This window comes from Aquibium carbonis, from assembly GCF_003970795.1.
Taxonomy (GTDB): Bacteria; Pseudomonadota; Alphaproteobacteria; order Rhizobiales; family Rhizobiaceae; genus Aquibium; species Aquibium carbonis.
Genome location: NZ_RWKW01000034.1, coordinates 1 through 53,439, shown reverse-complemented (window position 1 = coordinate 53,439; position 53,439 = coordinate 1). Strand labels below are relative to the sequence as shown.

Here is a 53,439-nt window from a genome sequence, read left to right as displayed (position 1 = left end):
GCGTCGCCAAGCCCAGTCGTCAATCCCGATGACAGCCGGAGGCGCGAACCGGGGGCTCCCGCGTCGTCGCACCGACCGCAGCAGCGTGTCGTTGCTCACCGGGACCATCAGACGACGCGCGAAGCTTGCCGCCGGCCGTCCTCCCAACGCTATGCCCAGATGATGAACGAGGTGATCGAGGCGCGCCGTCCGTCGTGCCCAAGGTGCGAGAACGCCTTCCCCGTAGCGCTCGGTGAAGATGCGTCGGCCGCAAAGAACAGCGTCGCAGTTGAACCGCCTCGCCATCAGGATCAGTTGCACGGACTTCCCCGACAGCGGGAGGTCGGCAAGCCGCCTCGGGTAGCGGCTGTGCACGCGGCCCGAAATCCGACCACAGGCCGGGCAGCAACTAACGGAGGACTTCGAGCGGATCGCAATACGAATGATCGCATCGCTGTTCTCGACGCTGTCGGCAACAAATCCCTGCGGCACCAGCGCTGAGGGGCGGAAGAAGTGACCCATCGTAATGATTCTCCGGCTGTACCTTTGCCAGTCGGCTCCTAAACTCCATCAAAATTGAGTCAGAGCCAAAATTGCACGCCGGTTCACACACATTGGGCTTGATGAGAGCAAGGCCCGAATCGACGATAGGACGCGTGATGCGGCGCGCGGACCCCTTTCCTGACAGGGATCGGAGCCTTGACGACTTGGAACGAAGGGGCGTAGCCGTCGCGAAACGCTTAGTCTCTTCACAAGACCGCCTCGCATTCTTTGCCGATGGATCGAAACGGGTGATCGATTCCGTCATCTGGTGCATCGGATATCGAGACGATAGCGCATGGCTCCAGATTCCAGGCAGTACCCGTTCCAACGGAAGCATTCTGCAAGAAGGCGGCCTTTCTCCCGTACCGGGCCTTTTTCATCTAGGACGTCCGTGGCAGCGAAATCGTGCTTCAGCCCTCGTGATGGGCGCTGGTGAAGATGCTTCCGCAGTTGTCGCCGCATGCGCGAAATTCTGCTCCGGTCGCGACGTGCCGGTATGATAGGTCGCGGTGACGTCGGCCACCTGCAGCGTCTGGTTTCAGAAGCAATGACCTGCCTCAGGGACGTCCCGGATGGCGTCGCTTGTTGCCCGACCGCGTTGGTACCGTCCAGCAGGTTCCTACCGTGAATCTATGTCCCAATAATGCACAGGGGCCGTACTGTTCGACAACCAATAATCTGACGCCGCAAACGGCCTTCCGGCAGCATCTCCCCGCTCGGGTGTGTCATTCCGCCAACCGGATGAAACATCTTCAGATCACGATGACGCAGCCTGGATTGGTTGCACAACCGAGCAAAATCGGGGAATTGGAGGGGTACTAGCGCGTGCCTCAGGTTATCGTTCGCGTTGGGCTTGAACCTCAAGCGAGGTGAGCTTGTAGATTGCCAGTTTGGTTAAGGGACCTCGGATTGGCTGAATTCCAGCGCGTTCTCGCAATAGACATCATCCGCGGTATCGCAATCGGCGGTGTCGTATTGTTCCACGTTGTTTGGGATCTCGAATTTGCCGGCTTTATTGACGGCGTCGCGAGACACCCCGCATGGCTGATGTTTGGCCGCAGCCTCGCCGGGACATTCATGGTGCTCGTAGGGATGAGTCTCGCCCTGTCGCACCGTGGCAACATCCATTGGGGTTCATTTTCCCGGCGTCTTGGAAAGATCATCTTGGCTGCGGCTGCGATTACGGCAGTCACTCGCCTCGCGTTTCCGACCAACTTTGTCTATTTCGGGATTCTCCACGCCATCGCAGTTGCGACACTCGTCGGCGCCTTGTTTCTTGGGACCACAGCATCGGCCTGTCTGGCCTTTGGCAGTCTGGTTCTGGCACTGCCGCTTGTGCTGGAATCCCCGACATTCGACACCCGGTGGCTGGCTTGGATCGGCTTCGCTGCGCAGCCGCCGCCTAGCAACGACTTCGTTCCGGTTTTCCCTTGGATCGGCCTAACGCTGCTTGGAATGGCAGCTATGAAATGGTTCTCCGCTTGGCCTAGCAAAGCGCGTCTAGCGCAGGAAGAACATCCTGGCAATCTTGCAGGAGGGATCGCGTGGATGGGCAAAAAGAGCCTTTTAATCTATCTGATTCACCAGCCGATCTTGCTCGCGATCATCCTGCCTTTGTCATGGTTGCTTTTGGAGTAAGGGGAACAAACCAGGGCGACGACTATGCGATAGGTTTGGATCATCTGCGGTTACATCGGTTCGCAATCCCGTCTGCATATTGTTCCGCATCGCCTTTGAGCAGCCCAAACGTCATAGCCTAATAGGGGATAGCAGGTTTGAAGTAGGATAAAGCTGCGTCATTCACCACGATGTACTTTACCTCTTCAAGGTCACTCTCTTTGAACATTGTGCACCACATCGTCCGGAACCTCTTGGCGCAATCTTGGGCCTTGTGCGAGCCGTTTTCCGAGCGCCTCGAGGAATTTGTCGTAGCGCTCGCCACCCTTGGCGCGGGTGGCTTGGGCCGTCTCCGGCAGCGGCGCGGTGGAGGTGAGCCATGCGCGCATGAAGATGGCGAAGGCTTCGTTGGCGATGCCGATGTCGCGTTCAAGCCGCTGGATGTTGCGGTCGATCCGGTCGAGACGCTTGCTGATGGCTGCCTCCTTACGCTCGTCGGCATCGGGTGACAGGAACGAGGCGATGGCGGCCTCGGCGATGATAGAGCGAGACTGCTCGCGGCGATCGGCGAAATCGGCCAGCAGCCGCATGAGGTCCGGGTCGAGATAGACGGACAGGCGCTTCTTCCTGTCCGGCCGTTCCAGCCTGTCGTCAGCGCCGGGCATCGCTCACAGATCCATGTTGTCGCCGGGGTCCATCGAGACCTGGCGCGCGACGAGCCGCATGTTTCGGACGAGCGCCCGGTTGGTGGCGGCTTCGCTGTCGGGCTCATCGGGGTCGGGATCGAACTCGTTGGCGGGCGGCTTTGGCAGATCAGGGGCGATGTCCTTGTGCGGCTCCAGTCCCGGCTCGCGGCGCAGGCCGGCATTGGCGGGGTCGTCGTCCTGCCTGGCGGTGGGGGGCGGAGTCGCTGCGGCGTTCGCAGCGGGCGTCGGAGCAGGACCGTTTGCGGAAGCCGCATTGCCCTGAGGCGGAACCGCGGCTGCGACCGGCTTCAGCGCGGACCAGTCGTCAGGCTGCGGCACGAGGCCGGCTTTCGGGTTGGCGGGAACGGGATGAAGGCGCTCCGTGAGGCGGGCGTCCTCGAAGTAGCGGGCCTTCTTCGCCCGGATGGGAGGGATGCCCGCGACCATCACGATCTCGTCGTCGGGCGGGAGTTGCATCACCTCGCCGGCCGTGAGCAGCGACCGCGCGGTCTCGGAGCGGGAGATCATGAGGTGGCCGAGCCAGGGGGCGAGGCGATGGCCGGCATAGTTCTGCATGGCGCGCATCTCGGTGGCGGTACCGAGCGCATCCGACACGCGCTTGGCGGTGCGCTCATCGTTGGTGGCGAAGCTGACTCTCACATGGCAGTTGTCGAGGATCGAGTTGTTGGCGCCGTATGCCTTCTCGATCTGGTTGAGCGACTGCGCGATCAGGAACGCCTTGATGCCGTAGCCGGCCATGAAGGCGAGCGCCGATTCAAAGAAGTCGAGACGGCCGAGCGCAGGGAACTCGTCCAGCATCAGGAGCAGGCGATGGCGGCGGCCCTCCGCGTGCAGTTCCTCAGTGAGCCGGCGGCCGATCTGGTTGAGCACAAGGCGCACAAGCGGTTTGGTGCGGGATATGTCGGAAGGCGGCACCACGAGGTAGAGCGCGGTCGGCTGCTCGCCGGACACGATGTCGGCGATGCGCCAGTCGCAGCGGGCAGTGACGGCGGCGACGACCGGATCGCGATAGAGGCCGAGGAAGCTCATCGCCGTGGAGAGCACGCCGGATCGCTCGTTGTCGGACTTGTTGAGCAGCTCGCGGGCCGCACTGGCGATAACAGGATGCGGACCCTTCTCGCCCAGATGCGGCGTTGTCATCATGGCGGCAAGCGTCGACTCGATCGGTCGACGCGGATCGGACAGGAAACCGGCGACTCCGGCGAGTGTCTTATCCTTCTCGGCATAGAGGACATGGAGGATCGCGCCGACCAGCAACGAGTGAGATGTCTTCTCCCAGTGGTTCCTTTTCTCAAGCGATCCCTCGGGATCGACCAGCACGTCCGCGACGTTCTGCACGTCGCGGACTTCCCACTCGCCCTTGCGGACTTCGAGCAGCGGATTGTAGGCGGCGGACTGCGCGTTGGTCGGATCGAACAGCAGCACCCTGCCGAAGCGGGCACGCAGGCCGGCGGTCAGATTCCAATTCTCGCCCTTGATGTCGTGGACAATCGCCGAGCCCGGCCAGGTGAGCAGGGTCGGCACGACCAAGCCGACACCTTTGCCGGAGCGTGTAGGCGCGAAGCACAGCACATGCTCGGCGCCGTCATGGCGGAGATAATCGCGGTCGAGCTTGCCGAGCATAACGCCATCGTCGCCGAGCAGGCCGGCAGCCGCGATCTCCTTGCGCTCGGCCCAACGGGCAGAGCCGAAGGTGCGGACGTCCTTCGCCTCGCGCGCACGGTAGATCGACATGAGGATAGCGGCCGCGATCGCGATCAGCCCGCCGGATGCGGCGATGCCGGCGCCCTCGTAGAAGATGCTCGGGGCATAGGCGTCATAGAAATACCACCACCAGAAGAAGGCGGGCGGCGGATACAGTGGCAGGCCGGCCATCTCGAACCAGGGCTGGCCGAGCTGCGCCTGAAAGCCGAGCCGCCATGCGGTCCATTGCGTCGCGCCCCAGATCGCGACGAGCACGATCGAGAACACGACGACGATCTGTCCCCACATGACGCGGCTGGCGGACAAGGCGGCGGCTCTCCCTGGCGTTGATTCAAGAGAGCGAAGAAGGACAAGTTTACACGGGTTTCAATGGCGGGCGGTCGGTGGCTCGAACAGGAGCGAAGTGGTCGCGGAAAATACAGGCGCCGTGCGGCGACCTGGGTACTGGTCAAACGACAAATCGTGGAGCCGTAGCCGATCATGAAGCTCGTGATCGGCTACGGAGCGTTAATCACTACGATATTCGCTTGATGTCGCTATAGGCTCCATGGGTCCGCAGGGTCACGGTCACATCGGCATCGGTGCGGTTGCGCCAAAACCAGCCGTGGTTGCCGGTGAATGCAGCCTCCAGTTCACCTTTCTGTTCAGGAACGCCGCGTCCCTGTTCGTAGGAGACGGAGTCGCCCCCGCCGTCGCCATGCGTTTCGTAGTTCACGACCGCGCCGTTCGCTGTCCAATGGAACTGCGCGCGTGCACCTTCCGCCATCACCAACTTGATCTCGGCTCCTTGGCCCGGGGTGAGCGTGAATGAGACTTCATCTCGCCATTCGGATGCCGGGGCGGTGGTCTGCTCTTGCACGTCCGGCGTGGCGAAGCGTTCTTCGGTGGGTCGTCCCTGGATCACGCCGGCAAACGGGTCGGCGATCGGTGCAGGCGCGCCTGCGGCAAGGCCTTCGAGTATCGCCTCAATCCGGTTAAGCCGGGAGACCAAGTCGGCATTGGCGCTGGAGGCTATGTTCGCTGCGTCCTGTGCAGCTTCCTCAGAGAGTTGTAGCTTGATTTCGCCCATCTGCGTCAGGCCGAGGAAGCCGCCAACCCCGGTCGGATCGACGCCGTATTCGGAGGGCAAAACGACGAAGGCCAGAAGGCCGGCGGCCGCCACGCTGGCGACCCAGGTTGAGCGCTTAAGCTGCGACGAGGTCGGCAGGTCCGCCCGGCGTGGTAGGTCGGTGTTGTACATGGTCAGTCCTTTCAGGCGGCCGGGGCGAAGAAAAAGCCGGCGATCTGGTAGCCGGTGAGCACGAAGCCGGCGACCATCATCGCGACGTTCATGGTGTAGGCGTGTTTCCAAAAGCTCGGTTTCCAGCGCCGGTAGCTGATGACGATCAGGATCGCGGACAGCGCCAGAAGCTGGCCGATCTCGACGCCGACATTGAAGGCGAGCAGGTTCGGCACCAGCCCGTCGGGCGAGATGTCGTATTCGATGATCTTGGTTGAGAGACCGAAGCCGTGGAAGAAGCCGAAGATCAGCGTCGCGGCCTTGGTGTTCGGCTGGAAGCCGAACCAGCGCTGGTAGGCCCCCATATTGTCGAGCGCCTTGTAGACGACCGAGAGGCCGATGATGGCGTCGATGATGTAGTTGTTGATGCCGATGTTGAAATAGACGCCGGCCAGCATGGTCACGGAGTGGCCGATGGCGAACAGGCTGACATAGGTGGCGATGTGCTTCGGCCGGTAGAGGAAGAAGATCACGCCGAGCAGGAAAAGGATGTGGTCGTATCCTGTCACCATGTGCTTGGCCCCGAGATAGATGAAGGGGATCAGGTGAACCCCGGTGATCTCCTGAATGTAGCCCTTGTCGCCCTCGGCGACGGCGTGCGCGAAGGTAGGGCTGGCGAACAGCGCCGGTCCGAAAAGGATGGCGAGCATGATGAGGGCGATCCGCCCACGCACACGGCGTGGCGGACCCTCGTAAGAAGGTCGTTGCATGGAAACTCCAATCGTCGTCGTTGACTGTGGCCGCGTGCGCGGCCGCGATCAGGCGATGACGATCGGTCTCGGCGGACGTTCGAGTCGGTAGCTCGCACCGAGATGCGCCGCATCAGGCGGCGTCGGCACGATGGCCCGGACAAGCGCCGGCACGACCGGAACGTCGTCCGGCGGCGTGGTCGGCGTCTCGTGGGAATGATCGGCGGGATTGTGCCCGTGCAAGTGGCCTGCCGCCCGCTCGTGTTCCATCCCATCGTCATGGCTATGCCCATGCTCGGCGAACTCCGCTTCGAGTTGGGCGTGTCGTTCGGCCTCAGCGGCTGCAAGGGCGAACGGGTCGTGCGAGGGCGACTGTTTGGCATGTGGCAACAGCGAGCCGAACGCCGTCGCGAAGGCGACGACCATACACAGGATGGCTCTGTTGACGCGGTCCGACATGATTAACCGTTTCTCACCAAAATCTAAACAATTCCTTGTCAGTCGGCACATGTGGCTTCTGCAGCCTCTTGGCATATCCCCTACAGGGGGATAGCATATTGCGATGGAACAGGCACCACACCTCCACGAAACTCATCCCCAGATCGTCAAGCGCCTGAAGCGCGCTGATGGCCATCTGAAAGGGGTCATCGAAATGATCGAGGCTGGCCGGTCCTGCCTCGATATCGCCCAGCAGCTTCATGCCGTCGAGAAAGCCATCGCTCAAGCCAAGAAGACGCTGATTCAGGATCACCTCGATCATTGCCTCGAAGAGGTAGTCGGGCCACTTGCCCGCGACCGGCGCAGGTCGATCGACGAGTTCAAAGAGATCACAAAGTATCTGTGATGCTGGCGATCCTCGAAAACCGCACCTACCGCCATCTCTTTCTCGCCCAAGTCATTGCGCTTATCGGGACCGGTCTTGCCACGGTCGCCCTTGGCCTGCTCGCGTTTGAGCTGGCCGGCGAAAACGCCGGAGCCGTGCTGGGAACGGCGCTCGCCATCAAGATGATCGCCTATGTCACGGTGGCCCCAATCGCGTCGGCCTTCGCCGAGCGGGTGCCGCGTCGCGCCATGTTGGTCGCGCTCGATCTCGGGCGCGCTGCCATTGCGGTACTTCTGCCCTTCGTCACCGAGATCTGGCAGGTCTATGTTCTGATCTTCGTGTTGCAATCGGCTTCGGCAGCTCTCACTCCAACCTTCCAGGCGACGATCCCCGATATCCTGCCGGACGAAAAGGAATATACGCGCGCGCTGTCGCTCTCGCGGCTTGCCTATGATCTGGAAAGCGTTGCGAGCCCGATGCTGGCGGCGGCGCTGCTCGCCTTCATCTCGTTCCACAACCTGTTCGCCGGAACGGTGATCGGCTTCCTGATCTCGGCGGCGCTGGTGGCATCGATCGTGCTGCCGAGCCCGAAGCCCACCCAGCCACGCGGCATCTACGACCGCACGACCCGCGGTATCCGCATCTATCTGGCGACACCGCGCCTGCGCGGGCTGCTCGCGATCAACCTCGCGGTCGCATCGGCTGGCGCGCTGGTGATCGTCAATACGGTGGTATATGTGCAGGCCGTTTTCGGGCTCGACCAGCAAAGCACAGCCCTGGCGCTCGCGGCCTTCGGCGGCGGGTCGATGGTCTCGGCCCTCGCGCTACCGAAGCTGTTGGAAAAGATGCCCGATCGTACAGCGATGCTTGCAGGCGCTTGCTTACTGGCGGCGGCAACGCTTACCGCTGCGGCACTGCCCGGTTACGGCTGGTTGTTGCCGCTCTGGTTCGCGCTCGGACTCGGCTATTCGGCGGCGCAGACGCCTTCCGGCCGTCTCCTGCGGCGGTCGGCCAATCCCGAGGATCGCCCGGCGCTGTTCGCAGCGCAGTTCGCGCTCTCCCATGCCTGCTGGCTCATAGCCTATCCGCTCGCCGGCTGGGCGGGCGCGTCACTCGGCCTGCCGGTGACGGCGATCATCCTCGCCGTCTCGGCGGCGGTCGCCGCTGCGCTCGCGCTAGCAGCCTGGCCGGTCGACGATCCAGCAGTGATCGAGCATGTCCATGCCGACCTGCCGCCCAACCATCCCCATCTGACCGAGGCGGGCCACGGCCGTCGCCATGCCCATGCCTATGTCATCGACGACATGCACGCGGTATGGCCGACACGCTAACATCGATCCTGGCGAATCGTAGAGTGCTGCTGCACGGCATTTTAACGGCCGGTTTTGGGCCAACTAGGTCATCGACATTTCGTCAGCGCCAATGTGCGAAGCTGCCATCGCCAGTAGAGCCGTGATCGGGCGATAGCCGTGTTCTCTGAGATATAACAGCCTCGGTTCATAGGCCCAATCCCCGCTTGCGCCCGAAGGACCAGTCAACGCCGCCATTGGCGCGGGCGACGCCGGAGATGTGCTGACCGATGTGTTTCTCGACGGATGGCGTCCAGGGCACCAGCTTGAAGCCGAGCCCGTCGTCGATCATGGCGAAGCGGCCAGAGGCGAGCGTGAAGCGCTGCCGATAGGTGCCGGCGACATATTCGCCGTCCGCCGCCTTCTGGAATGTCGCGCCGGTCTCGGCCGCGAGCTTCTGGCCGAGCGCATCCAGCTCGCGCTCGCGCAGCGTGGCGAGGACGTTGCGGGCGAAGACGATGCGTTGGCCCTCGCGCCTAGCGAGACCCTCGACGACGAGATGATCGGCGCGAGCCTCCATCGCCTGCTTCACCTCCAGGCCAAAGCCGCCGCCAGTGTCGAGGGGATCACGGGAGACGAGTTGGCGGTCGATCCAGGTAGAGCCGGTCGCCGTGGTCTGGGCCTCGATGGAGAGGTCGGCACGGACGGCAAGCGCAGTGCGGGTCCGGCCGCTGCTATCCTCGTAGCGGCGCAGCTCGACGATCGAGCCAGGCGCGCTGTCGCCAGCCGCGTCGAGGTCATGGAAGCGGATGTGACGGGTGCGGCCGTCGATATCATCTACCACAGCATAGGCGGTGCCGCGCAACTCGTCGTCGAGGCCGCGCTCGACCAACCGGCCGATGATCGGCTCGGCATCCGCCTCGCCGGCGATCACGTAATCGGTCAAGCCGCGATCTATGCCGCGTTCGGTCAGCGCCCGGTGCATGCGCTTGATGATGTCGCCGCGCTCGCCCAGCTCGCGGAGGGTGGATTCGGCTTCCTCGGCCATGATCCATTGGCCGGGGCCGATGGTCTCGGCCAGACCGAGCCGTTCGAGATGGCGCAGCCGGCCCACCTTCAACGTGACATACTCGTCGGGCTGCCTGTCCGGCGAGGGAGCGACGTCGATGATGCCGTAGCGGCCGGCATCGTGGACAAGCTGGCGATCGAGCTGGGTCCAGCGTTCGGCCGCGACTTGGGCGGCCAGCGAGCGGCGGATGTCGAGGTCGGTACGCGGGCCGAGTTCCTGGGTGATGAGATCCTGAGCGCGGTTGCGCATGCCCTCCTTTATATAGTCGCGGGCGATCACGAGGTCGTTGCCGTCATCGGCGCGGCCGCGCAGGATGACATGGACATGGGGATGCTCAGTGTTCCAGTGATCGACGGCGACCCAATCGAGCCTGGTGCCGAGATCCTTTTCCATCTGCGCCATGATATCGCGGGTGAAGGTTTTCAGGTCGGACATCTCGGTCGCGTCGTCCGGCGAGACGATGAAGCGGAAGTGGTGCCGGTCGTCTTCGCAGCGTTCAGCGAAATCCTTCACGTCAGCATCGTCGGTCTCGGGACCGAACATCTTCGCCCGCTCGCCGTCGCGGGTTACGCCATCGCGGCGCAGATAGTTGAGGTGGGCGGTGAGCGGCGCGGAGCGCGCGTGCCGGACCACGCGGGTCTTGATGACGGCGCCGCGCGAGCGGCTGCTGACGAGGCGGTTGGCGCGCACGCTCGCCACGCGGCCGCGGCCGAAGCGCGAGCCGTTGCCGGAGGTGATCTTGCCGGATCGCGAGACGCGGCCACCGGCCCTCTGCGCGGCGGCGAGCGCCTGGGCGACGAAGGGCTTCGCCCGCTGCGCCTTTGAGGAGCGGATGCGGCCCGGCCGGACGCGGAAATCGTCGTCCCGGCTCATGGCCTTGTCCGCCGCGATGTGCGGCTTCGGCTGAAATCGCTCGATAAAGTCAAGGAGCACACATCGTAGTGCTTATCCGCGATGTGCGCGAAATCACGAAAATCGCAAGCGAAACAACCACCCAACCGAGCGGCGATGTGCCGCTTTTTATCCCGCCCTCCTTCGGCCGGTTGTGCCGCTGCCCCGCAGCGCACCGCAATCCCTGCGATTGCGCACCACGCGAAGCGATGAAACACGATGGTCAACGCCGATCTCCTTCCCTTGCCGGCCGCTCCACGAACAGGCCGTCGGATGGCGGCGCGAGCGCCGACAGATCGACGATCGTCGGTGCGTCGGAAGGTCGGCCGGAAGGAGGGAGGGAGTCGTCCGTATCGCCGTGATCGCGGTCGGTGGAGCGCGCGACGAAGAGCGGTGCGCGGGGCCATGACGGCGACAAGGAGGAGCGAGCGAAGCGCTTGATCGGGGCCTTGCCGTCGATCATTGGCGCGATCTTCGCGACGTAATCGACGGTCTCGGCCGGAAGCGCGCGGCCGGCCGCGAGATGCTCGTCATAGCGGCCGGGACCGGCATTGTAGGCGGCCAGCATCGCGTCGATCGAGTCGTAGCGGTCGTGCATCTCGCGGAGATAGGCTGTGCCGGCGATGATGTTGTCGCACGGATGCCAGGGGTCCGCGCCGAGGCCATGCTTTGTGCGCAGTTCGTCCCATGTGGCGGGCATGACCTGCATGAGACCGATCGCGCCCTTGGACGAGAGAGCGGTCGGATCACTGAGGCTCTCGACCGCCATCACCGCGCGTATCCATCGCTCAGGAATGGCAAAACGTCGGGCGGCTCCGGCGATGCACGCAGCCCACGGATCGGACCGTGAGGCGGCCGAGACGGCCTGCGCGACAGGTTCGTCGGGCGACGGCTCGGCCGAGGCTGGAGCCGTCATCACGATCATTCCGCATGCGGCCAGCATCGCCAGGAGCGATGGGACGGCAGCGCTGGCACCGCTGTCCCGATGCGCCGTCAGCCTGCCATCGTGCTCACTGCGGCCAAGGGCAAGGCTTCGCCGCCGGCCGGCATTTTCCGGACGGGCATCGTCGGGCGACGTGTCCGCTCCCCGGAAAACAGGCCGCCGCCCTTGACCTTCGCTGCGCGCGACGGCCGCCCGACAGGCGATCGGGTCGAGGGGAGTGACCGGCGTTCGACCGATCAAGGGAAGTGAGCCTGCGGGATCGCGAAGACGATGGCAGCGCATGACGGGTCATGCCTCGCCGTCGTTCTTCTTCCTGCGCGTCCAGTGCAGGTTCCATGTATCCTTCTTGGTGTCGGACTCGAACAGCCGGGCGCGGATCGGCTCATGGAAGGACGGATCGTCGATGGTCAGGGACAGATAGCTGCCAACCTTGTCGCCGGTGCGGTCCCAGGCCGCGCCGACCTCCAGCCCGTCGAGGAAGACGCGATGGTCCGGTGCGTTTTCGGCGTCCGATGCCTCGGCCGGGAGGATGGCGACTTCGACATCGAGCGCGAGCGTGCGGACGCGGCCGAAGAAGCCGTCATCGTTGCGGGTGAAGGTGCCGATCTGGGCCATGCGATGTTCCTTTCGCGGGGTTGAGAGACGAGCCGTCATGGCTCGTCGGAGACCGGCTCGCGGAAGGATCCACGGCCGGATCGGGATGGTCGGCCGTCCAGACGGGGACCGCCCGACCGATGACGGTTGCGAGGGGGAGCGGCCCGAAATAGCGGCTGTCGAAGCTGTCGGGGCTGTCCCAGTTCATGAAGAAGGCTTCGCCGTCGCGCAGCCGCCGGCAGCCCTGCCAGACCGGCAGCGGGCGGCCGCGCGTGTCGCGGTCGCGCGCCTCGCCATAGGTCGTGCCGTAGGCAAGGATGGCGCCGCCGTGCCGGCAGACTTCGGTTCCGCCGAGCGCCAGCACGCGCTTGATGAGCGGCAGGCCGCGCGGCAGGTAGCCCCGTTCGGCGAGGAAGCCGGCCAGCTCATCGGGCGGCATGACGACGGCGAGATCGGTGACGTCGAGCCTGTTGGCCGGCACAATGCGGTAGAGGCCGACCGGCACGCTGGCGGATGCGTTCCAGATGAATCGAATGTCGGGCCGATGCCATGCCGGGGCCGCGATAAGCGCGGCGCCGGCGAGCATCGTGATGAGCGTCACGCGGCGCGCGATCATGGCATCACCTCGCGGCGGCGCAGCCAGGCGCGATGCTGCTCTCGGCCGTAGGCGCGGAACGGCTCGTTGACGCTGATGCGGTTGTGGACGTGACGCCAGTGGTCGGGCGCGACATCGGCCGGGTCGATGCCGAGCGCCTCGATCGCGTCGATCACCTTCAGCACCCCCTCGACCTTCGGCCAGCCGGTGATACGCAGCAGGATCTCACCGCCAGGGCGTACGAAGGGCAGCGTCTGGAACGGCTCGCCGGAGGCGACCGCGCGGACGATGTCGATGCGCGAGATGATCGTGCCGTGCTCGTTGCCGGCCCAGCGGACGAAGGCGAAAATGCTACCTGGCGCGAAGACGACAACGCGGCGATGACGGTCGAGGCGCTGGTCCTCGGCGGCGCGGCCGAAGCGCAGCCAGTGCTCGACGTGCTTCTCGCGCCAGGTCAACTCTACCACCGTGCGGTCGGCCGGCAGGCCGGCGCTGCGGATGCCCGCCGTCATGGCCGTGCCCCTTCCGTGAAGGGCAGCACGGATGCGATGCGCGCCCGCGCGCGCTCGGCCATGTCGGCGTCGATCTCGCAGCCGAGATAGCGGCGGCCGGTCAGCCGGCATGCTTCGCCGGCGGCGCCGGAACCCGCGAACCAGTCGCCGACCAGTCCGCCCGGCGGGCAGCTCGTGCGGATAAAGATTTCGAGGAGGAAGACGGGTTTTTGGGTCGGGTGGATGGCGTGACCATGCGCGTTCCGAACGAAGATCACCGAGCGCATCAGACGCGGGCCGCCGTCCTCGCTGACATAATGGCCGGCGTCGATCCGGCCGGTATGGGGCGGGCGTTTCTTGCGCCGCACGGTGCGGGCCGTGGCGTCCGGCGTCGTCTGCACGTCGTTGTAGACGGCGCTCCACGGCACGTCGCCGCGCCGGAACTGCACGGCCAGCTCATGCACCCTGCGGAAGCGGTCGGCGTGGAAGGAGGAGCCGTTCTGTTTCTCCCAGACGATCTCCTGCGCGTAAGTCAGGCCGGCGTCGGCGAAGGCCCTCGCCGTGGTCATGAAGGAGCGCAGCGAGCCGAACACCCAGAGCGAGCCGGACGGCTTCAGGGCGGCGCGCGCGAGCGGCAGCCAGCCGTCGACGCGCCGATCCCAGGCGAGCGATGTGTCGCCATAGGGCGGGTCGGCGAGGATCATGTCGAACGGTCCATGCGCCGGCATGAGGTCGCGACAGTCGCCCGCAAGAACCGTGGGAGGCAGGATCGTCATGATGCGATCCCCGGCGAGCGGACACGGCTCGCCGCCCCTTCATGGCCGCGGCGCGGTTGTCCCCGTTTTCGTGAAATGGCCGACTGCGTTAGCAAGAATCCGAAGGATTCTTTAGTTAGGGAAGTTAGAGGGGCCGGATTCCGCCTTGCGAATCCGAAGGTTGGATGGGGCCGTGGTCCCGGATGGCACGGGAATCCGGTCCCGGCTGGCACGGGCTTTGCGGTCCTCGATAGCACGGTCGCGTCCACAGGATGCTCACAGTCCGGCCGTGCGCCGGCGCGGCCTGCTGGGTGCAGGTCGCGACAGCGGGTCGGTTTCGGCGGGTTGGAAGGTCAGCCGGACGCGGCCGTCCGGATCGGTGAGGAGCCCGAGCCGGTATCCCGGCAGCGGCTGGCGCCGAACGATGGTGCGCAGGTCGTAGGAGAAATGCTTGAGCGGTGAGAGGCTGCCGGATTTCAGGTGAAGGTGCGGGACATCGAAGCTCCAGCCGCCTTTCTGGCGCCCGCCATGCTTGCGCACGAGGCGATAGAGCCAGCGTTCCAGGCCGCCCTTCAGCGCGAAATATTCCCGGTCGATCGTCAGGATCAGATGGTCGTGGAGAACGCCGGCATAGAACCAGTCGGGCAGGATCAGTTCGATGCCGCGTGGCCGCCCGGCCTCATCCAACCGCTCCTTCCATTCGGCGATCCACGAGAAGCGGTGCCGGCGGCGCTCGGACGGCTGGCGGATCGAGGTGACGATGGTGGTCGATTGCAGCCGGTCGAGCGCGGCCTTCAGGCGCGCATAGCTGCGGATGGAATCGTCGCGGCCGATGAAGGTTAGGATCTCGTAGGGCGTGGCCGCCATCAGGCGCGAGGTGGTGAGGCCCTGGTCGCGGGCGTCGATGATCTGGCTGGCGGCCCAGATCAGCACGTCGGCGTCCCAGATCGTCGCCATGCCGTGCTCGGCTGTCGCCTCCACGCGGATCGACACGTCGCCCATGCGGAAGTCGATCGGTGTCACTCGGCGGGATTTGGCGAGCGAGAAGAACGGCCACGACATGAGGTCTTGCGTGTCGCGGGCCGCGATGCCGCCGGAGCGTGCCCGGAAGAGTTCGAGCTGCTGGCCCTGATATGTGCGGCGCGCGGACAGCACGGCGATCAGCGCGACGGATCGGCGGCGAACGCGGATGCGTCGGCAGGCCGCGATGCCGCCTCGGAGGTCGATTGACGTGCGCAGGCGTCGATCCAGGCTTCAAGGTCGGCGACGGCATAGACCACGCGCCCGCCAAGCTTGTGATAGATCGGCCCGGTGCCGTCGCAGCGGTGCTTCTCCAGCGTCCGGGGCGACAGGTCGAGGAGGCGCGCGGCCTCCGGTGTTCGCACGAAGCGCGGCCAGTTGCTGTCGGCGGTGTTGTCCATGATCGGCCTCCGTCGCGGCCGCCGTGATGGCGGCGGGTCGGATGCGACGATGGCGAAAAATCAACGGTCCAACGGAGTGACAAAAATCGGGGGGTCTTAGGAGAAGTGTCCCCCCTTCGAGTAAGGTGGCGCCGGTGCGTCAGTCCAGATCGCGACTGCGCCGGCCGTCCGGGGTCAGCCAGCGCAGATAGTCGCGCTCGATCTGCCGGCGCGCGGCTGCGAGGATGCGCGCGAGCCGCCGCCGCTCCGGGGCGTTCTGCCAGTCGACGGCGCGCAGCGTCTCGACGGCTCGGTTGATGAGGACGGCGGTGATCGCACGGCGCGATGCGCCGGATTCCACGCCATCCCAGGCGCGCAGCATGAGGGCGGCGCGACGAATCTGGAAAGCAGACAGGCGCTGCTGGCGTGGCCACGGACCGGAAAGCTTGCCGTCCAGCCGGCGCTTCAGGCGGCCCGCGTTGCGGTGCCTCCACCAGAAATGCTCGTCGAGCGGGAGGAAGATGCCTGCGCTTGTCGGTGCATCGCCGTGTCGGAACCAGATCTTATGATCGCCCGCGTCATCTTCGGCAATGGCGTGCAGGCCGTCGCCGGACAGCTCGCCCGCGACAGGCAGCGTTCGCGGATCAGGAAGCGAAGAAGCTGCAAAGCCTTCGGGGGCAGCCATGACAATGACGGCCGCAGGGAAGTGCCGGGGTAGCCACACGGGCCGAGCGGTCAAGGCCGATGCAGAAGGGTCCGCCGGAAAAGGACAGCCCCCAGCGGCGGGACAGGCGCGCTATCGCTTCTGCCTTGTCCGAGCCGCCGGAGGCGATCCCTGCCAGCGTGTCTGCATAGTCCTGCCGGTATTCGCGATTGCGGCGAAGGAACTCGAATGAAACGCCGCCCCGGTCGAGACGGCCCAGACGTTCCTCGAATTGCGGTGATCGCCAGTCGTGCAGCGGCTCCATGACAAAATCCTCCCCGCCCGGTCGTTGCCATCGGGATGATTCGAGTATCAGGGCGGTCGGAAGGCCGTGAAGACGGATAATCGGAATATGAATCTCGACCAGGGCGAGCAAACCGGAACTGCGGTATCGTCAATGATGCGGCGATCCGCTGCCGGTTATTGCATGCGCGGTTCCAGCAGGTGCCGGTAGCCTTGCTCGGTCATCCAGCGGGCGCGGGCGAGATGGCTGTCGTGCATCTGCTTCGCGCGCTCCGGATCGGCGTCAACGTCGAGTCCGAACACGATCTTCGCGACTTCCCGCCAGTCGGCGCCTTCCTCGGCCGCATCGAGCAGGCGCAGGTATGTCGCGAAGTGGGCTTCGTCATAGGCATTCACCCTGTCGGTCAGCGGAGGGCTGTCCTTGAAGGGAGATTCGCTCATCGTCGTGTCCTTACTTCCTTGCGGATGTAGTTCACAAATACGTCATCACTTCGAGGTGCAATAGAAGTTCCGCGACTGGCATCGAAGATTCTCGGAATGCTGCCATTCCGCGATTCGACAGAAAGTCGGTAGGCTGCAACGCATTTTGTTTTCCGCGCATATGGTTGACCATAACGAATCGGAACGATCGTTCCTAGAACGATAATTCCGGTTCTGTTTCCCATGCGTCATGGACCTCAAAGAGGTCATGGCGATCAACATGCGTCGGCTGCGCCATGACAAGGATATGACGCAGGAAGAAGTAGCCGAGCTTTCGGGGCTGAGCGCTCGCTACGTCGGCTCGATCGAACGTGGGAAGGTCTCGGCGAGCGTGAGCGTCCTCGGGAAGCTGGGGGACGCGCTGGGGGTCGATCCCTGCGAGCTGATTCGTATGTCGAAAGCCTGACGTTCGCCCTCAGGGGGCGAACGGGTCGATTTCTCGGACGATGGCATCGTCGTCGCCGTCATATTCGGGGGCGGGCATGACGCCGATGGTGCCGTCGCCGGCGCGGAAGATGACGATCGTGACCAGCAGGGTGGCGGCGAGGCTGAAGGCGAAGGCTTGCGCATCTGGAAGGGACATCTTTCCGGCTCCTGTGCCGGAGCGGGGACATCCCCGTTCGACAGGCGCCCGAAGTGTTTTGGTCACGGCCGCGATCACCGCCGAGGCGCAGCCTCGCGCGGCGGCATGCTCCGCATAGTCCGACCCTTCACGGGTTGATCGTGCGAGGCCGTGATTGAAACCAAGGTAGTGCCTCAAAGAGCGGAGTGGCCCTCCTGTGACCAGAGCCGGAATGTCGGGGCGGATGCGTGCCGAAGCTGCCGATGCCGCCTGATGTAAGGGTCGTCATCCGCCGACCATCGCGCGTCTAGAGTAGCATTCTGCGACGCAGTGCAGCAGACGATGGTTCAGGCGCTTCGATGGGAGGGCGCCAAGCATGAGCAACTACGTGCTATTTCAGATGTGGGGACCGTTCCGACAGTCTCTGATGAAAGGCCATCTTTTCTACGTGGATCAGGCGCGAAAGCGTGTGCTGTCACAGTTCGACAACTTGGAGGCGGAAGCTGACAGGGCAGCAGAAGAGTGGTTGGAGCAAAGTAGTGGCCGATTTGATGCTGACCGGCACGATCCTGGAGACTTCTACGAGGCGGCGAACGACGCCGGTATTGAGTTCTACCAACTCCTGAGCGACATGCGCGACCAAACCCAACTGAGCATCATCGCGGGAATGTTTCACGAGTGGGATAAACAGCTACGCGATTGGCTGGTACGAGAAATGCAGCATTGGCATCGTGGCGATACGGCTTTTTCAAAGGTCTGGTCAGTGGACTTTGGAAAAATTGTCGATCTTTTACAGAGCTTCGGATGGAAGATTCGAGACACAGATTACTTCGCCACGCTCGATGCGTGTCGATTGGTGGTCAATGTTTACAAACACGGCGCTGGGAAATCTCTGGAGGATTTGAAGCGGAGCTACCCTCAGTATTTCGACGATCCGTTTCGCGGCTCTGGGGGCCGATTCTCAGGCACGAATTTTCTAGACCACACGCACCTCAAAGTGACGAAGGAGCAGTTTCAGGCGTTCTCGGACGCGATTGTCGCGTTCTGGCGAGACGTTCCCGAGAGTGTCGTCGGTGCCCAAATAGTCGAGGTGCCTGATTGGTTTGGAAAATCCATCCAGGCTGATCGCGGTGGCGAGGATTAGCGTTAGAGGTATCTGTAACTTTCGGGAGTGTGCGCGGGTCAAGACTTGACTGATGCACTGTCCGCTCAGGCGATGTGGCGCATCTACCGCCGCGAACATGAAGAAGGCCCGGCGGCTTGCGCCGCCGGGCTCTCGACACCTCCTTTCAGAACGGGATCTCGTCGTCGGGATCGTTGGCGCCGCGGCTGTCGTCCTCCCGCTTCGGCCAGCTCAGGAAGTCCACCGTCTCGGCGATGATCTCCGTGCTGTAGCGCTCGATGCCTTCCCTGTCGGTCCACTTCGTGTAGTGGATACGGCCTCGGACCAGCACCTTCATGCCCTTCTGGCAATGCTGCTCGACCGTCTTGCCGAGGCCGTTGAAGCAGGTGATGCGGTGCCATTCGGTCTCCTGGACACGGTAGCCGTCCTTGTCCCGCAGAACCTTGCCTTCCGCGTAGCGGGGGCGCGAGGTGGCGAGGGTGAAGTGGGTGATGCGGGTGTTATTGATGGTGGTGCGGCTCTCGGGGTCCTGACCGATGTTGCCGGCGAGAATGACGAGGTTCTGCATGGTAATTCTCCGTTGCTTCAACCGGAGGGACCGTCCCTCCGACGAGACCCGGCCACGGCCGCCGGGAGCCGACAGCAACCCCTAAGGCCCGGAGTGGGGCGGGCAGGCGCTTCGCGCCAACACGGTCCGGAGCCGCCGGGGTTGAAGGCGGAAACCGCTCGGTCGTAGGGGATCAGTCAGTCGGAGGGCATGTCCTTCCGCGAGCGCATCACGGAGAAACCGCAGAACCCTCCTCCTTGCCGGCCCGACCGTCGGTCGCGGCCTCGAACCCGCGCCGCGTCTCGATCCCGCGTGATGATCCACGCCCAGCCATAGGCGCATGCCGATCCCGGATCGCTGGTGAGGGACAGCGCGGGCACCGGCGTCAGAGTGAATGGTGCCGTCCCTGCTTCGGTGGTTCTGGCGACGGTTCCGTGCAAGCCCGAAGGGATGCAGGTATGGCTCCGGCCGGCAGCCCCGTCATGCGAGGTGGGCCGATAGGGAGGGGGACGAGAGCATCATGCTCCCGATCACGTCGATCGGGGAGATCCTGTGTCGGACAGATGCGGATGCCGCGCTGCGGCGTCGAAGCGGATGCCGGCGCCCATCCCGTCATGAACGAGGATCGGAGACCCTGGCAGTGATACCGACGTGGCCCACTTTCAGGGGAGCGGCCGATCATGGCGGTCATGATCTGAGGAGCGTCAGGGAGGCGTAATCTTCGTGGTCTCCTTGTAGGTTTCGACGGCGAACAGTGTCGTGTAGCGAACCACGTCCGGATCACTGTCGAAGAGGCGGTCACAGAGCGCCTGATATTCTTCCATGTCGCCGAAATGCCCGATCAGCACGGCGTCCTGATCGCCAGTGACACCGAACGCCTGGGTGATCGCTGGTTCCCCTGAAATGCGCGACGCGAACGACAACCGCACGTCTTTGGTGTGGTTGCGCGTCGTGACGGTGATGACAGCCCGAATGCTGCGCCCGAGTTTGGTCGGGTCCGCAAGATAAACACAGGCTTTCAGGACGCCCGTTCGCCGCAACTCCGCAACCCGGCGCAGACAGGTCGAAGGCGTCGAACCAACCGCCTCCGCCAGCTCCGCCTTGGTGAGCGTACCGTCTACCTGAAGCGCGGCCACGATCCGGAGGTCTAGTTCATCCATATCCAGCGCCTCCGGTGGTCTAAAACGCCATTCCATCAGGTATTTTGACCACCTTATCCGCCACTTTCGCCGTATCAAAATAAAAAACGGCGTAGTGAAACGATGAACAGAGCAACGCTCGGTCTGACCTGGGCCTTTTCCTTTGTGATCCTCGAAGCGGCCCAGGCCGTGTTTTTTGGTGGCGTGTTTCAGGACTACGACTCGTTCCTGATCGGCGGGGCAGTTTTTGGATTCACCGCTGCCGGAGCGCTGATCTGGGCAAAGGCGCGGACCCCGGAGCAACTGAAAATCGCATGGGCCAACAGAGCCAGCCTGTTCGGGCTGAACCTCTCGACGGCCCTTGTCTGGATCGCATATTTCTTCGCGCTTCAAATGATCGAACCGGCCGTCGTCTTCACGGTGTTTTCGGGGCTGATACCCATTGCCATCCTGGTTGCCTCGGCCCGCGGGCTTCCGGAAGCGTCACCGCTGCGCAACCGGGTCGAGGGTGTCGGCCTAATCATTGTGGTGATCGGCGTCGGTTATCTGGCGGCGATCACGCTGCTTGGACAATCAGGCTTCGTGCGCGGCGGTCCAGCCGCCGCGATGGCCGGACTGCTGCTGACCTGTGTGTCTGCCGTCAGTCTCGCGGCGATGATGATCTACAGCCGCAGGTTCAACCGCCTCGGCATAGCACCGATTGCGCAATATGGTCTGCGATTTCCGCTTTACGTGATGGTGGCGCTCTCCGCCGCATGGCTCGGCCTTGATGGTAAAGGTCCGGTCGATCCAGGCGGGCTGCTCGCTGTTATCGTGATCGGCTTCGCGATCATGGCGTTTCCGGTCTTTGCGATGCAGAAGGCGATATCGCTGATGTCCACCCTGTCACTGGCCGCGATCACGGCGCTCGGTCCACTGTTCGTTTTCCTGTTTCAGATCGTCGAAGGCCGCGTGGCATACGCACCTGCCACGGTGACGGGTTTGACGATCTATTTCGCAGGGGCCGTTTTGGCGGCCTGGGGCGGAACGAAACGCTCGGGTGGAAAGTCGATCGCCCACAAGCGGAATGATATAACAACCAAGCTCGACCGCGAGATTGCGAAGCTGCACACGACTCATCTTCGCTGAGAGCACGTTGCGCCGGCAGACAGCCGTCGCGAAACTGCCCGATTAAAACGACAGTTTCGCGCCCGATTTCTGCGCCGTGGCGAAAAGGGCACTTTGCGACGCTCGCGCGCCAGCCCAACGACGACGCACCCAACGACGACGCACGGATGAGGTTTCAGCGCGGCGAGAACGCGGCGCTGGCGCCGTTTATGTTCATCATGGCGGCAATGCCGACGACGAGGCCGCCGGTGCCGGAAAGAAGATTGAGTGCGACAGTCGACTCGATGACGTTGTGCGCGACTCCATACACCAGCATGTAGCCTGCAAGGGCGGCGGGCGCGGCGAAGACCGCGACGACGGGGAGACGCAGGAGAGGAGCGCGCACGAAGGCGAGAATGGCGGCGGCGACCAGGACGGAGAGGCCGGCCGCGCCGAGCGCGGCGAGCATGGACATGAGCACACTCGCATCTGTCGCATGGACGTAGCGGAACGCTGCAAGCCCGACCATGAACGGGAGGGCATATATCGCGAAATGCCATGCGATCATGGTCAGCGCGATCGTGAACGAGACGGCAAGCAGGATCAGGGTCATGGAAGCCTCCAGATGATCGGTTGAGGGATCACCACAGGCTGCCTGACGATACGCTCCGCCTGCGACTTTGCATCTATGCCGGTTCTACGAGGATGCATGGATTTGACCCCTTTTGCTGGCGATCGTCAAGCGAAGGCGGCTGAAACAGCCGCCTGAGCGGCGGCGCCTAAGCGCCGCCCCGATCGCGGAAATCGAAGACGTTGATGCCGAGCTTCCGCGCCTTGTCGGCAAGGTTGCCCTGGATGCCGCCGCCGGGAAAGACGATGACGCCGATCGGAAGCACTTCCAGCACCGCGTCGTTGCGCTTGAAGGGTGCCTGCTTCGCCGGATACTTCGCGAAGTCGGGCGGGAACGGGACGACCGGCACCTTGCGGTTCGCGGCCCATTTGTCGGCGATCAGGTCGGTGCCGGTCCTGGCGCCGCCATGCAGGAGAACCATCTGCGGATACTTGGCCTGAACCTTGTCGAGCACGCTCCAGATGAGGTTGTGGTCGTTGAACGTGTTGGCGCCGGAGACCGCGATCCTCGGCCCGGCCGGGATCAGCACCTCGGCGTCCGCCCTTCGGCGGGCGGCGATGAAGTCGCGGCTGTCGACCAGCGCCGAGGTCAGGTTGCGGTGGTTGACCATCGAGCCGGAGCGCGGCCGCCAGCTTGATCCGGTGTGGCGCTCGTAGTGCTCGGCGGCCTGGTCGCGCATCAGCTCGAAGGTGTCGCGCCGCTCCAGCATCGTCTGGCCCTCGGCCGTGAGGCGCTCCAGCTCGACCGCCTTGATCTCGGTGCCGTCCTGTTCGCGCTGGAGGCGACGCTGCGCCTGCTCGTTGTCGTCCAGCGTGCGCTCGATCCGCTGCACGGCGCGGTGGAAGAGATTGACGGTCGACCAGAGGAGTTCATCGAGATCGGGTTCGAGACGGGTGTCGCCAAGCGTGGCGATCATGGCGTCGAAGATGTCTGCGACGGCTCCGGCCACAGCGCCGCCCTCGGGCAGCGGCCTCGGATCGGGCTCGTGCTGAAACGGGCGCCAGCCATAGAGCTGGAGTTCGGTGAGGAGGTGATCGGTGGGGGACGAGGCGTGCTGCGGCTCGAAGCCGTCTTCGTGTTCGCTGCGCATCTGCGTGGTCTCCTTCGTCGGCCTGACCGCGACCCTCGCGGCCTTCATGGCGTCGGAAGCCCACGGGCGGACCCGACTGGCAGCCCTCGCTCGCGAGGGCCTTGATGGCCAAGGCCGGCGATTTTGCCTCGCGATGCAAAGGCGGCTCAGCCGCCGGCGGAAAATCGTCGGCCGCCGCCATTGCCGGCCGGGCCGTTTGTGGGCTCGATCGCCCTCTGGGAAGGCCGGGTTGCGATCTCTGCCGACGATCGGTGGAGCCACGCGGAAGCGAACCGGGGACGGCGGCCGCGCCGCACGCTCCATCCCCGATCCCGACTACGTCGCCAGCGCCATGAAGCGGCCGGCGTCCTCATGGACGAGTTGAGGCCGGATCAGCGCCCGCAGGGCCTCGGGACCGTCGAGCCGCAGATCCTCGTTGAAGTCCTCGAGACGCGGCGACAGCACCACCACCTCGATCCCGGCGCTCGACGCCCGCTCGACAAGGCTGTCCCGCGCGCCGTCGCCGGCTGGATCGCGGTCACGCAGGACATAGAGCCGCCGCAGCGTCGCCGGGAACAGGATGGCCGCGAGGTGGGCGGCCGAACTTGCCGCCAGCATCGGCATTCGGGGCAGGACGATGCGGGGCGACAGCACCGTCTCGATGCCTTCGCTCGCCGCCAGCACATCGTCCGCCATGTCGAAGCGGATGCCGTGTCCGAGGAGGTCGCCCATCGCCCGCCTCGGCGTATCGACATCTGCCTTCCCCGATCCGTCCGGCGCGAGCCAGGTGCGATGCGCCCCGGTCAGATGGCCGTGGAGATCGGTGACGGCGGCGATCATCGCCGGCCAGGTCTCGGTCGGGCTGTGCTCGTCCGGCCGATAGTAGCATCGCGGATGGAAGCGCAGGCTGGCGGTGCCGGCGAGGTCCGTGATGCCGCGCCCGCGCAAATAGGTCTGCGCGAGCGTGCCGTGGATCGGACGCGACATGCCGAACAGCCGCCGCGCCGCTTCGGGCGAGCCCGATGCGTTCCGGCTCGCCTTCCCGGCCCGCGTTCCGGTGTCCGGTTCGGGATGAGGCAGGCTGAGGAAGCGTCGCGCTTCCTCGGCCACGTCCTTGAAGTCGACGAGGCCGAGCGCCTCGCGGACGATATCGAGCATGTCGCCATGCTCGCCGGTAGCGGCATCGGTCCAGTGGCCGGCCGGTCCCTTGGCCGAGCTGCGCAGCCGGACGAACATGGAGCGGCCGGGAGCGTTGCGGGCGTTCCCGACCAGCCAGTAATTGCCCTGCCGGCGTCCGTTCGACAGGTAATGCCGGCACGCCGCCTCGGCATGGAGTCCGAGGCGGCGGGAGAGTTCCGAAGCGTCGAGACGGGGCATTACGCAGCCTCCCGTTCGCTGATGCGCTCGACGGACCAGCGGTCGAGCAGCTTCGCCAGCACCGCGACGCCGCTGGCGTCGGTGGGAACGAACATGCGCAGTTTCCACGAGATGATCTCGTGGAACAAGCCGTAGGCCGTGAGGCGCTCGCGCATCGTGTCGGTGAAGCCCGACAGCTCGATGCGATGCGCCCCCATGACACGGACGCGGCGAAGCTGGAGGCCGTCGTCGAGGTCGATGACGGTCCTGCCATCCATGAGCGCCGCGAATGCTTCTTCGGCCGACAGCGAGAGCGAGCCGGTCGTCACCGCGTTGGCCGCCCAGGCGGGCGAGACACGACGGCCGATGACGCGCTCGCCGTCATCGGTCTGGAGCCGGTAGACGCGCGAGGACTCGTTCGGCAGCCGCTTCCAGATCGGCAGCAGCAGGCCGCTGACGATGTGGATGGTAGAGTCCGTGAACGGCGGCACCTCGGCGATCTCGGCCTCCCAGGCGGAAGCGAAGGCATCGCGGCCGGCTTCGACCCAATGCGTTTCTGCCATCATCCTGACCGGGACGTTGTGCGCCTCCATCGGCCGGATCAGGCGGACGCGGCGCTCGATCTCGCCGTCATCGAGCATGACGCTGCTCGCCGGGATCTGCACGGCGGCGCGGCCCGAGCGCTCGTTGAGCAGGAGCTTGGCACGCGGATCGCCGAGTTCGCCGAGCGCGGCATCGAGCGTAACCGGCCGGTTGCGCTTGCGCTCGGCAATGGTGAGCAGCCGGGTCTCCGCGCCGGTGCCGGGATGGGTGTAGATCGTCTGCCGGTCGGTGACGGTGAAGCTCTCCGCGCGCAGCGTCTCCAGCCCGGCATCGTAGGAGCCGGATGCGATCGCGCCCTCGATCCGCGCGTTCAGCAGCCCCTCAAAGGCGGTGAAGATGATGCCCTGCATCTCGATCGTCAGCGCCAGCAGGCGGTTGAGGAAGGTCGAGATGCCCGGCAACTCGTCCTTGATGCCGTTGGAATCGACGAGCTTCAGGCCGGTCGCTGCCTCGAACCGCTCCAGCGAGCAGCCCTCGACCTTGCCGAGCACGATCAGCATGTAGAGCTGGCGCAGCGCGTCGCGGGCATAGTGCGATTCCAGATTGTCCTCGGGGCGGAACAGGCCCTGACCGCCCGTCTGCCGCTGGCCGCGCGTGATCGCGCCCAGCGTGTCGAGCCGGCGGGCGATCGTGCTGAGAAACCGCTTCTCGGCCTTGACGTTGGTGGCGATCGGCCGGAAGAGTGGCGGCTGCGCCTGGTTGGTCCGATGCGTGCGGCCGAGGCCCTGGATGGCGGCATCCGCCTTCCAGCCGGGTTCGAGCAGGTAGTGGACGCGCAGCCGCGTGTTCCGCACCGACAGTTCGGCGTGGTAGCTGCGGCCTGTCCCGCCCGCATCCGAGAACACCAGCACGCGCTTCTGGTCGTCCATGAAGGCGGCGGTCTCGGCAAGGTTGGCCGAGCCGGCGCGGGTTTCGACAACGAGGCGGTCGAAGCCGCCATTGCTCGTCCTGCGGACGATCCTGCGCGAGCGGCCGGTGACTTCGGCCACCATGTCGGTGCCGAAGCGCTGGACGATCTGGTCGAGCGCACCGGGGACCGGCGGCAGGCTGGCGAGCTTCTCGATCAGCGCGTCGCGCCGGGCAACCGCCTCGCGGCTTTCGACGGGCTGGCCGTCGCGCGTGACCGGCCGCGACGACAGCTTGCCCTCAGAGTCCGTGAAGGGCTCGTAGAGCTGCACCGGGAAGGAGTGGCGAAGGTAGTCCAGAACGTATTCGCGGGGCGTGATGTCGACGCGGACGTCGTTCCATTCCTCGGTCGGCAGCTCCGCCAGACGCCGCTCCATCAGCGCCTCGCCGGTCGAGACGATCTGCACGACGGCGACATGGCCCGCCTCCAGATCGCGCTCGATCGAGCGGAGCAAGGTGGGCGTCTTCATGCTGGTGAGCAGATGGCCGAAGAAGCGCTGCTTGGCCGACTCGAACGCGGAACGTGCCGCGGACTTCGCCTGCTTGTTCAGCGTGCCCGAACCGCCTTCGCCGCCGCCGGTGATGTTGGCGGCCTGCATGGCGGCGTCGAGGTTGTTGTGGATGATGGCGAAGCCGCCGGCATAGGCGTCGTAGATGCGGGTCTGCTCGGGCGTCAGCTCGTGCTCGACCAGCTCGTATTCCACGCCGTCGAAGCTGAGAGAGCGGGCGGTGTAGAGGCCAAGCGCGCGCAGGTCGCGCGCCAGCACCTCCATCGCTGCGACGCCGCCGGCCTCGATCGCCTCCACGAACTCGGCCCGCGTCGAGAATGGGAAATCCTCGCCGCCCCAGAGGCCGAGCCGCTGGGCATAGGCGAGGTTGTGGACCGTGGTGGCGCCTGTCGCCGAGACGTAGACGATACGGGCATCGGGAAGCGCATGCTGGAGGCGTAGCCCGGCGCGGCCCTGCTGCGATGGGGCGGCGTCACCGCGCTCGCCCCTGCCGCCGACCGCGTTCTGCAAGGCGTGGCATTCGTCGAAAATGACGACGCCATCCCAGTCGGCGCCGAGCCAGTCGACGATCTGCTGGACGCGCGACGCCTTCTCGCCGCGCTCATCGGTTCTGAGTGTGGCGTAGGTGGTGAACAGGATGCCCTCGGGCAGCGTGATCGGCTTGCCCTGCGGGAAACGCGATTGCGGCGTAATCAGCAGCCGCTCCATGCCGAGCGCCGACCAATCCCGCTGCGCGTCTTCCAGCAGCTTGTCCGACTTGGAGATCCACAGTGCCTTGCGGCGCCCCTGCATCCAGTTGTCGAGGATGATGCTGGCGGACTCGCGGCCCTTGCCGACGCCGGTGCCGTCGCCGATCATGAAGCCGCGCCGGAAGCGGACGGCGCCGCTCGCGTCGTCGGGCGCGGCGTTCACGACATCGAAAGTCTCGTCCACCGTCCACGAGCCGGCGAGATAGTCGGAATGCGCCTCGCCGGCATAGATCAGGGTTTCGAGCTGGGCGTCCGACAGCAGATCATGGATGTCGGCCGGCAGGCGGGGCCGATAGCTTGGCTTTGGCGGCGCGACGGACGCCATCGCGGCGGACTGCACAAGCTTGGTCGGATGAGCCTGCGCGCCAGGAATACGGATCGCCTGGAGCGCGTATTCCTCGTAGATGGAATCGGTGATGTGGCCGGTCCCGGCGTCCTGGCGATCGACGGTCTCATAGGCGAGATCGACGCCTTCCGGTTCGGCCAAAGCCCTCCTGGGAGCGGTTTTCGCGGCGCGGGCGATGTAACCGCGCACGGTGCGAGGCGCTGGCGTCGCCGCGACCGGAACGGCGATGGCGGGATCGACCGGCAGGCGGGCCGGCACATGCTCGGCCACCCAGCCCATCAGCGTCGCCGCGTCTGGCGCGACGCCGGGAGACGCCGGAAAGTCGGTCGGATCGGCGGCCGGCTCTTTGTCGATGACGGTAAGCCGCGTCGGAAAGGTCGTGCCGTGCTTGGCATAGACCGAGCCGTCGATCGCGGCCGAGAACACGACGCGGCCGCGCTCCTGCAGACGGGCATAGGCGGAAACCCAGCCCGGCGCGTCGGGGGCGAAGTTCGCGCCGGTGATCGTCACGAGGCGGCCGCCGGGAGCTAGGCGCGCCAGCGCCGAGGCGACATGGCGGAATGCCGCGTCGGCCATGTGGGTCTCGACATTGGCCATGACGGAAAATGGCGGGTTCATCAGCACGACGGTCGGCGTCACAGCCAGATCGAGGTGGTCGTCGATCTGGGCCGCGTCGAAGCGGGTGACGAAAAGGCCCGGAAAGAGGGAGGAGAGAAGCGAGGCGCGGGTTTCGGCCAGCTCGTTGAGGACGAGCGCGCCGCCGGCGATCTCGGCGAGGATGGCGAGCAGGCCGGTGCCGGCCGAGGGCTCCAGCACGCGGTCGGCCGGTGTGATCGCGGCGGCGGTCGCGGCGACCAGGCCGAGCGGGATCGGCGTCGAAAACTGCTGGAAGGACTGCGCCTCTTCGGAGCGGCGCGTGTGGGTCGGCATCAGCGCAGCGACACGTCCCAGCAGCGGCAGGCTCGCCGCCGGGGAGCCTGCCTTGCGGAACAGCGCCTTGCCGAACCTGCGTAGGAACAGCACCGTGGCCGCTTCGCACGCTTCATAGGCGGTCTTCCAGTTCCAGGCGCCCGCCGCATCGGAGCCGCCGAAGGCGGTCTCCATCGCGTGGCGCAGGGCCGGCGCGTCGATGCGCTGACCGCGTTCGAGATGGGGAAGGAGGAACTGCGCGGCCGCGAGGATGGCGGCGGCGGTGTCGGGCTCGGAGGCGAGCGGGATCGGCGCGGCCGCGTTCGCGGCCGGATCTACTGCCAGGGGGGCGGACATCATGTTCATCGGGAACCTCAAGGAGAGCGGGAACGGGATGAGCCGACCGGCGCTCTCTCTCGACCGCACCGGCTCGAACCCGTCCCGGCCTTCCTCTGCCTCTCAGGTGTAAGGCGAGGCCGACACGAAAACAGGCGCCCCGCCGGGAGGCGGGGCGCTTTCGTCCTCAGTCGATGGCCTGGAATATTTCGGAGGCTTCGGGATGCCCGGCGCAATAGGAATGAAGGCGGCCGTAGCCTTGCGCGAGCAGGTCGGAATTGAACCGGAACGAGAGATGCGAAAAGGCGAACAGAGTGGCTATGATTCCTGCCGCCTCTGCCGAAACCTCGCCCTCATAATCGTTCGTCTCGCAGATGATCCGGAAGCGAGGCTTCGAGGTCGGCGCGAGGAAAAGCGGTCTTCCCCGGTATTCGTAGAAATCCCAGAAACCGCCACCATAGTCGTGTGGGCTCAGCCTCTCCATGAGACTGTAGACCGTGTTCTCGGCAACGATGAGAAGCGGCAGGCCGAACAGGGTAGGCAGGAAATCCTCGCGGCGCTCGTCGGGAACCAGGGACGCGGTGTGGATGATCTCAGGCATCGGGATCGCCTCCGTCCAGGGCGGTGCGGAGCCACTCGCTGGTATTGATCCAGCCGAAAGACTGGCGCTTGCCGAGGTCGATCACATGCGCGCCGCCGCCATAGGCGTCGTGGCGCGGCTTTGAGCATGTGTCGGCCCACTGGAAGCCCCAGAGCCCCTTGAGGTCGAAGGCTTCGGCGCAGCGGAGGGCGAAGCGGATGACGTGCTCGGGCTCGCCGGTCTCGTCGTCGCGCATCGACAGAACGGAGCCGCCTTCTTCCTCAGGTATGGAGAGGATGAATCCAATGTCGCGGGATTCCTGCTCGGCAATGTCGGCGGCGAGCTTCGCGCGAAGTTCGAGGGATCGGATGGCGTTCTCGCGCGTGCCCACGTCGAGAGCGCAGGAGAAATGAGTGAAGTAGTTGGCCATGTCAGGCTCCTGAAACGAAAATGCCCGGCGCGAGGCCGGGCGGGGTTGGCAGGGTGAGCGGAAGGCGTCAGTGGCGGGTTCGCATGAAACCGCGCTGGATCTCCGCATGGCGGCGAAGCATCGCGCAGTAGAACATCCTGCGGAGCTGCCGCCGGCACGGATCGGCGCGGACTTCGGGCGGCAGCAATCTTGCCGCCGCCCGGACCACGGCCCGGTCGGTATCGAGCGGGGTGACGCCGAGATCGGGATAGTGCGAGTGGAGCATCACTGTCCTCCGCCATTGCGCGGGAGGAAGCCGGACGGATCGTCCGGGTCCGGCGGAAGGTAGGCGTCGTAAGGATTGCCATCGGCCAGATGGCCGAACGGCGTGAAGACGTAATCGCCGCCGTCGCGGCCGACCGCGCAGATGACGTAGCGCCGGTCGCCGGTTGCGGTGTCCTGGCACTCCATCAGGGCAAGGTTGCCGTCGCCTGCAGCCCTCAGCAGCGTGTTGAAGTTGGTGCGCGCATGGTCGGGAATCGCCATCGTGTTCTCCTGAAACGAAAAAGGCCCGGCGCGAGGCCGGGCCATGAGTGAAGGAAGGAACGGAGCGGCTGGGGCCGCTCCGCAAGGCTATTCGGCAGCGATCATGCTGGCCGGATCGTGCTCGTCGCCGGTCTCGGCCGCGTCGTCCTCGTCACCGGCGAGGAAGGCGGGCAGCGCCTCGGCATCGCCGTCCGTCCCGGCATCAAGCTCCGGGTCGGCGTCGAGCGGACGCAGCGGCTCGGGCAGCCAGCCGGTTTCGGTGAGCAGCCGTTCGGCTTCCTCCGCCATGTCGCCCTTCTTCATGTGGGCGATCAGGTCGGCCGCGCGATCGCCGGCGCCCTCGCGGACGGCTTCGAGGATGCGGGTCTTCGGAACGCGGCCGAGATAGTTTTCGACCGTGGGTCGGAACCCCGCCTCGATCATGTCGAGGCCGGTGGTTCGGGCAAGCCGATCGGCCTCCGCCATGCGAAGGTCGAGACCATGCTGCGAGATGCCGCTTGCGCTGATCGGGTTCGGCCGCTCGTAGAGCGCGTTGACGCCGAAGCTGACGCAATGGGCGAGCAGCGCCAGGCGGCTGGCCTCGTCGAGCGCGGCGAGCCAGTCCCACAGCGCGTCGTCGTCGGACGGAATGTCCGACTTCCAGCCGTCGTGCCGCTCCTTGACCGACCGCGCATAGGGGCTGTCCTTGAGGTCCGGACCCTGCTCGCGGAAATAGACCTCGCGGACGGATGCCCCGACCGCGGCGCCGTTGGTGGAGCGCCCGAACGTGTCGCGCACCAGCTTGTGCAGCAGCGCCGTGAGCGCGACATTCGGGTTGGCGCCCACCGCGTCACGCAGGGCGAGCGTGCGATGCGCCGTCAGCTCGGCCACCAGCCTTTCCGACAGGGGACGGATGACGTCTTCCTCGTCCTCCTCCGGCTCGGCCGGCTCGCCGCCGATGGTGATGACGGTCCGCATGACGCGCGGCCCATCCACGGCGTCGCCATCCGCGTCGGCACCTTCGGCCTCCGGCGCTTCGCCGTCGACGGTGGCGGCCGGCTCGTCCTCGGGCCGGACATAGCCGCGATCGACAACCAGATCGCCATCGGAATCGACCGAGATGAAGACGCCGGCGATGGCGATTTCTGCCGGATCGTAGGTGGCCGGGCGGCGCTCGAAGGCGTCCAGCGCCTCCTCGATCTCGCCGAGCCGCTGATGGACCTCATCGGGCAACTCGTCGCAGCCGTCATGCTCGGCCATGAGGGCGTCGTACTCATCGCGAAGCGTCTCGCGCTGCTTGCGCTCCTTTCTCGTGAGTTCGGGCAAGGTGCCGGTGAGCGCGCGAATGCCCCGCTCGTGGCCGAGCGGGAGGTCGAGACTGACGATGATCCACTTCCAGCCCTCGGCGGCCACCTCGTCGGCGACGGTCTTGAGCTTGTCAGCAACCAGCCTGTCGAGCAGGGGCACGTCGTCCAGCCAGCCGCCATCCTCTTCGTCGAACAGGTAGCGGGGCAGCACCGGGCCGCCGGCCGCGACATAGGCGTCGAGACCGACGAACAGGGCGCGCTTGTCGGACGCCGGAACGCTGGTCTCGGTGAGCATCTGGCGGACGTGCCAGGGTTCGCGGTAGTGCGATTGCCTCACCGCATCCCAGACCTGCTCCTGGCGGGCATGATCGGGGTTCGCGGTGAAGGTCTCCAGAAGTGCCAGCGTCATGCCGTTCTCGGCATAGACCTCAAGCAGCCTGGGCGAGACCTTGGCAAGCGCAAGGCGCTGCTCGACATAGCGCTCCGTGGTGAAGTAGGCGGTGGCGACCTCCGCCGTGGACATGCCGCCGTCGACCATGCGCTTGAAGGCGCGGAACTGATCGAGCGGATGCAGCGCCAGCCGCAGCACGTTCTCGGCCAGCGAGTCGTCCACGGCCGACGTCTTGGCATCGGCCTTCTTGACGATGCAGGGAACGAGCCCGTCCTCGGGGAAACGCCCCGCCTTCACGAGCCGGGCGATCGACCTGTAGCGGCGCCCGCCGGCCGGGGTCTCGAAATCGCCGGTCTCGTTGCCGTCCGCATCGAGGATGGCGCGGACATTGAGGCCCTGCACGAGATCCTCGCGGCGCTCGATGTCGAAGGTGAGTTCGTCCAGGCCGGCCTCGACGTCGACCTCGCGGACATTGCTGTCCGACAGCCTGATCCGGTTGAACGGAATATCGCGCGCCCGCGAGAACTCGATCATCGGGACGGCGGACTTCTTCCTGGCAGCTCTTGCCATCGTGGTTTCTCCACGACGGGCGCGGAGAGCCTCTCTCTCCGCTTCCAACCCGTCACAGAAACCCCGACCCCTCTCTTCCTCTCGGCTGCGCCGGCCAACGCCAGCGCAGCCATCGGCCGGAGCGGTCACAACGCGAATTGCCGGGGGCGTTCGTCGTTGATGCGGTATTTGCAGCGCAGCGCCTCGATGGCGCCGTTCTGCCGCTCGGCCCTCCGGCGCAGGCGGTCAAGCTCGGCCTGCGCGGCATCCGTCATGCGATCGAGGACGCGGCGGTATTCGGCCTCGTCGGCGCCGGTCCACCGGCTCATCCGGCGATGATACCAGCGCGACTTCGGACGCCGCCTGATGGTCTCGGCCTCCGCGCCGTCGCAAAGCCGGCGCTCGACAAGGGCGAGGTTGTGTCGGGTTTCCGCAAGGCTCGCCTCCATTCGGGCGAGCGCCGTGCGCAATTGCGCGTAGGTCATCATGCCGCCCTCCTGTCGATCGAGGAGACGGCCTCGACGGCGGGCTGCTCGTCCGCAGGCAGGAAGGAGAGCAGCCAGTCGGCCGCCTTGCTTGCTTGCGACGCGGCGCGGAAAATGGCGCGGTTGTCCTCCCGCATCGTGTCGATCCACGCGCCGATGTAGTCGGCATGCCGCACGGTAGGCTTGATGCCGAGCGCCGCGCAGCAGAACGCGCTCGAAAGTTCGGCAACGCATTCCTCGATGAAATATTTCTTCGAGCCGAAGGAGCCGCCGAGATCGCGGCCGAGACGCGAGTGATGGCCGCTGGCGTGCGACAGCTCGTGCAGGGCCGTGCGGTGCCAGTTGATCGGCTCGAAGAAGGCGGCTGGCGGCGGCACGACCACATAGTCGAGGGCCGGGACATAGAAAGCCCGGTCGCCGCCGATGCGGAAGTCGATGCCGGTGGCCTTGATGAGCGCCTCGACCGTGGTTTCGATCTGGCCGGGCGGCGGAGGCGGCGCGGCGACAGTGACATCTTCGGGAAGGTTCTCGCATTGCGCCGTGTTGAACACGGTGAAGCGCTTCAGGAAGGGGATCGCCTGGGCTTCCTCGCCGGTTTCGCGGGCGCGCTGCTTCTCGTCATCGGGGATGAAGCGATCGGCATAGACGACGGTGGTGCCGCGCTCGCCCTTGCGGACATTGCCGCCGAGCGACAGCGCTTGGCGGAAGGTGAGCCAGCCCTGGCCGGGGAACCCGCGCTCAACCACGGCGCCCCAGAGAAGGAGGATGTTGATGCCGGAATATTGCCGGCCGGTGGCGGCATTCTTCGGCAGGCCGAGGAGCGCGCCGGCCTCGGGCGTGCCCCAGGGCTGGACCCAGGGCACGCGACCGGCCTCCAGCTCGGCGATGATCTTGTCGGTGATGTCGTCGTAAAGGTTCGTCCGGTCCGAGCCGGCGCGAGCGCCGCGGTGATGTCTGGCCATCGGGATTGTCTCCGCGACGGGCGCCGGAAGCCTCTCTTCCAGCCCTCAACCCGTCACGGCAAACCCGGCCAACCTCTCGCTCTAGGGGGCGTTGCGGGGTCTCCCCGCAGAAGGGGGTGCGCCGGCAACGAAGTGCCGGCCAGGGGGAAGGCTTTCCCCCAAGACCATCATCAAATTCGCCCACTAGCGATCAAAAACTGGGATTCATGCGCTGTTGGTGCTGATGTTTCTCGCCCATCCGTCGCGAAAACCCCAGACTAAAACCCAGACTAAAATGGATTTCTATGCTGGGGAGCCGTTGCTAAAAGGAGAGAAAATAAAGTGATTTCAGTGAGTTAAGTGGCGCGCCCGAAAGGATTCGAACCTCTGACCCCCAGATTCGTAGTCTGGTGCTCTATCCAGCTGAGCTACGGGCGCGCATCGGCGAAAACGTCGCCGTTCGGTGACTGGAGAGTTCCGGTCGCCGAGCGAGTTGGTACCTAATGAAGCCGGCGGTGAAAAGCAAGCGGGTTCCGGCAAAGTTTTTCGCCGGCCATCGTCATCCCCGGCCGAACCGGAGCGCAGCGGAGGAGCGCGTCAGGCCTCGCGGGCGGGGCGGTGCAGAGTGCGGCGGGCATCCTGGAGCCGGACCGGCTGGTCGGGGATGAGGATGGAAAACAGCGTGCGGCCGCCGATGCTCTCGACGAGTTCGATCGTGCCCCCATGGGCGCGCACGAGCTCGTGCGCGATGGCCAGGCCCAGCCCCGTACCGCCGCTGCGCGCGGAGCCCCGGAACGCGGCGAAGAGGTTGTCGCGCGCCTTGGCCGGCAGACCGGGCCCGGTGTCCTCGACGAAGATGCGGCTGACCGAGCCCTCGCGCTCGGCCGAGACCGTCAGCCGGCGGACGACGGCGCCGTCCATGTCGGACGACATCGCCTGCACGGCGTTGCGGGCGAGATTGGTGAGGATGCGGAACAGCTGCTCGGAATCGGCATCGACCTCCAGGCCGGGATCGACGGCGTTGACGCATTCGATGGCGCTGCCCGTGTCGAGACCGAGCATGGAAAAGACGTCGTCGACGAGGCGCGACAGCCGAAGGATGCGGCGCGCGGGCGGCGGCTCCTGCGCCCGGCCGTAGGCCAGGACGCCCTCGGTGTAGCTGACCGCGCGGTCGATGGCGCGGAGCAGCTTCGGCGCGATCATCTGCACGGACGGGTCGTCGACCGACTGGAGGCGGTCGGACATCAGCTGCGCGGAAGCGAGGATGTTGCGCATGTCATGGTTGATCTTGGAGACCGCGAGACCGAGATCGGCCAGATGCTTCTGCTCGCCCAGCGTGCGCTGCAGCTGCGCCTGCATGGCCGACAGCCCCTGCTCGGCGACGCCCAGTTCGTCACGACGGCCACTGGGCCGCAGGATGCGCGTCGGATCGTCGGGCGCCGCGGCGAAGGCGACCATCGAGTTGCGCAGTTCGCGAATGGGCCGGATCATGATGGCGTGGATGGCGAAGAAAACCAGGGCGGCGGTGATCAGCGAAATCAGGAGCGAGAGGATCGCGACGTTGCGGGCATAGATCAGCATGGCGTCGCGCAGCCCGCCGTCGGGAATGATCAGCTCGAACTCCATGTCGCTCTGGCCGACGCGGCCGAAGACACGCAGCATCCGGTCGCCGCCCGAAACCAGCGTGTCGAGCGCGCCGAACATGGCCTCGACCGGCTGCACGCGCATGGGCTGGATGTGCTCGTCCACCCGCGGCGGCATGTCGGACACGACGAGCAGACGCGAGACGCCGTCCGTCCGCACCGCAATGGCCTTGGCACCCAGCGCCATCAGCACGTCGTTGCGCAAGCCGGGCGACAATTCGCCTGCGTCGCTCTGGACGAGCACGACGCTCGCAGCCGCCGCCGTCGCCAGGCGCTCCTCGAGCCAGCGCAGGCGAAAATTGGCGATCGAGGGAATGAAGATCAGCACCTCGGCGATCAGCACGAACAGGATCGTCAGGCCGAGCAGCTTGGTCGACAGCTTGCGCGGCCACGGCACGGCACCGAAATCGGCCCTGGCCGCGACCCCTTGTCCGCCTTCCTCACCCTTGCCGACGGCCATCCGAAAAGTCTCCGCGTCACCGCCCCGAACCGGCCGGTCACGGACCCGCATCACCCGAAGAGCCGCAGGAAACCGATGAGTCGCCGCACCAGCGGCTTACGCGCCGCACTGCTAAAGTAGGACATCGAGGCCCGTTTGCCAATTTCGCTCATGGTCGGGTAGGGCGGGACATAACCCGCCATGTCGCGGACGGAGAGCTTCTTCGACACGGCCAGCGCCCACAGGTTGATCATCTCGCCCGCGTTCGCGCCAACGATGGTAGCGCCGAGAACTCGACCGCGACCGTTGGTGACGAGCTTGATGAAGCCGGTGGTGGCGCGTTCGGCCTGGGCGCGGTCGTTCTCGGCATAAGGCCAGCGCATGACATGGAACCGTCCGCCGCGCTTTTTCGCCTCCGCCTCGGTCAGGCCGACATGAGCCAGTTCGGGATCGGTGAAGGTGACCCAGGGAATGATGTCGCGGTTCTCTCTGGCGCGCAGGCGAAACAGGATCGCGCGGATGACGAGACCGGCGTGGTAGCCCGCCACATGGGTGAACTGCAGGCCGCCCGCGACGTCGCCGATCGCATAGACGCGGCGGTTGGTGGTGCGCATCGACGGCGTCACCTCGATGCCGCGCCGGTCATGCGCGATGCCCGCGGCGTCGAGGCCGAGACCCTTCACGTTGGCCGCGCGTCCCGCCGCCACGAGGAGATGGGTGCCCTCGACGGTGCCGGCGCCGGACCCGCCTTCGACGCGCAGGCGCACGCCGCCGCCTTCGGGCGTCTCGACACCGACGACCTTGGTGTGCTCGCAAATGACGATGCCTTCGGCGCGAAGCCGCTCCAGCACGACGGCGGTGAGTTCGGGATCGTCCTTGCCGAGCGCGGCGGCGGCTTCGACCACCGTGACGGCGCTGCCCAGCCGCCGATGCGCCTGGGCGAGTTCCATGCCGATGGGGCCGCCGCCGATGATGACGAGATGGCCGGGCTGTTCGACCCGCTCGAAGATGGTCTCGTTGGTGTCATACGGGACCTGATCGAGGCCCGGGATGGGCGGCACCAGCGGCGAAGAGCCGGTGGCGACGACGAAACGGCGTGCGCGGATCTCGACGTCCCCCGCCACGACCGTGTCGGCGTCCTTGAAGCGGGCGGCCTCCTGGATCACCTGGACACCGAGGCCGGTGAACCGCTCGACGCTGTCGTGCGGCGCGATGGCGGCGATGACGGCGTGGATGTGGGCATTGACGGCGGCGAAGTCGATGCCGGGCTCGACCGGCGCGATGCCGAAGGCACCCGGATGGCGCATGTGGTGGGCATGCTTGGCGGCGGCGATCATCGCCTTGGACGGGACGCAGCCATAGTTCAGGCAGTCGCCGCCCATCCGGCCCTTCTCGATCAGCACGACGGGGACGCCGAAGGCGGCGGCGGCAGCGGCCACCGACAGGCCGCCGGAGCCGCCGCCGATGACGCAGATGTCGGGTTTCAGGATGGTCGTCATGCTGCCCTTTCCGGCGCCCGCTGCGCGGACCGCAGGGCGCGTCTCGTCCGACGAACCGCTCAGGCCACCTTGCGGTTCCTGAACGCCTTGATGGCCGTCGGGATTGCCGCCACGACCGCCAGCAACGCGAAGGCGATGGTGATTTCCGGCGTCACGAGGTCGCCGATCGAGATCTCCCGACCCGATTCTCCCGCTGCCGCCAGCACACTGTCGAGGCCAGTACCGAGATAGGCATAGGCGAAGGTGCCGGGCAGGATGCCGATGAAGGTCGCCGCGACGTAGGTGCGCACGGGCACGTTGAACAGCGCGGGCGCGATGTTGATCACCCAGAACGGGAAGATCGGCGCAAGACGCAGCACGAGCAGGTAGCCGAAGGCGTCCTTCTCGAAGCCGTCGGCGAGCCTGGCGACACGTTCGCCGAGCTTTCGGTGCAGGACGTCGCCGAAGGCGCTGCGGGCGGCCAGGAACAGGGCGGTGGCGCCGAGCGTGGCGGCGAAGGCCACGACGACGCCGGCGACCGCCCAGCCGAAGAACAGGCCCGCGACGATCGTCAGCACCGAGGCCGCCGGAAAGGAGAAGGCCGTGGCCAGCGCATAGGCGACGAACAGGCCAACCAGCGAGAGGGCGTAGTTGGCCCCGATATAGGCGCCGAGATCGGCGCGGCTTTCGACCAGATGCGTGAGCGACAGGAAGCGATGCCACCCCATGGCATAGCCGAAGCCCAGCCCCGCCAGGATGATGGCGATCGGCAGGAAGCGCAGCAGCGACCTGTAGCGGTTCTCGTCCGCCCCGTGCAGGGCCTTGTCGGCCATCATCGCTCCCTGGCGCATTGCCTCTGCTCCATCGTAGCCGTCCGTGACCCGATGTCGAACGGTCGTTTGCGGCGCCGGCCTCGCGGAGAGGATGCCAAAGCACCCGCTCACGTCCGCCAAGCCGCCTTCCCAGCCAGATGAGCCTTTCGCGACGATGCCACAAGCACCGGCCGTGCGATCTCACCGGCAATTGACGCCGTCAGGCAGGCCGGTCACCCGTTCGTGAGCGGGCCCGCAGCGGTCTGTTCGGATAATTGACTCCGAAGGCCGCCATGCCTATAAGCCGCGCACGTTCGGGTCCACGGCCCGGCGCGGCATTCGCCGTGGCCGTGACCCTTGCGCCCGCTCCTGCTCAGCAGAGACAGAATCAAGAAGGGCCGCACTCCGCGGTATCAAAAGAAATGAAGCGCACCTACCAGCCCTCCAAGCTCGTCCGCAAGCGTCGGCACGGCTTCCGCGCCCGCATGGCAACCAAGGGCGGCCGCGGCGTCGTCGCAGCCCGCCGCAACCGCGGCCGCAAGCGGCTGTCGGCATAGCCGGGGCCGGCCCGACCGCGATGTCGAGCGGCGCCCCGAGCGGACGCCCGCCCTTGCGGCTCAAGAAACGCGCGGACTTTCTCGCGGCCCAGCGCGGCGAGAAGCGGCGCGGGCGGCTGTTCTTGCTGGAAGTCCGGGACCGTGGGGATGCCGAAGCGCCCCGCGTCGGGTTTACCGTGACCAAGAAGACGGGTAACTCGGTCGTTCGAAACCGCGTTCGCCGTCGTCTCAAGGAAGCGGTGCGCGTGCATGCCGCTGGTGACATGGCGGCGGGCAAGGACTATGTGATTGTCGGGCGCCGCGAAGTTCTCGCCGCCCCGTTCGAGGCCTTGAAGGCCGAGCTTTCCCGACGAATTCGCGGAACCGCCCCTGATGGAAAACAATCGTAACTTCTTCATCACGATCGCCTTGTCGATCCTGATCCTCACGGTGTGGCAGGTGTTCTACATGAACCCGCGCATCGAGAGGGACCGCGAAGTCGCCCGCATCGAGCAGGAGCGCGCCGCCCAGGAAGACACCGCGACCACGCCAGGCGGCGAAGGCGCGGCGATCCCGGGGGCGCCGGCCGGCAATGTTCCAGGTGGCGCGCTGGGCACCGGCGTGCTGGACCGCGAGGGCGCGCTGGCGGCGGGTGGCCGGGTGCGGATCGATACGCCAAGCCTGACGGGGTCCATCAACCTCACCGGGGCGCGCATCGACGATCTGCTGCTCAAGGACTACCGGGTCACCGTCGAGAAGGATTCGCCGATCATCGACCTGCTGAACCCGGCGGCCCTGCCCACCGGCTATTTCGCGGAGATCGGCTACACAGGCGGTGCGACGCCGCAGGACTTCCCCGGCCCCGATGCCGTGTGGAGCGTGGAAGGCCAGCCGGTGCTGACGGCCGACAGCCCCGTTGCCCTGACCTTCGAAAGCCCGACGGGACTTGTGTTCACGCGGACCATCGCCGTCGACCGCGACTACATGTTCACCTTCACGGACACGATCGCCAATCCAGGTGGAGAGGCCGTCTCGCTGGCCAATTACGGTCGCATCACGCGCTTTTCCAAGCCGGACCACGCCAGCATCTACGTGCTGCACGAGGGCCTGATCGGCGTCACCGGAACGGAAGGCCTCCAGGAGATCGACTATTCCGACGTCGAGGACAAGCTGTCGATCACGCCGTCGAAGTCGACCAACGGCTGGCTTGGCATCACCGACAAGTACTGGGCCGTCGCGCTGGTGCCGCAACCCGGCCAGCCGTTCCAGCCGCGCTACACCTACCAGACCGACCAGCGCGCCCGTTATCAGGCCGACTACCTGACCGACGCGCTGACCATCGCGCCCGGCGCGACGCAGACGGTGGAGACGCGCGTCTTCGCCGGAGCCAAGGAAGTGGCGCTGATCACCGGCTACGAAGAGCGCTACCAGATCCAGCGCTTCGACCTCCTGATCGACTGGGGCTGGTTCTACTTCATCACCAAGCCGATGTTCTACCTGATCGACTGGCTGTTCCGCCTGCTCGGCAATTTCGGCCTGGCGATCCTCGCCACCACCGTCGTCGTCAAGGCCATCTTCTTCCCGCTCGCCAACAAGTCGTACAAGTCGATGGCGAACATGAAGAAGGTGCAGCCGGCCATGCTGGAGATCCGCGAGAAATACGCGGACGACAAGATGAAGCAGCAGCAGGCGATGATGGAGCTCTACAAGACCGAGAAGATCAACCCGATCGCCGGCTGCTGGCCGATCCTCATCCAGATCCCGGTGTTCTTCGCGCTCTACAAGGTTCTCTACGTCACCATCGAGATGCGGCATGCGCCGTTCTTCGGCTGGATCCAGGATCTGGCCGCGCCGGACCCGACCTCGATCTTCAACCTGTTCGGGCTCCTGCCCTTCGCCGTGCCGGCCTTCCTGATGATCGGCGTATGGCCGCTGATCATGGGCGTGACCATGTTCCTGCAGATGCGCATGAACCCGACGCCGCCGGACCCGACGCAGGCGATGATCTTCAACTGGATGCCGGTTGTGTTCACCTTCATGCTGGCGACGTTCCCTGCCGGCCTCGTCATCTACTGGGCCTGGAACAACTTCCTGTCGATTCTCCAGCAGGGCATCATCATGAAGCGCCAGGGCGCCAAGATAGAACTCTGGGACAATCTGATGGGCCTGTTCAAGAAGAAGCCGAAGCAACCGGCGGAGTGACGAACCCTCTCTTGCGTTCCGGGCCCGCCTCGCGCGGGCCCTTTTCGTTGAAAGGAGCCAGACATGCACGGACCCGAACCGAACGATCCGCACCCGATGCCGGGCTTTCCCCGCGTCGGGTTCCTGAAGCCGCTGGTGACGCAGGCCAACATCGAAATCGGCGACTACACCTACTACGACGACCCGCACGGCCCGGAGCACTTCGTCGAAAAGTGCGTGCTCTACCACTACGACTTCGTCGGCGACCGGCTGGTGATCGGCCGGTTCTGCGCGCTGGCCGAGGGCGTCACCTTCATCATGAACGGCGCCAACCACGCCGCCGGCGGCTTCTCGACCTATCCGTTCAACATCTTCGGCAAGGGCTGGGAGCAGGGCTTTAACCCGCAGAGCTGGGCGGACGAGATGCGCGGCGATACGAACGTGGGAAGCGACGTATGGATCGGCATGCAGGCGACGATCCTTCCCGGCGTGACCATCGGCGACGGCGCGATCGTGGCCGCAAAGGCGGTCGTCAGCTCAGACGTCCCGCCCTATGCGGTCGTGGCGGGCAACCCGGCGCGGGTGGTCAGGATGCGTTTCGACGAGGCCACGGTGGCAAGGCTTCTCGCGGTCGCCTGGTGGACCTGGCCGGTGGAGCGCATCTCGCGCCATCTCGATGCCATCAGGGGCGCCGACATCGACCAGCTCGAGAGCGCCGCGCGCGCCGGATGACCGCTCCCTGTTGCATCCGCGGCAACGGCGGACTACGCCACCTCTGAATGCCCCGGAAAGGGACCCGATGACGACGCCGAGCACGCCGACACCCCTCGAGACCATTCTTTTCGCCAAGCCCTGGGTGTTCATCCGCGGCGTGCCGTCGATGAAGTTCCTTCCGCCGGAAGGCCCGCCGGAAATCGCCTTCGCCGGCCGCTCCAACGTCGGCAAGTCGTCGCTGATCAACGCGCTGGTCGGGCAGAAGGGCCTGGCGCGCACGTCGAACACGCCGGGCCGCACGCAGGAGCTCAACTACTTCGTTCCGGATGGCTATTCGGGCGCTGAGGGCGACCTGCCACCGATGGCGCTGGTGGACATGCCCGGCTATGGCTACGCCCAGGCGCCCAAGGATCTGGTCGACGCCTGGACGACCCTGGTCTTCGACTACCTGCGCGGCCGCGTGACCCTGAAACGGGTCTACCTGCTGATCGATTCCCGCCACGGCATCAAGGCGATCGACGGCGAGGTGATGGCGTTGCTCGACAAGGCGGCCGTGTCCTACCAGATCGTGCTGACCAAGGCCGACAAGATCAAGCCGCCGGCGGTCGTCAAGCTGATCGGCGAGACGCTGGAGAAGATCCGCAAGCGGCCCGCAGCCTTTCCCGAAGTGATCGCCACGTCGTCGGAAAAGAGCGCCGGCCTCGACGACCTTCGCGCCGCAATCATCCGCGCGGTCACCGGCCGCTGAGGACGACTGGTGCAGGCGGCAGGCTGAAGCGCACGCAAAGCCCGCCGTGGGCGGCAACCGAGAACTCGAGCTCCGAACCGTAGGCCGACAGGATTTCCGACACGATCGCGAGGCCAAGCCCAGCGCCGCCGGTTTCGTCGAGCCGCGCGCCCCGGGCCAGAAGGCTGCGCATGGTGACAGGATCGGCGCCTTCGCCGTCATCGCAGACCCGGACGGACACGGCCGCCCCTTCCAGCCGGGCGACGACGTGCACACTGGTCCGCGCGGCGCGGGCGGCATTTTCCATCAGGTTTCCAAACAGGTCGTGCAGGTCGTTGTCGTCGGCTGTCGACCGGAGGTCGCCGGGCACCTCGATCCGGTAGTCGAGCGCCTCGCCGGCCGGCGTCAGCCGAAGCGTGCGCACGATCGCCTCGACGACCGGCCGCAGCGGCGCGCCATCCGCGGTTTCCGGACGCAAGCGGGCGCGCGTCAACTCGCGTTCGACGACCCTTTGCATCGAGGCGGCCGTTGCCGCGACGCTGTCGGCCAGATCGGTCTCGCCTCGGGCTCGAAGACGTTGCGTATCGGATGCCAGCGCGGTCAGGGGTGTCTTGATACCGTGCGCGAGGTCGGCCGCGCGGTTGCGCGCCTTTTCCATTTCCTTCGCCCGCTCGATGAGGAGGCCGTTGATCTCGGCGACCAGCGGCGCAATCTCGACGGGCACCCGGTCGGGCAAGAGAGGTGCGTCGCCGGAGCGGATGCGGCGCAGGCCGCCGCGGACGTCGGCGAGAGGGGCGAGGCCGGCCCGCACCTGAAACCAGGCCCCTACCAGAATGACGAGGCCGAACACCGCCAGCGCCGGAAGCAGGTCGAGGGCGAAGCCGCGCTTCAGCGCGTCGAACTCCGAGGTGGCGACCGCCGCCGCGATACGCAGCCGCCGGTCGCGTCCGCCGTCGACGATGATCACGGTGGTTTCGCGCACCAGAAGCGGCTGACCGTCCGGCGCGACCGAACGCGCGATCGTCGAACGGCCGGGCTCCACCGGGCTCGAGGCGACGTCCAGGGCGGCATCCCACAGCGACACCGAGCGCAGCGAGGGCGGGCCGTCTGCCTCGGCGACCTGCCAGTAACGTCCCGACAGCGGCGTCCGATAGGCCGGGTCCGACGGCTCGCGCGCGACGGCGAGATCGCCCTGCGCGGAAAATGCGACGTTGCCCGCCAGAACCGCGATCGTGTTGTCCAGTTCCTGCGCTGCCCGTCTCTCGACATGCCGGCCGAACAGGGCGACGAGGCCGGCGCCTGCGATCGCCAGCGCCAGCAGGACGCCGAAGACGGCAAGCAGCAGGAGCCTGACCCGGATCGAACGCGGCTTCATGTCAGCTGCCGCCGACGAGGTAGCCGAAGCCGCGCCGCGTCTCGATGAAATCACCGCCGATCTTGCGCCGCACGCGACCGACCAGAACCTCGACCGCGTTGGATTCGCGATCGTAGTGCTCGGCCTGAAGATGCTCCGCCAGTTCCTGCTGCGGTACGACGCGGCCGGCATTGTGCATCAGGTAGGAGACGAGCCGGTACTCCTGCGGCGACAACGACAGGGCGGTGCCATTGCGGGTGACGCGCATCTGGCGCGGATCGAGGAGCATCGGGCCGATGGCGATTTCGGCCGACGCATGGCCGCCGCGACGCCGGATCACCGCCCGCAGCCGCGCCAGCAGTTCCTCCATGGCGAAAGGCTTGGGCAGGTAGTCGTCGGCGCCCGCGTCGATGCCTTCGACGCGTTCCCGCCAGGTGCCCCGTGCCGTCAGGATCAGGACCGGAAAATCGCGCGTCTCCGCCCGCCAGCGCTTCAGCAGGCTCATGCCGTCGAGCCCGGGCAGGCCGAGATCGAGCACCACGGCCGCGTAGTCCTCTGTAGAGCCGCGAAACCACGCCTCCTCGCCATCGGACACCGCTTCGACGAGGTAGCCGGCCGCCAGAAGCGCCTCTTCCACGTCGAGGCGGATACGGCGGTCATCCTCGACCAGCAAAATGCGCATCAGTCGTCCTCGTCCACGTCCAGGATGCGGCCGGTGCGCGCGTCGATCTCCACTTCGAGGACACGGCCGTTTCGCTGCAGGATCTTGATCTCGTAGATGATGCGCCCGTCATCGTCGTCGAGTTCGGCCTCCACGATCCTGCCGGGGAACTGCCCGAGCGCGATCTCCGCCAGCCGGGCGAAGGGAAGGAACTCGCCGGAGCGCGTGCCGCGCCAGGCGCGTTGCGCGTCGTCGTCATCGGCCAGGGCCGACGCCGGAAGGATCAGCACGAGCAGGAGCACGGAGGCGAGGATTCGCGCGAAGGCCATGGCGTCTCTTGTAGCACGGCGGATGACAAAACGCTGACAACCGCGCTCAGCCATCGGTCATGCGGACCCTGCGAGAAAAGAGGGGCAATCCGGCGGCACGGCGTCGCCGGACGAAAGAAAGGGATAGACCATGTCCGAACTCAGAACATCCTTCACCGCCATCGCCTTCCTCGCCCTGGCCGGCACGGTTCCGGCCCTCGCCGACGACGACCGCTGCAGGGTCGGGAACACCGGCTGGATGAGCATCGCCGCCGCCAGCGAGAAGGCCAGGGCCGCCGGCTACACCGCCTTCGAGATCGAGCGCGACGATGGTTGCTACGAGATCAAGGGCACCCGCCGGGGGGGCGGCTGGGTCAAACTGAAGATGCATCCCTCGACCGGCGACATCGTCCGCGTCAGCGACCGGAGCCGGGGCGACGACGACGATCGCTACGATGACGACGATGATCGCTACGATGACGACGATGATCGCTTTGACGACTGACCACGCGACAAGCTCCGGGGTCACCGGCTGATGGCCGGCGACCCCGGTCGAAACCGTGGCCGCAGCCTATGCGTCTTCGGCCGGACGGAAGGTCAGCGCCAGACCGTTGATGCAGTGGCGCTTGCCGGTCGGGGGCGGACCGTCGTCGAATATGTGACCGAAATGGCCGCCGCAACGGCGGCAGTGGACTTCGGTGCGGACCATGAAGAGCGACCGATCGCTCTTGGTGCCGACGGAATCGGGGAGTGCGTCCCAGAAGCTCGGCCAACCGGTCCCTGAATCGAATTTGGTCTCGGACGCATAGGCCGGCAAGTCGCAGCCGGCGCAGTGGAAGGTGCCCCTACGCTTTTCGTCGTTGAGCGGGCTGGTGAAGGCGCGTTCGGTCGCCTCCTCGCGCAGCACGGCATATTGCTGCGGCGACAGCAGCGCACGCCATTCAGCTTCGGTGCGGGTCACTTCGAAGCGCGCGTCGCTGCTGGCCTTCGCGTCGGAGCCGAAACCGAACAGGCGCATCTGCGAACCTCCTGCGATGGTGGCGACGGCGGCTGCCGCGGTCGCTAGCAATGTACGGCGTTTCATGGCGTTTTCTCCTCTGCCCAGGATGTAGGCGTTGAAGCGGTCACGACAAAATCAACTCGGCTTGAGATCGGCGAACGACCGTATCACGACCTCACCATACGCGATGTCCCGCGCCATGGCGGGCGCGGGACGAGATAACCTGCCAGCGCTCGAGACACCGACAGGAAGGAGCGGTGAAAGCCGATCAGGACGCCGGCAGGATGACCTTGTCGATGACGTGGATCACGCCGTTCGACTGGTCGACGTCGGCGATCGTGACCGTGGCGACGCCGCCGGTCTGGTCGGTCAGCGTGACCTTGTCGCCGTCGAGCTTGGCCTGGAGCATGCAGCCGCCCAGCGTCTCGACATTGGCGGTTCCGCCGCCGGCATTGATCATCTCGACGACGGCCGCGGCCATCACCTCGGCGCCGACCACGTGGCAGGTGAGGATCTTGGTGAGCTGATCCTTGTTCTCGGGCTTCAGCAGAGTCTCGACGGTGCCGGCCGGCAGCGCGGCGAAGGCGTCGTTGGTCGGCGCGAAGACGGTGAACGGACCCGGGCCCGACAGCGTCTCGACCAGGCCAGCCGCCTGGACGGCTGCGACCAGCGTGGTGTGGTCGGCCGAGTTGACCGCGTTCTCGACGATGTTCTTGTCGGCGAACATGGCCGCGCCGCCGACCATCGGGTTGTCCTGGGCGAAGGCGGCCGCGGAGAAAGCGACGGCGCCGGCGAGAAGGGTAGCGGTGAGAATACGCATGAGCTTCAGTCTCCCTGATTGAATAGCTTCCCCGTTTTCGGCGGGGCAATGGGAGACACGAGTCGTCCGAGCGGTAAGTTTCGCGGCGTTGCGATCACGAAAACGTCAGGACGGCGTGAGCCGGCCGGCGCAGGCGGTCAGATGTCGCGCAGGTCGCCGGCCGCGACCACCGGGCCGGTCGGCTGGCCGGTCGGCGAACCGCCCTGCGGTTCGAGGCTGATGGCGAAGACCGCGCCCTGCTCGATCTTCACGCGAAGAGCCTGGTCGACCGCCAGGTGCACCGTCGAGCCGGCTGGGATGACACCGAGGGATACCGGCGGCCGGTCGCCCTCCACGACCCAGAGCTCGAAGTCCCTGCCGGTTTCGCGCTCGCCGGTGACGTGCGAGAGGCCGATGTCGGCGGTGCGCGCGTCGTAGACGACGAAGTAATGCACGTCGCTCTCGCGCGGGGCGAGCGATGCTACGAGGCGGTTCGTCTGCGGTTCGCTCTGTTCGAAGAGATAGGGCTGCGCAGCGAGGACGACGACGGCGAGAACGGCCGCGACGGCCAGACCGCGCCAGAAGGCGAGGCTGTGCCACAACCCGCCGCGCGCGGCCGGTGCGCCCGCGGAAGCGGCCGTTACGTCAAACAGGCGCTCGTCCAGCCTCCGCTTGACCGAAGCGGGCGGCTCGACGGGTTCGAAACCGTCCTGCATGGGCGCGAGGTTGGCCTCCCAGCGCTCCACGAGACGTGCGAATTCGGCATCGCCGTCGATGCGCGCCGCGACCGCACGCCGTTCCTCGGCAGACAGGGCCCCCACGACGTATTCGGCGGCGAGAATGTCGTCGCCGCCGCCATCCTCGCCAAACTCCCCGGCCCGCGTCATGCTTCGAGGCAATCCCTGAGTTTCAAGAGGCTGCGGCGCAGCCAGGTTCGCATGGTGTTCAGCGGCACGCCGAAGCGCTCCGCCAGGTCGGCGTAGGACTCGCCCGTCAGATAGGCGCCGCGCACCGCATCGGCCCGGTCCTTCTCGAGCGTTTCCATGCATTGGAAGATACGCACCCGCTCGCTTCCCGCAAGGGCCAGCGCCTCCGGTCCCGGGCGCGGATCGGCGACGTCGACCGCTTCGGCGAGGTCGGCCGAAGCGGCGCGCCGCGCGCGGATGCGATCGATGGAATGGTTGCGCGCGATCGCGACCAGCCAGGATATCGGGCTGAGATCGGAGACCGCGAAACGGTCGGCCTTGGTCCAGATCTTGACGTACACCTCCTGCAATGCCTCCTCGGCCTCCGCGCGATCACGCAAGACACGCAGGCAGACGCCGAAGAGTTTCGCGCTCGTGTGGCGATACAAGAGGTCGAACGCGCCGCGATCCTTCAAGGAGGTGCGGACGATGAGCTTGGTGATGTCGTGCGGAGTCATGTCCCTCATCCTCGCCCGTCGGGACGTCGGTGCTGTCAGTTCGGCGGCGTTGGGCACCATGGTCATGGCAGGATATACGCAAACGAGGCGCGTATGGATTTCTGTTCGCTTCCGGGTTGTCGCCGGACACCACATTGCCAGTGCTGCGGCCGAAGGCTAGCCTCTCTGCGACGAGGAGGGCCCATGAACGAGTTCGAGACACTCCTGTGGGAAAACGACGCAACGGGCCTCGCGGCGCTCGTGCGATCCGGGGATGTCGCGCCGGCCGAACTCGTCGAGGCTGCGATCACCCGCGCCGAAGCGACCAGCCACGACATCAACGCCATCGCCGAGAAGCTCTTCGACCAGGCGCGGGCGATGGCCCGCACGGTCGACCGGGCGCTGCCCTTCGCCGGCGTGCCCTTCGCGATCAAGGATCTCGCCATGGGCATCGCGGGCGTACCGATGCATTCGGGCAGCCGCGCGCCGATGTTCGTCCCCGAGGTCAACTCGACGCTGGTCGACCGCCAGATCGGCGCAGGGCTGATTCCGATCGCGACGTCGACGACGCCCGAATATGGGCTGCGGCTGGTGACGGAATCGGCGCGTTTCGGCGTCACCCGCAATCCCTGGAACAATGCCCACGTGACCGGTGGTTCCTCGGGCGGCGCGGCGGCGCTGGTTTCGGCCGGCGTGGTGCCGATGGCGCATGCGTCCGACGGCGGCGGCTCGATCCGCGTGCCGGCGGCCTGCTGCGGCCTCGTGGGGCTGAAAACCTCGCGCGGGCGCACCCCCGCCGGGCCGTTGTTTTCGGAGACCTGGTTCGGTTTCGTGGTCGAGCACGCGGTGACGCGGTCGGTTCGCGACACGGCGCTGCTGCTCGACCTCACGCATGGTCCGGACGCCACCGCGCCCTATGCGGCGCGGCCGCAGAAGGGCGCCTTCGCAGCGGCTGCGGCGCGTGCGCCGGGACCGCTGGCGATCGGTGTTTTCCGCCGCTCGCCGCTGGGTCTCGGTGTGTCCAGGGAAACGCTGGACGCGCTCGACCAGGCTGCGGCGCTGGCCAGGGAAGGCGGGCACGCGGTGACGGAGATCGACCTGCCGATGATCGACCGGACCTTCATGGCCGATTTCGCGCGGACCGTCGCCTCGTCGATCGCCGGGCTGATGCGGCTGGAAGCGGTCCGCAACGGCCGCTCGATCCTCGGTGACGTGGAGCGCGCCACGCGCGTGCTGGCGCGATTCGGCGAGGTGATGTCGGCCGGCGAGCTCTATGCCGGGCTGGAGCGCCTGCATGCCGCCTCACGCGCGCTGATCGCACACACGGCGCCGTTCGACGCGGTACTGATGCCCGTCATCGCACATCCGCCGGTTCCCGTCGGCGGCATGGACGCGAGGGGTGTCGACGAGACGGTCGAGAACGTCCTCGACAGGCTGCGGCTGACGCGGCTTCTGTCGCTCGACCCCATCTTTTCCCAACTGATGGACAAGAGCCTGTGGTTCACGCACTGGCCGGCGATCCAGAACGTGACGGGCCAACCGTCGATCGCCATGCCGGTGCACGTGACCGCGGAAGGACTGCCGATCGGCATCCAGGCGGCCGGTCGCCCCGGCGACGAGGAGACGCTCCTGTCCTTCGCCGCGCAGATGGAGACTCTGTCGGGCTGGACCTGCCGGCGGGCGCCGCTGCGCCGCCCGGGCTGACGTTCGGCCGGCACCGCGCGATTGCCCCTGCCCGGCTTTCCCGCTATGACGCCGGCCGAACCCAATCCAGGCCGGGACGAGAAATCGATGACCAGCGAGAAGGCCGCCACGGCGGCGGAACAGGCACGGCTGCTCTCGGCCGCGCTGCCCTACATGCAGCGCTACGAGAACAAGACGGTGGTGGTGAAGTATGGCGGCCATGCCATGGGCGATGCCGAGCTCGGCCGCGCCTTCGCCCGCGACATCGCGCTTTTGAAGCAGTCGGGGGTCAACCCGATCGTCGTGCATGGCGGCGGGCCTCAGATCGGCGCGATGCTGACCAAGATGGGCATCGAATCGAAGTTCGAGGGCGGCTTGCGCGTCACCGACCAGAAGACGGTCGAGATCGTCGAGATGGTGCTCGCCGGCTCCATCAACAAGGAGATCGTGGCGCTGATCAACGCCGAGGGCGAGTGGGCGATCGGGCTGTGCGGCAAGGACGGCAACATGGTCTTCGCCGAGAAGGCCAAGAAGACCGTCACAGATCCCGATTCGAACATCGAGCGCGTGCTCGACCTCGGCTTCGTCGGCGAGCCGGTGGAGGTCGACCGCACGCTGCTCGACCTCCTGGCACGCTCCGAGATGATCCCGGTCATCGCGCCGGTGGCGCCCGGCCGTGACGGACATACCTACAACATCAACGCCGACACTTTCGCCGGCGCCATCGCCGGCGCGCTGGGCGCGTCGCGCCTGCTCTTCCTCACAGACGTACCGGGCGTGCTCGACAAGGACAAGAACCTGATCGACGAACTCACCGTCGCGCAGGCCAGGGCGCTGATCAAGGACGGCACGATCTCGGGCGGCATGATCCCCAAGGTCGAGACCTGCATCGAGGCGATCGAGCGCGGCGTGCAGGGCGTGGTGATCCTCAACGGCAAGACACCGCATTCGGTGCTGCTCGAACTGTTCACCGAGCACGGGGCCGGCACGCTGATCGTGCCGTAAAAACACCGCAGGCTCGTCGAGCGCCTGGCTCAGGCTTTCGACGGACCTGCTACGACGACACGCCCGAGATGATCGCCCAGCCTCAGCGCCAGCGCGGTGAGGCTCGTCGTCGGCGTGCACTGACCGCTGGTGGCGAAGACCGACGAACCGGCGACATAGAGATTGGCCATGCCGTGAACCTTGCAGTTCGCATCGACGACGCTGGTCGCCCGGTTTTCGCCCATGCGCGTGCCTCCCATATGGTGATTGCCGGCGATTTCCATGTCGTCGGGCCAGTCGCCGCCGTCGCGTACCCAGTCGCTGATCCGGATCCGCCCGAGATCGTTGCGGGCGAAGGTCTCGCCGAACATGCGGATGCCTTCCAGCATGGTGCGGCGGTCGAGATCGTCCTTTCTCCAGTGGAGTTCGATGCGGGGAATACCGGCGGCGTCGCGCTCGGTGGTCGAAAGTGACACGCGGTTGTGCTCGCGCGGCGGCTGCTCCCAGGCCATGTGCAACCTCGAGGCGCAGGTGAGGCGAAGGCCCAGCGTCTCCGCCACCCATTGGGTGCTCTCCGGCGCCATGCATGCCGTCCCGGCGATGTACTTCTTGATGCCGTGATAGGGCATGGACTCGACCTGGACGTGGAAATTGAGAACCTCTCGCGCCGCCATTGCCTCCGCGCTCGGGGTGAAGAACGCGTCGCCCTCGGCGTCGAAACGCATGGTGTCGGTGTCGGTGACGAACCCCATGCCCACCTCGAACATCGGATGTTCCATCCAGTAGCGGCCGAGCGCTCGGGCATGCGGGACCACGCCGCCGTTCGAGCGTTCGTTCGACCAAAGCAGCAGGCGTGAATTCTCCAGCCCGCCAGTGGCGACGACGAAGTATGGCGCGACGAGTTCACCCGCTTCCGCCCCGCGCGAACGGATCCTGGCCGCGGTCACCGCCGCGCCGTCGCCGACCAGTTCGTCGACCTGGGTGTTGAGCACGAGCGCGATCATCCGGCTCTCGGCCAGCAATGGGGCGTATTTCTCGCGAAAGCGCACCGGATGGGACTTCTGCATCTCGAACCAGCGGAACTCGCTGGAGATCGCCCGGTCGGCCTGGAAGGGGGCGAGATCCAGCACGTCGCGCGTCTCGTCCAGAAACGGTTCGATGTCGCCCCGCCCGATCGGCCAGCCGGTGTGCTCGACATAGGCCTTCGGCTCGAAGTCATGGGCATCGAGCACGCGGCACCAGCCGGCCCAATGGTTGGACGATCCACCGAAATAGCGCAGGCGGGTCACGTCGAGGTCGAAATAGTGGTCCCCGATCACGTCGCCGCGATAGGCGTCCTGTGCATCCTCGGTCCATTCGTCCGCCCCGGCCTCGAGTACGACGCAAGGCACCTTCGCGGCAGCGAGCTTGAGTGCCACGGAGAGGCCCGCCGGTCCCGAACCGATGACGCAGACGCGAGGCGTGAAGCTGGAAGCCTGGAAAGCGGCGGCGTCCTGGAAGATCATGCCCGGTCTCCCTCGACGTCGCTGCGCTTCAGGATCCAGCCGTCGACCTCGACGATGTCGGAGGACGCCGTCGGGCGAATGACGCGATGGAGAAGGGCGAAGGCCGGCAGGGCGAGCAACGCGGCGAGGACCGTCCGTCGCTTCAGTCTGTCGTCGGCATTCTGTTTCATCGGTGGTCTCCGGTTCGGCTGGTGGCAAGCGGCGCGTTCTCAAATCGGCACGCCGGTCAGAACCAAGCCAGAACCGTGCCATGACGGCCCTAAACACCCGTCAAGCAGGTGTTCCTCTTGCGATCGGGGTTATCAGACCGTTAACCGAGGCAAAGCCGCCGCCCGTTCAGCCCAGCACGAGCAGGAGCAGGATGCCCGCCACGATCATGACGCAGCCCAGCGTTTCCAGCAGGTTGATCCTCTCGCGGAAGAAGAAGACCGACGAGGCGAAGGTGAAGATCATCTCCACCTGCGCCAGAGCCTTCACGACGGCCGCCTGTTCCAGAGTCATGGCCATGAACCAGCCGAAGGACGCGCAGGCGCCGGCCGCGCCGACGACCAGCGAAGGTTTCCAGGCGCGGCCGATGCGGGCGATCTCGGCGCGATCGCGCCAGAGCATCCATGCGCCCATCAGGACGGTCTGGAACAGGATGACGAAGGCCAGCGTGACGGCGGCCTGCATCATGAAGTTCGGACCGCCGAGCGCGATCGAGGCGGCGCGATAGGCGACGGCCGAAATGCCGAACATGGCGCCCGACGCAAGCCCGATCAGCGCCGTGCGGCTGATGGTGGAGACGAAGATCGCCTGCCAGGTCAGGGGGACGCGGGCAACCGAGATCATCATCACGCCGAAGACACTGACGGCGATGGCGGCCAGCGTTCCGGTCGTCACCCGCTCGCCCAGGAAGAGGAGGCCGAACAGCGCCGCCTGCGCCGGCTCGGTGCGCGAATAGGCGGTGCCGACGGCAAAATTCCGGAACGAGAACAGGTGGACGAGGAGGAAAGTGCCTGCAATCTGCGCCACACCGCCGAGAACGGTCCAGGCGAAGAATGCAGGGTTGGGTCGCGGAATCTCGTAGCCCATGATCAGGTGTAGACCGAGGACGAAGGTCAGCGCGAAGGGAACGCCGAAGCCGAAGCGCACGAAGGTGGCCCCGGTCGTTCCCATCACCCCTTTCAGATGCTTCTGCATCGCCGACCGCAGATTCTGCAGGAAGGCTGCGGCAAAGGTGATCGGGATCCAGGGTTCCATGCAAGTCCAGACGGATGGCGAGGGCGCTACCGATGCGCGCGACGCGCCTTAAAGCGTGTCGCGCCCAATCCGATTCATTCTGTTTCTCGTTTGGGGAGGCGATCCACGAGAAGGATGGC

At 66.1% G+C, this 53,439-nt stretch carries 58 protein-coding genes and 1 tRNA gene (1 of these 59 only partly in view); 14 read left to right on the top strand and 45 right to left on the bottom strand.

The features are described from left to right. A protein-coding gene (locus tag EJC49_RS09850; protein ID WP_126699764.1) for an ISL3 family transposase crosses the window boundary here: on the bottom strand, positions 1 to 501 show its 5' end (the start). It extends 1,056 nt beyond the left edge of the window; the window shows 501 of its 1,557 coding nt (coding positions 1-501); its start codon is at positions 499 to 501; its stop codon lies beyond the left edge, outside the window. Positions 502 to 1,431: 930 nt separating this feature from the next. Here EJC49_RS09850 and EJC49_RS09845 point away from each other — a divergent pair. Further along, complete coding sequence (locus EJC49_RS09845) at positions 1,432 to 2,160, top strand: heparan-alpha-glucosaminide N-acetyltransferase (protein WP_126699763.1); 729 nt, start codon at positions 1,432 to 1,434, stop codon at positions 2,158 to 2,160. A 191-nt stretch (positions 2,161 to 2,351) separates the two neighbouring features. On the opposite strand, the gene EJC49_RS09840 is transcribed toward EJC49_RS09845, so the two are convergent. From EJC49_RS09840 to EJC49_RS09820, 5 genes are all read right to left on the bottom strand, one after another. Then, on the bottom strand, positions 2,352 to 2,804 hold the full coding sequence (locus tag EJC49_RS09840; protein ID WP_126699762.1) for a ribbon-helix-helix protein, CopG family: 453 nt from the start codon (positions 2,802 to 2,804) through the stop codon (positions 2,352 to 2,354). Positions 2,805 to 2,807: 3 nt separating this feature from the next. Further along, positions 2,808 to 4,856: a conjugal transfer protein TraG gene (locus EJC49_RS09835; protein ID WP_126699761.1), complete on the bottom strand. Its 2,049-nt coding sequence runs from the start codon at positions 4,854 to 4,856 to the stop codon at positions 2,808 to 2,810. 208 nt (positions 4,857 to 5,064) lie between these two features. Further along, positions 5,065 to 5,790, bottom strand: coding sequence for a hypothetical protein (locus EJC49_RS09830; RefSeq protein WP_126699760.1), 726 nt, complete (start codon positions 5,788 to 5,790; stop codon positions 5,065 to 5,067). A gap of 11 nt (positions 5,791 to 5,801) precedes the next feature. Continuing rightward, positions 5,802 to 6,479, bottom strand: a complete 678-nt coding sequence (locus tag EJC49_RS09825; RefSeq protein WP_245453339.1) for a HupE/UreJ family protein — start codon at positions 6,477 to 6,479, stop codon at positions 5,802 to 5,804. 108 nt (positions 6,480 to 6,587) lie between these two features. After that, a complete protein-coding gene (locus EJC49_RS09820; protein ID WP_126699757.1) occupies positions 6,588 to 6,977 on the bottom strand; it encodes a hypothetical protein in 390 nt (129 codons plus the stop codon). A 103-nt stretch (positions 6,978 to 7,080) separates the two neighbouring features. Between EJC49_RS09820 and EJC49_RS09815 the strand changes: the two genes are divergently transcribed. Further along, on the top strand, positions 7,081 to 7,362 hold the full coding sequence (locus EJC49_RS09815) for a metal-sensing transcriptional repressor (RefSeq protein ID WP_126699755.1): 282 nt from the start codon (positions 7,081 to 7,083) through the stop codon (positions 7,360 to 7,362). Beyond that, on the top strand, positions 7,362 to 8,672 hold the full coding sequence (locus EJC49_RS09810; protein WP_126699753.1) for an MFS transporter: 1,311 nt from the start codon (positions 7,362 to 7,364) through the stop codon (positions 8,670 to 8,672). The genes EJC49_RS09815 and EJC49_RS09810 overlap by 1 nt, the downstream gene beginning before the upstream one ends. A 166-nt stretch (positions 8,673 to 8,838) precedes the next feature. Here the strand turns inward: EJC49_RS09810 and EJC49_RS09805 are convergent, their stop codons facing one another. The 11 genes from EJC49_RS09805 to EJC49_RS09755 all read right to left on the bottom strand — a co-directional run bounded on the left by EJC49_RS09805 (position 8,839) and on the right by EJC49_RS09755 (position 16,755). Then, a complete protein-coding gene (locus EJC49_RS09805; RefSeq protein ID WP_126699751.1) occupies positions 8,839 to 10,572 on the bottom strand; it encodes a relaxase/mobilization nuclease domain-containing protein in 1,734 nt (577 codons plus the stop codon). 241 nt (positions 10,573 to 10,813) lie between these two features. Then, positions 10,814 to 11,506 carry a lytic transglycosylase domain-containing protein gene (locus EJC49_RS09800; RefSeq protein WP_245453338.1) on the bottom strand — a complete coding sequence of 231 codons (693 nt, stop codon included), beginning with the start codon at positions 11,504 to 11,506 and terminating at the stop codon, positions 10,814 to 10,816. A gap of 315 nt (positions 11,507 to 11,821) precedes the next feature. Beyond that, entirely contained in the window at positions 11,822 to 12,148 is a 327-nt protein-coding gene (locus tag EJC49_RS09795) for a DUF736 domain-containing protein (protein ID WP_126699747.1), read from the bottom strand. Then, entirely contained in the window at positions 12,114 to 12,743 is a 630-nt protein-coding gene (locus tag EJC49_RS09790; RefSeq protein WP_425358805.1) for a S26 family signal peptidase, read from the bottom strand. The genes EJC49_RS09795 and EJC49_RS09790 overlap by 35 nt, the downstream gene beginning before the upstream one ends. Further along, positions 12,740 to 13,234 carry a DUF2840 domain-containing protein gene (locus tag EJC49_RS09785; RefSeq protein ID WP_126699745.1) on the bottom strand — a complete coding sequence of 165 codons (495 nt, stop codon included), beginning with the start codon at positions 13,232 to 13,234 and terminating at the stop codon, positions 12,740 to 12,742. The genes EJC49_RS09790 and EJC49_RS09785 overlap by 4 nt, the downstream gene beginning before the upstream one ends. Beyond that, positions 13,231 to 13,989, bottom strand: coding sequence for a DNA-methyltransferase (locus tag EJC49_RS09780; RefSeq protein WP_126699743.1), 759 nt, complete (start codon positions 13,987 to 13,989; stop codon positions 13,231 to 13,233). The genes EJC49_RS09785 and EJC49_RS09780 overlap by 4 nt, the downstream gene beginning before the upstream one ends. Positions 13,990 to 14,244: 255 nt before the next feature. Further along, a complete protein-coding gene (locus EJC49_RS09775) occupies positions 14,245 to 15,120 on the bottom strand; it encodes a replication initiator protein A (protein ID WP_126699808.1) in 876 nt (291 codons plus the stop codon). Between the two features lie 8 nt (positions 15,121 to 15,128). Next, complete coding sequence (locus EJC49_RS09770; RefSeq protein WP_126699741.1) at positions 15,129 to 15,389, bottom strand: helix-turn-helix transcriptional regulator; 261 nt, start codon at positions 15,387 to 15,389, stop codon at positions 15,129 to 15,131. A gap of 139 nt (positions 15,390 to 15,528) precedes the next feature. Next, on the bottom strand, positions 15,529 to 16,053 hold the full coding sequence (locus EJC49_RS09765; RefSeq protein WP_126699739.1) for a DUF2285 domain-containing protein: 525 nt from the start codon (positions 16,051 to 16,053) through the stop codon (positions 15,529 to 15,531). Further along, positions 16,013 to 16,447: a transcriptional regulator domain-containing protein gene (locus EJC49_RS25955; protein ID WP_126699737.1), complete on the bottom strand. Its 435-nt coding sequence runs from the start codon at positions 16,445 to 16,447 to the stop codon at positions 16,013 to 16,015. Before EJC49_RS25955 ends, EJC49_RS09765 begins: the two co-directional genes overlap by 41 nt. A gap of 44 nt (positions 16,448 to 16,491) precedes the next feature. Beyond that, entirely contained in the window at positions 16,492 to 16,755 is a 264-nt protein-coding gene (locus EJC49_RS09755; RefSeq protein WP_126699735.1) for a DNA -binding domain-containing protein, read from the bottom strand. Positions 16,756 to 16,984: 229 nt separating this feature from the next. Between EJC49_RS09755 and EJC49_RS09750 the strand changes: the two genes are divergently transcribed. After that, complete coding sequence (locus EJC49_RS09750) at positions 16,985 to 17,200, top strand: helix-turn-helix domain-containing protein (protein WP_126699733.1); 216 nt, start codon at positions 16,985 to 16,987, stop codon at positions 17,198 to 17,200. Between the two features lie 9 nt (positions 17,201 to 17,209). Here the strand turns inward: EJC49_RS09750 and EJC49_RS25610 are convergent, their stop codons facing one another. Further along, positions 17,210 to 17,377, bottom strand: coding sequence for a hypothetical protein (locus EJC49_RS25610; RefSeq protein WP_170314672.1), 168 nt, complete (start codon positions 17,375 to 17,377; stop codon positions 17,210 to 17,212). Positions 17,378 to 17,732: 355 nt separating this feature from the next. On the opposite strand from EJC49_RS25610, the gene EJC49_RS09745 reads away from it, so the two are divergent. Then, a complete protein-coding gene (locus EJC49_RS09745) occupies positions 17,733 to 18,500 on the top strand; it encodes a hypothetical protein (protein WP_126699731.1) in 768 nt (255 codons plus the stop codon). A gap of 145 nt (positions 18,501 to 18,645) precedes the next feature. Here the strand turns inward: EJC49_RS09745 and EJC49_RS09740 are convergent, their stop codons facing one another. Next, a complete protein-coding gene (locus tag EJC49_RS09740; protein ID WP_126699729.1) occupies positions 18,646 to 19,047 on the bottom strand; it encodes a single-stranded DNA-binding protein in 402 nt (133 codons plus the stop codon). A 683-nt stretch (positions 19,048 to 19,730) separates the two neighbouring features. Next, entirely contained in the window at positions 19,731 to 20,186 is a 456-nt protein-coding gene (locus EJC49_RS09735; protein WP_126699727.1) for an Lrp/AsnC family transcriptional regulator, read from the bottom strand. A 102-nt stretch (positions 20,187 to 20,288) separates the two neighbouring features. Here EJC49_RS09735 and EJC49_RS09730 point away from each other — a divergent pair, with 102 nt between their 5' ends. Further along, on the top strand, positions 20,289 to 21,293 hold the full coding sequence (locus EJC49_RS09730; protein WP_210211783.1) for a DMT family transporter: 1,005 nt from the start codon (positions 20,289 to 20,291) through the stop codon (positions 21,291 to 21,293). A 154-nt stretch (positions 21,294 to 21,447) separates the two neighbouring features. Here the strand turns inward: EJC49_RS09730 and EJC49_RS09725 are convergent, their stop codons facing one another. From EJC49_RS09725 to EJC49_RS09655, 15 genes are all read right to left on the bottom strand, one after another. Continuing rightward, a complete protein-coding gene (locus tag EJC49_RS09725; protein WP_126699725.1) occupies positions 21,448 to 21,864 on the bottom strand; it encodes a hypothetical protein in 417 nt (138 codons plus the stop codon). 166 nt (positions 21,865 to 22,030) lie between these two features. Beyond that, positions 22,031 to 22,972, bottom strand: a complete 942-nt coding sequence (locus EJC49_RS09720) for a DUF2493 domain-containing protein (protein ID WP_126699723.1) — start codon at positions 22,970 to 22,972, stop codon at positions 22,031 to 22,033. A gap of 315 nt (positions 22,973 to 23,287) precedes the next feature. Continuing rightward, a complete protein-coding gene (locus EJC49_RS09715) occupies positions 23,288 to 24,328 on the bottom strand; it encodes a DUF7146 domain-containing protein (RefSeq protein ID WP_126699721.1) in 1,041 nt (346 codons plus the stop codon). After that, on the bottom strand, positions 24,328 to 28,695 hold the full coding sequence (locus tag EJC49_RS09710; RefSeq protein ID WP_126699719.1) for a strawberry notch family protein: 4,368 nt from the start codon (positions 28,693 to 28,695) through the stop codon (positions 24,328 to 24,330). The genes EJC49_RS09715 and EJC49_RS09710 overlap by 1 nt, the downstream gene beginning before the upstream one ends. 157 nt (positions 28,696 to 28,852) lie before the next feature. Beyond that, positions 28,853 to 29,266 (bottom strand): antirestriction protein, encoded by a 414-nt coding sequence (locus tag EJC49_RS09705; protein ID WP_126699717.1) that lies wholly within the window; start codon positions 29,264 to 29,266, stop codon positions 28,853 to 28,855. Further along, positions 29,259 to 29,675, bottom strand: a complete 417-nt coding sequence (locus EJC49_RS09700; protein ID WP_126699715.1) for a hypothetical protein — start codon at positions 29,673 to 29,675, stop codon at positions 29,259 to 29,261. Before EJC49_RS09700 ends, EJC49_RS09705 begins: the two co-directional genes overlap by 8 nt. A 67-nt stretch (positions 29,676 to 29,742) precedes the next feature. Further along, positions 29,743 to 29,940: a hypothetical protein gene (locus EJC49_RS09695; RefSeq protein ID WP_126699713.1), complete on the bottom strand. Its 198-nt coding sequence runs from the start codon at positions 29,938 to 29,940 to the stop codon at positions 29,743 to 29,745. Continuing rightward, the gene (locus EJC49_RS09690) at positions 29,940 to 30,200 is read right to left on the bottom strand and encodes a DUF6117 family protein (RefSeq protein ID WP_126699711.1); all 261 of its coding nucleotides are present in this window, start codon (positions 30,198 to 30,200) and stop codon (positions 29,940 to 29,942) included. Before EJC49_RS09690 ends, EJC49_RS09695 begins: the two co-directional genes overlap by 1 nt. A gap of 87 nt (positions 30,201 to 30,287) precedes the next feature. Beyond that, positions 30,288 to 32,447, bottom strand: coding sequence for a ParB/RepB/Spo0J family partition protein (locus EJC49_RS09685; protein WP_126699709.1), 2,160 nt, complete (start codon positions 32,445 to 32,447; stop codon positions 30,288 to 30,290). Positions 32,448 to 32,572: 125 nt separating this feature from the next. Next, positions 32,573 to 32,914 (bottom strand): hypothetical protein, encoded by a 342-nt coding sequence (locus EJC49_RS09680; RefSeq protein ID WP_126699707.1) that lies wholly within the window; start codon positions 32,912 to 32,914, stop codon positions 32,573 to 32,575. Continuing rightward, the gene (locus EJC49_RS09675) at positions 32,911 to 33,873 is read right to left on the bottom strand and encodes an ArdC family protein (protein ID WP_126699705.1); all 963 of its coding nucleotides are present in this window, start codon (positions 33,871 to 33,873) and stop codon (positions 32,911 to 32,913) included. Before EJC49_RS09675 ends, EJC49_RS09680 begins: the two co-directional genes overlap by 4 nt. Before the next feature lie 340 nt (positions 33,874 to 34,213). Beyond that, positions 34,214 to 34,290: transfer RNA gene (locus EJC49_RS09670), tRNA-Arg, on the bottom strand. A 159-nt stretch (positions 34,291 to 34,449) separates the two neighbouring features. Beyond that, complete coding sequence (locus EJC49_RS09665; protein ID WP_126699703.1) at positions 34,450 to 35,955, bottom strand: sensor histidine kinase; 1,506 nt, start codon at positions 35,953 to 35,955, stop codon at positions 34,450 to 34,452. Between the two features lie 50 nt (positions 35,956 to 36,005). Beyond that, positions 36,006 to 37,433 carry a dihydrolipoyl dehydrogenase family protein gene (locus EJC49_RS09660; RefSeq protein ID WP_126699701.1) on the bottom strand — a complete coding sequence of 476 codons (1,428 nt, stop codon included), beginning with the start codon at positions 37,431 to 37,433 and terminating at the stop codon, positions 36,006 to 36,008. A 59-nt stretch (positions 37,434 to 37,492) separates the two neighbouring features. Beyond that, positions 37,493 to 38,263, bottom strand: coding sequence for a TVP38/TMEM64 family protein (locus tag EJC49_RS09655; RefSeq protein ID WP_245453337.1), 771 nt, complete (start codon positions 38,261 to 38,263; stop codon positions 37,493 to 37,495). Positions 38,264 to 38,646: 383 nt separating this feature from the next. On the opposite strand from EJC49_RS09655, the gene rpmH reads away from it, so the two are divergent. From rpmH to yihA, 5 genes are all read left to right on the top strand, one after another. After that, the gene (gene rpmH, locus EJC49_RS09650; protein ID WP_008833937.1) at positions 38,647 to 38,781 is read left to right on the top strand and encodes a 50S ribosomal protein L34; all 135 of its coding nucleotides are present in this window, start codon (positions 38,647 to 38,649) and stop codon (positions 38,779 to 38,781) included. Positions 38,782 to 38,801: 20 nt separating this feature from the next. Further along, on the top strand, positions 38,802 to 39,170 hold the full coding sequence (gene rnpA, locus EJC49_RS09645; protein WP_126699699.1) for a ribonuclease P protein component: 369 nt from the start codon (positions 38,802 to 38,804) through the stop codon (positions 39,168 to 39,170). Continuing rightward, positions 39,154 to 40,962, top strand: coding sequence for a membrane protein insertase YidC (gene yidC / locus EJC49_RS09640; protein WP_126699697.1), 1,809 nt, complete (start codon positions 39,154 to 39,156; stop codon positions 40,960 to 40,962). The genes rnpA and yidC overlap by 17 nt, the downstream gene beginning before the upstream one ends. 63 nt (positions 40,963 to 41,025) lie before the next feature. Next, positions 41,026 to 41,673: a CatB-related O-acetyltransferase gene (locus EJC49_RS09635; protein ID WP_126699695.1), complete on the top strand. Its 648-nt coding sequence runs from the start codon at positions 41,026 to 41,028 to the stop codon at positions 41,671 to 41,673. Between the two features lie 67 nt (positions 41,674 to 41,740). Then, complete coding sequence (yihA, locus tag EJC49_RS09630; RefSeq protein ID WP_126699693.1) at positions 41,741 to 42,403, top strand: ribosome biogenesis GTP-binding protein YihA/YsxC; 663 nt, start codon at positions 41,741 to 41,743, stop codon at positions 42,401 to 42,403. Here yihA and EJC49_RS09625 read toward each other — a convergent pair. Genes EJC49_RS09625 through EJC49_RS09615 form a run of 3 tightly spaced genes read right to left on the bottom strand, consistent with a single transcriptional unit; the run spans position 42,390 to position 44,726 of the window. Further along, positions 42,390 to 43,757, bottom strand: coding sequence for a sensor histidine kinase (locus EJC49_RS09625; protein ID WP_126699691.1), 1,368 nt, complete (start codon positions 43,755 to 43,757; stop codon positions 42,390 to 42,392). The two genes, yihA and EJC49_RS09625, sit on opposite strands and share 14 nt — an antisense overlap. Position 43,758: 1 nt before the next feature. Beyond that, on the bottom strand, positions 43,759 to 44,418 hold the full coding sequence (locus tag EJC49_RS09620) for a response regulator transcription factor (RefSeq protein WP_126699689.1): 660 nt from the start codon (positions 44,416 to 44,418) through the stop codon (positions 43,759 to 43,761). Further along, positions 44,418 to 44,726: a PepSY domain-containing protein gene (locus EJC49_RS09615; protein ID WP_170314671.1), complete on the bottom strand. Its 309-nt coding sequence runs from the start codon at positions 44,724 to 44,726 to the stop codon at positions 44,418 to 44,420. The genes EJC49_RS09620 and EJC49_RS09615 overlap by 1 nt, the downstream gene beginning before the upstream one ends. A 130-nt stretch (positions 44,727 to 44,856) precedes the next feature. On the opposite strand from EJC49_RS09615, the gene EJC49_RS09610 reads away from it, so the two are divergent. Beyond that, a complete protein-coding gene (locus EJC49_RS09610; RefSeq protein WP_126699686.1) occupies positions 44,857 to 45,210 on the top strand; it encodes a PepSY domain-containing protein in 354 nt (117 codons plus the stop codon). A gap of 66 nt (positions 45,211 to 45,276) precedes the next feature. Here EJC49_RS09610 and msrB read toward each other — a convergent pair whose 3' ends face one another. The 4 genes from msrB to EJC49_RS09590 form a co-directional block, all read right to left on the bottom strand. Further along, complete coding sequence (gene msrB / locus EJC49_RS09605) at positions 45,277 to 45,789, bottom strand: peptide-methionine (R)-S-oxide reductase MsrB (RefSeq protein ID WP_126699684.1); 513 nt, start codon at positions 45,787 to 45,789, stop codon at positions 45,277 to 45,279. Between the two features lie 184 nt (positions 45,790 to 45,973). Beyond that, positions 45,974 to 46,525, bottom strand: coding sequence for a fasciclin domain-containing protein (locus EJC49_RS09600; protein ID WP_126699681.1), 552 nt, complete (start codon positions 46,523 to 46,525; stop codon positions 45,974 to 45,976). Positions 46,526 to 46,662: 137 nt separating this feature from the next. Next, a complete protein-coding gene (locus EJC49_RS09595) occupies positions 46,663 to 47,391 on the bottom strand; it encodes an anti-sigma factor (RefSeq protein ID WP_126699679.1) in 729 nt (242 codons plus the stop codon). Continuing rightward, a complete protein-coding gene (locus EJC49_RS09590) occupies positions 47,388 to 47,927 on the bottom strand; it encodes a sigma-70 family RNA polymerase sigma factor (RefSeq protein WP_126699677.1) in 540 nt (179 codons plus the stop codon). The genes EJC49_RS09595 and EJC49_RS09590 overlap by 4 nt, the downstream gene beginning before the upstream one ends. 183 nt (positions 47,928 to 48,110) lie before the next feature. Between EJC49_RS09590 and EJC49_RS09585 the strand changes: the two genes are divergently transcribed. Beyond that, positions 48,111 to 49,610: an amidase gene (locus tag EJC49_RS09585; RefSeq protein ID WP_126699675.1), complete on the top strand. Its 1,500-nt coding sequence runs from the start codon at positions 48,111 to 48,113 to the stop codon at positions 49,608 to 49,610. Positions 49,611 to 49,697: 87 nt separating this feature from the next. Next, positions 49,698 to 50,594 (top strand): acetylglutamate kinase, encoded by an 897-nt coding sequence (gene argB, locus EJC49_RS09580; RefSeq protein WP_126699673.1) that lies wholly within the window; start codon positions 49,698 to 49,700, stop codon positions 50,592 to 50,594. Between the two features lie 29 nt (positions 50,595 to 50,623). Here the strand turns inward: argB and EJC49_RS09575 are convergent, their stop codons facing one another. The 3 genes from EJC49_RS09575 to EJC49_RS09570 all read right to left on the bottom strand — a co-directional run bounded on the left by EJC49_RS09575 (position 50,624) and on the right by EJC49_RS09570 (position 53,320). After that, positions 50,624 to 52,078 carry a GMC oxidoreductase gene (locus EJC49_RS09575; protein WP_126699671.1) on the bottom strand — a complete coding sequence of 485 codons (1,455 nt, stop codon included), beginning with the start codon at positions 52,076 to 52,078 and terminating at the stop codon, positions 50,624 to 50,626. Beyond that, the gene (locus EJC49_RS25605) at positions 52,075 to 52,248 is read right to left on the bottom strand and encodes a hypothetical protein (RefSeq protein ID WP_170314670.1); all 174 of its coding nucleotides are present in this window, start codon (positions 52,246 to 52,248) and stop codon (positions 52,075 to 52,077) included. The genes EJC49_RS09575 and EJC49_RS25605 overlap by 4 nt, the downstream gene beginning before the upstream one ends. Before the next feature lie 166 nt (positions 52,249 to 52,414). Then, entirely contained in the window at positions 52,415 to 53,320 is a 906-nt protein-coding gene (locus EJC49_RS09570) for a DMT family transporter (RefSeq protein ID WP_126699669.1), read from the bottom strand. Positions 53,321 to 53,439: the final 119 nt, after the last annotated feature.

What these genes read in the sequence shown, in the direction of transcription:
- EJC49_RS09840 (WP_126699762.1), bottom strand. Translation starts at nt 2,804, where the DNA reads ATGCCCGGCGCTGACGACAGGCTGGAACGGCCGGACAGGAAGAAGCGC.
- EJC49_RS09830 (WP_126699760.1), bottom strand. Translation starts at nt 5,790, where the DNA reads ATGTACAACACCGACCTACCACGCCGGGCGGACCTGCCGACCTCGTCG.
- EJC49_RS09825 (WP_245453339.1), bottom strand. Translation starts at nt 6,479, where the DNA reads ATGCTCGCCATCCTTTTCGGACCGGCGCTGTTCGCCAGCCCTACCTTC.
- EJC49_RS09820 (WP_126699757.1), bottom strand. Translation starts at nt 6,977, where the DNA reads ATGTCGGACCGCGTCAACAGAGCCATCCTGTGTATGGTCGTCGCCTTC.
- EJC49_RS09815 (WP_126699755.1), top strand. Translation starts at nt 7,081, where the DNA reads ATGGAACAGGCACCACACCTCCACGAAACTCATCCCCAGATCGTCAAG.
- EJC49_RS09810 (WP_126699753.1), top strand. Translation starts at nt 7,362, where the DNA reads ATGCTGGCGATCCTCGAAAACCGCACCTACCGCCATCTCTTTCTCGCC.
- EJC49_RS09805 (WP_126699751.1), bottom strand. Translation starts at nt 10,572, where the DNA reads ATGAGCCGGGACGACGATTTCCGCGTCCGGCCGGGCCGCATCCGCTCC.
- EJC49_RS09800 (WP_245453338.1), bottom strand. Translation starts at nt 11,506, where the DNA reads ATGACGGCTCCAGCCTCGGCCGAGCCGTCGCCCGACGAACCTGTCGCG.
- EJC49_RS09795 (WP_126699747.1), bottom strand. Translation starts at nt 12,148, where the DNA reads ATGGCCCAGATCGGCACCTTCACCCGCAACGATGACGGCTTCTTCGGC.
- EJC49_RS09790 (WP_425358805.1), bottom strand. Translation starts at nt 12,743, where the DNA reads ATGATCGCGCGCCGCGTGACGCTCATCACGATGCTCGCCGGCGCCGCG.
- EJC49_RS09785 (WP_126699745.1), bottom strand. Translation starts at nt 13,234, where the DNA reads ATGACGGCGGGCATCCGCAGCGCCGGCCTGCCGGCCGACCGCACGGTG.
- EJC49_RS09780 (WP_126699743.1), bottom strand. Translation starts at nt 13,989, where the DNA reads ATGACGATCCTGCCTCCCACGGTTCTTGCGGGCGACTGTCGCGACCTC.
- EJC49_RS09770 (WP_126699741.1), bottom strand. Translation starts at nt 15,389, where the DNA reads ATGGACAACACCGCCGACAGCAACTGGCCGCGCTTCGTGCGAACACCG.
- EJC49_RS09765 (WP_126699739.1), bottom strand. Translation starts at nt 16,053, where the DNA reads ATGGCTGCCCCCGAAGGCTTTGCAGCTTCTTCGCTTCCTGATCCGCGA.
- EJC49_RS09755 (WP_126699735.1), bottom strand. Translation starts at nt 16,755, where the DNA reads ATGAGCGAATCTCCCTTCAAGGACAGCCCTCCGCTGACCGACAGGGTG.
- EJC49_RS09750 (WP_126699733.1), top strand. Translation starts at nt 16,985, where the DNA reads ATGGACCTCAAAGAGGTCATGGCGATCAACATGCGTCGGCTGCGCCAT.
- EJC49_RS25610 (WP_170314672.1), bottom strand. Translation starts at nt 17,377, where the DNA reads ATGTCCCTTCCAGATGCGCAAGCCTTCGCCTTCAGCCTCGCCGCCACC.
- EJC49_RS09745 (WP_126699731.1), top strand. Translation starts at nt 17,733, where the DNA reads ATGAGCAACTACGTGCTATTTCAGATGTGGGGACCGTTCCGACAGTCT.
- EJC49_RS09740 (WP_126699729.1), bottom strand. Translation starts at nt 19,047, where the DNA reads ATGCAGAACCTCGTCATTCTCGCCGGCAACATCGGTCAGGACCCCGAG.
- EJC49_RS09735 (WP_126699727.1), bottom strand. Translation starts at nt 20,186, where the DNA reads ATGGATGAACTAGACCTCCGGATCGTGGCCGCGCTTCAGGTAGACGGT.
- EJC49_RS09730 (WP_210211783.1), top strand. Translation starts at nt 20,289, where the DNA reads ATGAACAGAGCAACGCTCGGTCTGACCTGGGCCTTTTCCTTTGTGATC.
- EJC49_RS09725 (WP_126699725.1), bottom strand. Translation starts at nt 21,864, where the DNA reads ATGACCCTGATCCTGCTTGCCGTCTCGTTCACGATCGCGCTGACCATG.
- EJC49_RS09720 (WP_126699723.1), bottom strand. Translation starts at nt 22,972, where the DNA reads ATGCGCAGCGAACACGAAGACGGCTTCGAGCCGCAGCACGCCTCGTCC.
- EJC49_RS09715 (WP_126699721.1), bottom strand. Translation starts at nt 24,328, where the DNA reads ATGCCCCGTCTCGACGCTTCGGAACTCTCCCGCCGCCTCGGACTCCAT.
- EJC49_RS09710 (WP_126699719.1), bottom strand. Translation starts at nt 28,695, where the DNA reads ATGAACATGATGTCCGCCCCCCTGGCAGTAGATCCGGCCGCGAACGCG.
- EJC49_RS09705 (WP_126699717.1), bottom strand. Translation starts at nt 29,266, where the DNA reads ATGCCTGAGATCATCCACACCGCGTCCCTGGTTCCCGACGAGCGCCGC.
- EJC49_RS09700 (WP_126699715.1), bottom strand. Translation starts at nt 29,675, where the DNA reads ATGGCCAACTACTTCACTCATTTCTCCTGCGCTCTCGACGTGGGCACG.
- EJC49_RS09695 (WP_126699713.1), bottom strand. Translation starts at nt 29,940, where the DNA reads ATGCTCCACTCGCACTATCCCGATCTCGGCGTCACCCCGCTCGATACC.
- EJC49_RS09690 (WP_126699711.1), bottom strand. Translation starts at nt 30,200, where the DNA reads ATGGCGATTCCCGACCATGCGCGCACCAACTTCAACACGCTGCTGAGG.
- EJC49_RS09685 (WP_126699709.1), bottom strand. Translation starts at nt 32,447, where the DNA reads ATGGCAAGAGCTGCCAGGAAGAAGTCCGCCGTCCCGATGATCGAGTTC.
- EJC49_RS09680 (WP_126699707.1), bottom strand. Translation starts at nt 32,914, where the DNA reads ATGATGACCTACGCGCAATTGCGCACGGCGCTCGCCCGAATGGAGGCG.
- EJC49_RS09675 (WP_126699705.1), bottom strand. Translation starts at nt 33,873, where the DNA reads ATGGCCAGACATCACCGCGGCGCTCGCGCCGGCTCGGACCGGACGAAC.
- EJC49_RS09665 (WP_126699703.1), bottom strand. Translation starts at nt 35,955, where the DNA reads ATGGCCGTCGGCAAGGGTGAGGAAGGCGGACAAGGGGTCGCGGCCAGG.
- EJC49_RS09660 (WP_126699701.1), bottom strand. Translation starts at nt 37,433, where the DNA reads ATGACGACCATCCTGAAACCCGACATCTGCGTCATCGGCGGCGGCTCC.
- EJC49_RS09655 (WP_245453337.1), bottom strand. Translation starts at nt 38,263, where the DNA reads ATGCGCCAGGGAGCGATGATGGCCGACAAGGCCCTGCACGGGGCGGAC.
- rpmH (WP_008833937.1), top strand. Translation starts at nt 38,647, where the DNA reads ATGAAGCGCACCTACCAGCCCTCCAAGCTCGTCCGCAAGCGTCGGCAC.
- rnpA (WP_126699699.1), top strand. Translation starts at nt 38,802, where the DNA reads ATGTCGAGCGGCGCCCCGAGCGGACGCCCGCCCTTGCGGCTCAAGAAA.
- yidC (WP_126699697.1), top strand. Translation starts at nt 39,154, where the DNA reads ATGGAAAACAATCGTAACTTCTTCATCACGATCGCCTTGTCGATCCTG.
- EJC49_RS09635 (WP_126699695.1), top strand. Translation starts at nt 41,026, where the DNA reads ATGCACGGACCCGAACCGAACGATCCGCACCCGATGCCGGGCTTTCCC.
- yihA (WP_126699693.1), top strand. Translation starts at nt 41,741, where the DNA reads ATGACGACGCCGAGCACGCCGACACCCCTCGAGACCATTCTTTTCGCC.
- EJC49_RS09625 (WP_126699691.1), bottom strand. Translation starts at nt 43,757, where the DNA reads ATGAAGCCGCGTTCGATCCGGGTCAGGCTCCTGCTGCTTGCCGTCTTC.
- EJC49_RS09620 (WP_126699689.1), bottom strand. Translation starts at nt 44,418, where the DNA reads ATGCGCATTTTGCTGGTCGAGGATGACCGCCGTATCCGCCTCGACGTG.
- EJC49_RS09615 (WP_170314671.1), bottom strand. Translation starts at nt 44,726, where the DNA reads ATGGCCTTCGCGCGAATCCTCGCCTCCGTGCTCCTGCTCGTGCTGATC.
- EJC49_RS09610 (WP_126699686.1), top strand. Translation starts at nt 44,857, where the DNA reads ATGTCCGAACTCAGAACATCCTTCACCGCCATCGCCTTCCTCGCCCTG.
- msrB (WP_126699684.1), bottom strand. Translation starts at nt 45,789, where the DNA reads ATGAAACGCCGTACATTGCTAGCGACCGCGGCAGCCGCCGTCGCCACC.
- EJC49_RS09600 (WP_126699681.1), bottom strand. Translation starts at nt 46,525, where the DNA reads ATGCGTATTCTCACCGCTACCCTTCTCGCCGGCGCCGTCGCTTTCTCC.
- EJC49_RS09595 (WP_126699679.1), bottom strand. Translation starts at nt 47,391, where the DNA reads ATGACGCGGGCCGGGGAGTTTGGCGAGGATGGCGGCGGCGACGACATT.
- EJC49_RS09590 (WP_126699677.1), bottom strand. Translation starts at nt 47,927, where the DNA reads ATGACTCCGCACGACATCACCAAGCTCATCGTCCGCACCTCCTTGAAG.
- EJC49_RS09585 (WP_126699675.1), top strand. Translation starts at nt 48,111, where the DNA reads ATGAACGAGTTCGAGACACTCCTGTGGGAAAACGACGCAACGGGCCTC.
- argB (WP_126699673.1), top strand. Translation starts at nt 49,698, where the DNA reads ATGACCAGCGAGAAGGCCGCCACGGCGGCGGAACAGGCACGGCTGCTC.
- EJC49_RS09575 (WP_126699671.1), bottom strand. Translation starts at nt 52,078, where the DNA reads ATGATCTTCCAGGACGCCGCCGCTTTCCAGGCTTCCAGCTTCACGCCT.
- EJC49_RS25605 (WP_170314670.1), bottom strand. Translation starts at nt 52,248, where the DNA reads ATGAAACAGAATGCCGACGACAGACTGAAGCGACGGACGGTCCTCGCC.
- EJC49_RS09570 (WP_126699669.1), bottom strand. Translation starts at nt 53,320, where the DNA reads ATGGAACCCTGGATCCCGATCACCTTTGCCGCAGCCTTCCTGCAGAAT.